Origin of the sequence: Candidatus Chloroploca mongolica (genome assembly GCF_004762035.2) — a bacterium.
Lineage (GTDB): Bacteria > Chloroflexota > Chloroflexia > Chloroflexales > Chloroflexaceae > Chloroploca > Chloroploca mongolica.
On record NZ_SIJK02000001.1, the window covers coordinates 84,302 to 136,400 of the forward strand.

At 59.4% G+C, this 52,099-nt stretch carries 45 protein-coding genes, 1 tRNA gene and 1 pseudogene; 18 read left to right on the plus strand and 29 right to left on the minus strand.

The genetic code is table 11. The features are described from left to right. Positions 1-563: 563 nt before the first annotated feature. The 4 genes from EYB53_RS00410 (at position 564) to EYB53_RS00425 (ending at position 4,408) form a co-directional block, all read left to right on the plus strand. Positions 564-854, plus strand: a complete 291-nt coding sequence (locus EYB53_RS00410) for a hypothetical protein (RefSeq protein WP_254150813.1) — start codon at positions 564-566, stop codon at positions 852-854. Continuing rightward, on the plus strand, positions 844-1,407 hold the full coding sequence (locus tag EYB53_RS00415) for a DUF3592 domain-containing protein (protein WP_167857173.1): 564 nt from the start codon (positions 844-846) through the stop codon (positions 1,405-1,407). The genes EYB53_RS00410 and EYB53_RS00415 overlap by 11 nt, the downstream gene beginning before the upstream one ends. A gap of 28 nt (positions 1,408-1,435) precedes the next feature. Beyond that, entirely contained in the window at positions 1,436-2,278 is an 843-nt protein-coding gene (locus EYB53_RS00420) for a hypothetical protein (protein WP_135475567.1), read from the plus strand. 288 nt (positions 2,279-2,566) lie between these two features. After that, entirely contained in the window at positions 2,567-4,408 is a 1,842-nt protein-coding gene (locus EYB53_RS00425; protein WP_135475569.1) for a hypothetical protein, read from the plus strand. A gap of 135 nt (positions 4,409-4,543) precedes the next feature. On the opposite strand, the gene EYB53_RS00430 is transcribed toward EYB53_RS00425, so the two are convergent. The 5 genes from EYB53_RS00430 to EYB53_RS00450 form a co-directional block, all read right to left on the minus strand. Next, a complete protein-coding gene (locus EYB53_RS00430) occupies positions 4,544-4,762 on the minus strand; it encodes a hypothetical protein (protein ID WP_135475571.1) in 219 nt (72 codons plus the stop codon). Positions 4,763-5,238: 476 nt separating this feature from the next. Then, the gene (dnaA, locus tag EYB53_RS00435) at positions 5,239-6,636 is read right to left on the minus strand and encodes a chromosomal replication initiator protein DnaA (protein ID WP_135475573.1); all 1,398 of its coding nucleotides are present in this window, start codon (positions 6,634-6,636) and stop codon (positions 5,239-5,241) included. Between the two features lie 502 nt (positions 6,637-7,138). Beyond that, positions 7,139-7,666, minus strand: coding sequence for an SMC-Scp complex subunit ScpB (gene scpB / locus EYB53_RS00440; protein WP_254150814.1), 528 nt, complete (start codon positions 7,664-7,666; stop codon positions 7,139-7,141). A 243-nt stretch (positions 7,667-7,909) separates the two neighbouring features. Beyond that, complete coding sequence (gene arsJ / locus EYB53_RS00445; protein ID WP_135475578.1) at positions 7,910-9,235, minus strand: organoarsenical effux MFS transporter ArsJ; 1,326 nt, start codon at positions 9,233-9,235, stop codon at positions 7,910-7,912. Further along, positions 9,232-10,233, minus strand: coding sequence for an ArsJ-associated glyceraldehyde-3-phosphate dehydrogenase (locus tag EYB53_RS00450; RefSeq protein WP_216863539.1), 1,002 nt, complete (start codon positions 10,231-10,233; stop codon positions 9,232-9,234). Before EYB53_RS00450 ends, arsJ begins: the two co-directional genes overlap by 4 nt. A 262-nt stretch (positions 10,234-10,495) precedes the next feature. Here EYB53_RS00450 and EYB53_RS00455 point away from each other — a divergent pair, with 262 nt between their 5' ends. The 6 genes from EYB53_RS00455 (at position 10,496) to EYB53_RS26495 (ending at position 14,592) form a co-directional block, all read left to right on the plus strand. Beyond that, on the plus strand, positions 10,496-11,137 hold the full coding sequence (locus EYB53_RS00455; protein WP_135475582.1) for a biotin transporter BioY: 642 nt from the start codon (positions 10,496-10,498) through the stop codon (positions 11,135-11,137). A 121-nt stretch (positions 11,138-11,258) separates the two neighbouring features. Next, positions 11,259-11,334: transfer RNA gene (locus EYB53_RS00460), tRNA-Arg, on the plus strand. A 397-nt stretch (positions 11,335-11,731) separates the two neighbouring features. After that, a complete protein-coding gene (locus EYB53_RS00465; protein WP_205712545.1) occupies positions 11,732-12,115 on the plus strand; it encodes an ArsR/SmtB family transcription factor in 384 nt (127 codons plus the stop codon). Positions 12,116-12,168: 53 nt separating this feature from the next. Continuing rightward, positions 12,169-12,303 (plus strand): hypothetical protein, encoded by a 135-nt coding sequence (locus tag EYB53_RS25965; protein WP_256439625.1) that lies wholly within the window; start codon positions 12,169-12,171, stop codon positions 12,301-12,303. A 40-nt stretch (positions 12,304-12,343) separates the two neighbouring features. Continuing rightward, positions 12,344-12,700: an arsenite efflux transporter metallochaperone ArsD gene (gene arsD, locus EYB53_RS00475; RefSeq protein WP_135475586.1), complete on the plus strand. Its 357-nt coding sequence runs from the start codon at positions 12,344-12,346 to the stop codon at positions 12,698-12,700. Further along, positions 12,697-14,592 carry a TRC40/GET3/ArsA family transport-energizing ATPase gene (locus tag EYB53_RS26495; protein ID WP_135475588.1) on the plus strand — a complete coding sequence of 632 codons (1,896 nt, stop codon included), beginning with the start codon at positions 12,697-12,699 and terminating at the stop codon, positions 14,590-14,592. Before arsD ends, EYB53_RS26495 begins: the two co-directional genes overlap by 4 nt. 149 nt (positions 14,593-14,741) lie before the next feature. Here EYB53_RS26495 and EYB53_RS00485 read toward each other — a convergent pair whose 3' ends face one another. From EYB53_RS00485 to EYB53_RS00515, 7 genes are read right to left on the minus strand one after another with little or no spacing between them, the layout of a single operon-like run. Continuing rightward, a complete protein-coding gene (locus tag EYB53_RS00485; protein ID WP_135475590.1) occupies positions 14,742-15,803 on the minus strand; it encodes an ABC transporter ATP-binding protein in 1,062 nt (353 codons plus the stop codon). 2 nt (positions 15,804-15,805) lie between these two features. After that, positions 15,806-16,642, minus strand: a complete 837-nt coding sequence (locus EYB53_RS00490; RefSeq protein ID WP_135475592.1) for an ABC transporter permease — start codon at positions 16,640-16,642, stop codon at positions 15,806-15,808. Beyond that, complete coding sequence (locus EYB53_RS00495; RefSeq protein WP_135475594.1) at positions 16,626-17,504, minus strand: ABC transporter permease; 879 nt, start codon at positions 17,502-17,504, stop codon at positions 16,626-16,628. The genes EYB53_RS00490 and EYB53_RS00495 overlap by 17 nt, the downstream gene beginning before the upstream one ends. Before the next feature lies 1 nt (position 17,505). After that, the gene (locus EYB53_RS00500) at positions 17,506-18,789 is read right to left on the minus strand and encodes an ABC transporter substrate-binding protein (RefSeq protein WP_135475596.1); all 1,284 of its coding nucleotides are present in this window, start codon (positions 18,787-18,789) and stop codon (positions 17,506-17,508) included. Between the two features lie 6 nt (positions 18,790-18,795). Beyond that, positions 18,796-19,512, minus strand: a complete 717-nt coding sequence (locus tag EYB53_RS00505) for a TVP38/TMEM64 family protein (protein WP_135475598.1) — start codon at positions 19,510-19,512, stop codon at positions 18,796-18,798. Further along, positions 19,509-21,218 (minus strand): NAD(P)/FAD-dependent oxidoreductase, encoded by a 1,710-nt coding sequence (locus EYB53_RS00510; protein ID WP_135475600.1) that lies wholly within the window; start codon positions 21,216-21,218, stop codon positions 19,509-19,511. Before EYB53_RS00510 ends, EYB53_RS00505 begins: the two co-directional genes overlap by 4 nt. A gap of 28 nt (positions 21,219-21,246) precedes the next feature. Continuing rightward, positions 21,247-22,728: a dihydrolipoyl dehydrogenase family protein gene (locus EYB53_RS00515; protein ID WP_135475602.1), complete on the minus strand. Its 1,482-nt coding sequence runs from the start codon at positions 22,726-22,728 to the stop codon at positions 21,247-21,249. A gap of 134 nt (positions 22,729-22,862) precedes the next feature. Here EYB53_RS00515 and EYB53_RS00520 point away from each other — a divergent pair, with 134 nt between their 5' ends. Further along, positions 22,863-23,111: a glutaredoxin domain-containing protein gene (locus EYB53_RS00520; protein WP_135475605.1), complete on the plus strand. Its 249-nt coding sequence runs from the start codon at positions 22,863-22,865 to the stop codon at positions 23,109-23,111. 150 nt (positions 23,112-23,261) lie between these two features. On the opposite strand, the gene EYB53_RS00525 is transcribed toward EYB53_RS00520, so the two are convergent. From EYB53_RS00525 to EYB53_RS00535, 3 genes are all read right to left on the minus strand, one after another. Further along, complete coding sequence (locus tag EYB53_RS00525) at positions 23,262-23,507, minus strand: hypothetical protein (RefSeq protein ID WP_135475607.1); 246 nt, start codon at positions 23,505-23,507, stop codon at positions 23,262-23,264. 81 nt (positions 23,508-23,588) lie between these two features. Next, the gene (locus EYB53_RS00530; protein WP_135475609.1) at positions 23,589-25,163 is read right to left on the minus strand and encodes a serine/threonine protein kinase; all 1,575 of its coding nucleotides are present in this window, start codon (positions 25,161-25,163) and stop codon (positions 23,589-23,591) included. Continuing rightward, positions 25,160-26,974, minus strand: a complete 1,815-nt coding sequence (locus tag EYB53_RS00535) for an ATP-binding protein (protein WP_135475611.1) — start codon at positions 26,972-26,974, stop codon at positions 25,160-25,162. The genes EYB53_RS00530 and EYB53_RS00535 overlap by 4 nt, the downstream gene beginning before the upstream one ends. Positions 26,975-27,118: 144 nt before the next feature. Here EYB53_RS00535 and uvrB point away from each other — a divergent pair, with 144 nt between their 5' ends. Continuing rightward, positions 27,119-29,134: an excinuclease ABC subunit UvrB gene (gene uvrB / locus EYB53_RS00540; RefSeq protein ID WP_135475613.1), complete on the plus strand. Its 2,016-nt coding sequence runs from the start codon at positions 27,119-27,121 to the stop codon at positions 29,132-29,134. A gap of 13 nt (positions 29,135-29,147) precedes the next feature. After that, positions 29,148-30,530: a nuclease-related domain-containing protein gene (locus tag EYB53_RS00545; protein WP_135475615.1), complete on the plus strand. Its 1,383-nt coding sequence runs from the start codon at positions 29,148-29,150 to the stop codon at positions 30,528-30,530. 84 nt (positions 30,531-30,614) lie between these two features. Here EYB53_RS00545 and EYB53_RS00550 read toward each other — a convergent pair whose 3' ends face one another. Further along, the gene (locus EYB53_RS00550) at positions 30,615-31,046 is read right to left on the minus strand and encodes an acyl-CoA thioesterase (RefSeq protein WP_135475617.1); all 432 of its coding nucleotides are present in this window, start codon (positions 31,044-31,046) and stop codon (positions 30,615-30,617) included. A 290-nt stretch (positions 31,047-31,336) separates the two neighbouring features. On the opposite strand from EYB53_RS00550, the gene EYB53_RS00555 reads away from it, so the two are divergent. After that, entirely contained in the window at positions 31,337-31,714 is a 378-nt protein-coding gene (locus EYB53_RS00555; protein ID WP_135475619.1) for a response regulator, read from the plus strand. A 90-nt stretch (positions 31,715-31,804) separates the two neighbouring features. On the opposite strand, the gene EYB53_RS00560 is transcribed toward EYB53_RS00555, so the two are convergent. From EYB53_RS00560 to EYB53_RS00580, 5 genes are all read right to left on the minus strand, one after another. After that, positions 31,805-32,320 carry an HIT family protein gene (locus tag EYB53_RS00560; RefSeq protein ID WP_135475622.1) on the minus strand — a complete coding sequence of 172 codons (516 nt, stop codon included), beginning with the start codon at positions 32,318-32,320 and terminating at the stop codon, positions 31,805-31,807. Between the two features lie 21 nt (positions 32,321-32,341). Beyond that, a complete protein-coding gene (locus EYB53_RS00565; protein ID WP_135475624.1) occupies positions 32,342-33,667 on the minus strand; it encodes a peptidase MA family metallohydrolase in 1,326 nt (441 codons plus the stop codon). Further along, positions 33,667-34,768 (minus strand): peptide chain release factor 2 gene (gene prfB, locus EYB53_RS00570; protein WP_135475626.1). Its coding sequence is split into 2 segments (ribosomal slippage): positions 33,667-34,701 and positions 34,703-34,768, totalling 1,101 coding nucleotides; the frame shifts between segments, so codons are not numbered across the junction. The genes EYB53_RS00565 and prfB overlap by 1 nt, the downstream gene beginning before the upstream one ends. Before the next feature lie 100 nt (positions 34,769-34,868). Then, the gene (gene ppc, locus EYB53_RS00575; RefSeq protein ID WP_135475628.1) at positions 34,869-37,682 is read right to left on the minus strand and encodes a phosphoenolpyruvate carboxylase; all 2,814 of its coding nucleotides are present in this window, start codon (positions 37,680-37,682) and stop codon (positions 34,869-34,871) included. 17 nt (positions 37,683-37,699) lie between these two features. Next, complete coding sequence (locus EYB53_RS00580) at positions 37,700-38,329, minus strand: histidine phosphatase family protein (RefSeq protein WP_135475630.1); 630 nt, start codon at positions 38,327-38,329, stop codon at positions 37,700-37,702. Between the two features lie 643 nt (positions 38,330-38,972). Between EYB53_RS00580 and EYB53_RS00585 the strand changes: the two genes are divergently transcribed. Further along, complete coding sequence (locus tag EYB53_RS00585) at positions 38,973-40,190, plus strand: MFS transporter (protein ID WP_135475632.1); 1,218 nt, start codon at positions 38,973-38,975, stop codon at positions 40,188-40,190. Between the two features lie 73 nt (positions 40,191-40,263). Here EYB53_RS00585 and EYB53_RS00590 read toward each other — a convergent pair whose 3' ends face one another. Beyond that, the gene (locus EYB53_RS00590; protein WP_135475634.1) at positions 40,264-41,835 is read right to left on the minus strand and encodes a DEAD/DEAH box helicase; all 1,572 of its coding nucleotides are present in this window, start codon (positions 41,833-41,835) and stop codon (positions 40,264-40,266) included. A gap of 439 nt (positions 41,836-42,274) precedes the next feature. On the opposite strand from EYB53_RS00590, the gene EYB53_RS00595 reads away from it, so the two are divergent. Further along, a complete protein-coding gene (locus EYB53_RS00595) occupies positions 42,275-44,212 on the plus strand; it encodes a diguanylate cyclase (RefSeq protein WP_167857174.1) in 1,938 nt (645 codons plus the stop codon). On the opposite strand, the gene EYB53_RS00600 is transcribed toward EYB53_RS00595, so the two are convergent. From EYB53_RS00600 to EYB53_RS00615, 4 genes are all read right to left on the minus strand, one after another. After that, positions 44,209-45,561, minus strand: coding sequence for a VWA domain-containing protein (locus tag EYB53_RS00600; protein WP_371879045.1), 1,353 nt, complete (start codon positions 45,559-45,561; stop codon positions 44,209-44,211). The two genes, EYB53_RS00595 and EYB53_RS00600, sit on opposite strands and share 4 nt — an antisense overlap. 91 nt (positions 45,562-45,652) lie before the next feature. Then, on the minus strand, positions 45,653-45,838 hold the full coding sequence (locus tag EYB53_RS00605) for a hypothetical protein (protein ID WP_135475636.1): 186 nt from the start codon (positions 45,836-45,838) through the stop codon (positions 45,653-45,655). A 226-nt stretch (positions 45,839-46,064) separates the two neighbouring features. Then, positions 46,065-47,108, minus strand: coding sequence for a selenide, water dikinase SelD (selD, locus tag EYB53_RS00610; protein WP_135475638.1), 1,044 nt, complete (start codon positions 47,106-47,108; stop codon positions 46,065-46,067). 179 nt (positions 47,109-47,287) lie between these two features. After that, positions 47,288-47,761, minus strand: a complete 474-nt coding sequence (locus EYB53_RS00615; protein WP_135475640.1) for a CBS domain-containing protein — start codon at positions 47,759-47,761, stop codon at positions 47,288-47,290. Between the two features lie 344 nt (positions 47,762-48,105). Here EYB53_RS00615 and EYB53_RS00620 point away from each other — a divergent pair, with 344 nt between their 5' ends. Then, positions 48,106-49,137: a glutaminyl-peptide cyclotransferase gene (locus EYB53_RS00620; RefSeq protein ID WP_205712547.1), complete on the plus strand. Its 1,032-nt coding sequence runs from the start codon at positions 48,106-48,108 to the stop codon at positions 49,135-49,137. 8 nt (positions 49,138-49,145) lie between these two features. Beyond that, the gene (gene menC, locus EYB53_RS00625) at positions 49,146-50,267 is read left to right on the plus strand and encodes an o-succinylbenzoate synthase (RefSeq protein WP_135475642.1); all 1,122 of its coding nucleotides are present in this window, start codon (positions 49,146-49,148) and stop codon (positions 50,265-50,267) included. A 112-nt stretch (positions 50,268-50,379) separates the two neighbouring features. Here menC and EYB53_RS00630 read toward each other — a convergent pair whose 3' ends face one another. The 3 genes and pseudogenes from EYB53_RS00630 to EYB53_RS00640 all read right to left on the minus strand — a co-directional run bounded on the left by EYB53_RS00630 (position 50,380) and on the right by EYB53_RS00640 (position 51,912). Beyond that, positions 50,380-50,814: a hypothetical protein gene (locus EYB53_RS00630; protein WP_135475644.1), complete on the minus strand. Its 435-nt coding sequence runs from the start codon at positions 50,812-50,814 to the stop codon at positions 50,380-50,382. A gap of 321 nt (positions 50,815-51,135) precedes the next feature. Next, positions 51,136-51,564: pseudogene (locus EYB53_RS00635) on the minus strand (DsbA family protein); the annotation flags it as partial. A 15-nt stretch (positions 51,565-51,579) separates the two neighbouring features. After that, a complete protein-coding gene (locus EYB53_RS00640) occupies positions 51,580-51,912 on the minus strand; it encodes a hypothetical protein (protein ID WP_135475648.1) in 333 nt (110 codons plus the stop codon). Positions 51,913-52,099 lie beyond the last annotated feature (187 nt).

A 52,099-nucleotide genomic window follows, 5' to 3' on the forward strand; every position in this document is an offset into this window, starting at 1 on the left:
GCACCCGCAAGGGGTGCCCCTACTGGGGGCCGGGCCCGGTGTACGGGCACCCCTTGCGGGTGCCCTGGCGGGGCACTCGCCACCAACCGGGCACCCCTTGCGGGTGCCCCTACAGCCGGGGGCCGGGCCCGGTGTACGGGCACCCCTTGCGGGTGCCCTGGCGGGGTCCATACGCAGAAGATGCCATCGCCCTACATTGCCACCCATGGCGGTTGCAATGTCCCGGTAGGGTTAGATAGTGTCCGCAGATAACGCAGATGCGGAAGCCCTCATCTGCGTCATCTGCGTTATCTGCGGACGATCAGACGGACTTTGCATCAGCCCTAGGCGGTAACCGGCGTGTGCAGCACGGCACCCCGGATCTGGTACAATCACTGGGGGGCGTCACAGGGCAGCGATGACACCCGCAACGATTTCATGTGCAACGGCCCGAACGACGATGTCGTGTTCGACAAGGTTTGCGGGGGCAGGCAATGCACGTACCCACGAAAACCTGCCCGCAGTGCGGAGCAGGCATCCGCGAAAACGATGCTCATTGCCCGGACTGCGGCGCAGCGCTGCACATGTCGCAGGCCAAGGCACCCGCACACACGGGCAGCCACGCCGCCGCGCCGCCCCCAATCCCAACGCAAGCCAAGCTGCCGCCCGAACTGGCCGATCTCCACGCGCCGAAGCCCAGTCAGCCGCTGGAGGCTTCGGGTTGCACGCTCTTCTTTTTCCTGGCCTGGACGCTGTTCAGCGCCCTGTTCCTGGTGGTAGGGGTGGGAACCTATCTCCGCGACAGCAGCGCCTATCACCGCCTGTTGCGTGAAGGCCTTCCCGCTGTTGCCGTCATCACCGAGCTTGGACTTTGATTCCGACGAAGACTCCATCAGGTACTATGTTGCGTACCACTTCCAGGCTTCCTTTGAGGGCGCTACGACCCGTTTTCAAGGGTTGGATCATGTCAGCAGCGCATTGTTCAGCCGCCTGGAAGTCGGCCAACCGCTTGAGATCCTCTACTGGCCTGCTGACCCGTCGCTTTCGGCGGTCAAGGCGGAACTACAGCCCCCCTCGCTGACCGTGTTGCTCGGTTTCGGTGGCATAGGCGGACTGTTCACGCTGATTGGCCTGGCGATGATTGTGTCGTCCATCATCGGCATCGTCAATATGAGTCGCCTGCGCATGGGCGGGCAAGTCGCCCAGGGCATCGTGTTCAAAAAATGGATCGACACCGATGCAGATGGCGACACGACCTACTTCGTCGCCTATGCCTTCAATGCTGAAATGCCAGGCAAAGGCTTTCAACGCATCCTCCGCGCCGAGCAGAACAAACGCTTGTACGACGCCGTGCCGGTGGGAGAAGGGCTGATGGTGCGCTACCTGCCGGATGATCCACACATCTGTCGGGCGGATACCATACGATGAAACCGACGAGGTGAAGAAAGATTGCTCTATGCATAAACGTAGAATGCTCATCCTCAATGCCCTGACCGCCGCGTTGCTGGGCGCGCTGGGTGCGCAAATCCTCCACGAAGCCTGCCACGGTGTCACCGCTGTGCTGGTCGGCGCAGAGTGGCAGGCATTCAACCTGTTTGCCGTCCTGTGGGACTGGCCCGGTACGCCGAATGAGACCGGCACCCTCCTGGTCGAGGCGCTTCCCGCGTTGTTGAATATCCTGCTTGGTTTCCTGGGCGTGATCCTGTTTCACCAGAGCGCCCGCCAGCAGCGTTCGATGGCGGCTCTGTTTTGGATGTACGTTGCCGGGTATAACCTGTTTATGGGGTTTGGCTACCTGTTCGTTGATCCGCTGTTCTACCAGTCGGGGCGTGAGCAGGTTGGTGACTGGCAGAAAGTTGTTGACAGCTTGGGCGGCTCGTGGGCGGTGCGCTTGCCCATCCTGCTGGTCGGTGCATGCGGCCTGCTGTGGGGTTTCTTCTGGCTGGCGCGCGCCGCCCTGCGCTTTGCAACCGACGCCAGCGACAAAGCCGAACGGCTGCGGGTTGCCCTGCCCCTGCTGCTGGTTCCCTATCTTGTTTTCAACGTCTTGTTCACCGTCTTAGCCATCTGGCATCCACTCGGTTGGCAGGGCGTGATCATTGTGGCGTTGCAATACTGGTTTGGCTATGTTGGTTTCTTCTGGGGCTTTTTCCTGGCAGCCTACTGGCTGGATGTCCACGCGCCTCTGCCCAACCCGGTTCCCCTGCCCGATCAGCCGCAGCCGGTCTGGTGGCTTGCTGCGGGGTTGACGTTCCTGTTCGCAGTGGCGGTGTTGCTGCCAACGGTGTGGTTGGGATAAAAGAAAGATCTTCACGCAGGGCGTCATCAACCTTCACTATCGTGGGTTCGCGGCTATGGTATGCTCAGACCAGGAGCCTCCCCGCATCATCGCCACGCTGGCCGTGCGTTGGGTTGTTCCCGCGGTGGGTCGTGCCCACCTGTTCCTTTCCGTACGCCGGCGATGAAGCGTCGCGATGCGCAGGAGACCGTCTTTGCCCACCCTGCGCCCGTGGCGCGCCCGCGGCTTCGCTGACGCCATCGTGTGGCTAGGCACGGGCGCTGGAGATGGCACGAAGGGAGAACCGTGATGCGTCGCATGTTCATGCTCTTGCTCATGATCGTCGGGCTCGGGGTTCCGCTGTTGCTGACCAGCCTCACGTCGCTGGCGGCGCCGCCAGTGCATGAACCGCTGGGATCGGCGGCTGCACGAACAGTGATGGATCTGCGCTCGTCCACTATCCGCGTTCTTAGCAGCACCGACCTGCCCCAGGTGAGCGCTGGTGGTCGCCTAACGTGTGTGATCAATCGCGCCGGGCAGTTGTATTGCTGGGGCGCGTGGTCTGATGTCCCCAACGATCTTGGTTTGGTCACGCAGGTGAGCGCAGGGTGGGAGTATGGGTGTGCGGTGCTCATGGGTGGGGCTGTCCAGTGCTGGGGGAAGAACGAGCTCGGCCAGACGACCGTGCCGGCGAATCTGGCTGCGGTCAGCCAGGTCAGCGCCGGCGGGTACCATGCATGTGCGGTCACGACCGCAGGGGTGGTGCGCTGCTGGGGAAACAACGCATCGGGCCAGACGACCGTGCCGGATGACCTCGGCGTGGTCACGCAGGTGAGCGCAGGTCGGTTTCATACCTGTGCGGTGACGGCGGACGGGGCGGCGCGTTGCTGGGGACTCAACACCGATAACCAGGCGACGGTGCCAGGATCGCTCGGCCAGGTTACGCAGGTGCAGGCGGGCGATGACCACACCTGTGCCCTGAGGAGGGATGGCATGCTGCGCTGTTGGGGCAACAACGCCGCGGGTCAGGCGACGGTACCAGCGGATCTGGGCCTGGTCAGTCAGGTCAGCGTTGGGCGATCATATACATGCGCGGTGGCGACGGGCGACCAGTTGCGCTGCTGGGGCGTGGATGGACGTGGTCAGGAGACGGTGCCAGATGACCTCGGTGCGGTGCGCACGATCAGCGCTGGTTCGTTGTCTACATGTGCAATGACGCTGGCCGGGGCGCTGCGTTGCTGGGGGAACAACGCATATGGACAGGCGACCGTGCCAGAGGATCTGGGCCTGGTGCTCGAGGTGAGTGGGGGAGCACAGCACACGTGCACGGTGACCAATGCAGGAACCCTCTGGTGCTGGGGAAACAATTTCTTAGGCCAAAGCACCGTGCCCGACGACCTCAGCCCGGTCAGACAGGTGAGCGCCGGGGCAGAGCACACATGCGCGGTGACGACGGCGGGCACGGTGCGCTGCTGGGGACGGAACGCTGATGGTGAATGCACGGTGCCAGAGGATCTGGGCCAGGTCAGCCAGGTGAGTGCGGGATGGCGGTACACGTGTGCGGTCACGACGGCGGACGGGACGCTGCGTTGCTGGGGGAACAACGAGTACGGCCAGGCGACCGTACCAGGGGATCTGGGCCTGGTGCGCCAGGTAGGTGCGGGGGAGCGCCATACCTGTGCGAGGACCAGCGCGGGGGCGGTACGGTGCTGGGGAGCAAGCACGGGTGGTCGGACGAGCGTACCGCCCGATCTGGGCGAGGTTAGCCAGATCAGTGTGGGAGTGTGGCACACATGTGCCGTGACGACAGCGAACACCATCCGCTGTTGGGGCGAGCTCTTTGGCACGGTGCCAGGCACCCTCGGTCTGGTCAGGCAGGTCAGCGTGGGCGGGGAACATACATGCGCGGTCACGACCGACGGGGCGCTCCGCTGCTGGGGGAGCAACCGGGACGGCCAGACCCTGGTGCCAACGGATCTTGGGTTGGTTGGCTCGGTCAGCGCAGGGCGTGATCATACCTGTGCGCTAACGCTGGATGGGGGCGTGCGTTGCTGGGGGGCGAATATGGATGGCCAGACGACCATCCCCCGTGATCCGTTGCGGGTCACGGGTCGCGATGAACGGGTCTATGTGCCAGTGCTGCGCCGGTAAAGGATGGCGACTGCCCGCTTTGGCAGTTTATGCAACACACATAAGGTTGGGCTGTTGAATGTCAACTAGATTTGCCGCCCGTTCTGCCTCACGAGAGAATCTTACTTTGGCGGGCTCGTTGCCTCACGAAAGAGTTTACCACCAGGTGCCACAACGCACCTGGAGCCGATCAATCTGACGTAGCAGGCGCACCGGGTCGAGCCCCGCAAACAGGGCCGCGAGGCGGGCCTGCTGCTCATCCGACACGACCTCGGCAGCAATGCCGATCGCCGCCTGGCTGCGTACACCGGCGATCGGGCACGCCCTCGCAACCCTGGCACCGCTCTGGCTAGGGCGATTGCATCTTCCGTGCATGCACCCCACCAGGGCACCCCTTGCGGGTGCCCGTACACCGGGCCCGGCGTACGGGCACCCGCAAGGGGTGCCCCTACAGGGCCGGGGGCCGCCGTTTGCGTCGCTGGTTGCATGCCCATGCTGCCACAGAAAGCGTATTTTTTATCCGGTTTCGTATGATGCAATCGCCCTACCGCTCTGGCTGAGCGAGGTGGCCCGCCTCGTGCCGGAGGTGCTAGCAAGAGAAAGAGCCACGAGGCTGGTTCGGGCGGATAGAAAAGCAAGCCAAAGATCGGTTCGCGCCAGAGCACCGTGAGCAACAGGCTGAGCCCTGCGAGCACGAGCACCTCGGGCTGGCTCCAGGTTGTCATGATCGCGTCGAGCGCCATAAACCTTCGCGCCTTTGCGCCTTTGCGTCAAACGATCCACCCTCTTTGCAAGGTATTGCGACTAGACCTCGCAGCTCTGCCAGAGCTGTGAGGTCTAGTCGCATGCCCCTACGCACTCTGCGCATAGAGGCGTTCGCGGATCATAAGCACTTCGTTGCGCAGGCGGGTATCGGTATTGATATCTTCACCGATCTTCTCATAGCCATGCATAACCGTGGTATGGTCGCGCCCGCCGAGCAGATTGCCAATATCAACCAGGCTGCACTCGGTCTCTTCGCGCAGCAGATACATTGCGACCTGGCGCGGGCCAACGATATTGCGTGAGCGGCCCCGGCCCTGCAGAATGCGCACATCAATGCCATAGTGCTCACTGACCGCCTGAATAATCATGTCGGGCGTAATGCGACGGCGGCGTGACGTGCCGAGCAGATCAGCCAAGGCGAGCGTGGCTACTTCGACGTTAATGGGCAGGCCGTGCAAATCGGCGTAGGCCGCGACACGATTGAGACTCCCCTCGAGTTCCCGGATATTGCTCTGAACCTTATAGGCGAGGAAATCAAAGACTTCGTCGGGAATATAGACATTCATCTGCTCGCCTTTGGCGCGCAGGATGGCTGTACGGGTCTCGAGATCGGGCGGCTGCACATCGCAGATCAGGCCCCATTCAAAGCGGCTGCGCAGGCGCTCTTCAAGGGTCAGGATCGCTTTGGGTGGCTTATCCGAGCTAATCACGATATGCTTGGCCGCCGAATGCAATGCATTGAACGTATGAAAAAACTCCTCCTGGGTGGCATCCTTGCCCGCAATAAACTGAATATCGTCAATCAACAGCACATCAATATTGCGGTAACGAATGCGAAATTCTTCGGTCTGCTGGCGACGAATTGCATTAATCAGATCATTCGTAAACTTTTCGGAAGAGACATAGAGCACATTGATTTCAGGGTCGCGATCGAGGACATAATTACCAATCGCGTGCAACAAGTGCGTCTTGCCGAGTCCTACCCCGCCGTAGAGGAAGAGAGGATTGTAGGCCTGGCCGGGATTATCGGCCACCGCAAGGCAGGCCGCGTGGGCCATCCGGTTGCTTGAGCCGACAATAAACCGCGAAAAAGTATACTTTGGATTGAGCATCCCGGTGCGGAGCGCGCTCGACAGATCGAGTTGCACGGCCCGCTCGTTGTTGCCATACGCCTCATCATCAGCTGCCGTGATCAGGGGCGTCGTCGTGGCTAGCTCATGGCGAAACATCCCGCTGGTGCCATTGGCAATCACGATCCGCACCTGCACTGGGTAGCCGACCACATCGCCGAGCGAACGGCGGACGGGCGTAATATAACGCGTCTCGATCCCCTCTTTATGGAAGGGCGAGCTCGTCCCGACCGTTGCCGTACCACCATCGAGCGCAAGCAAGGTGGTACCACGGAGCCACGTATCAAACTCTTGACGGGATGTCTGCATCTGAATGGTGCCCAGTGCTGCTTGCCAGATCTGGTTCAGATTCACAGGCACCTCCTTGTCCTACATAGACAATACAAAGCCAGGGGGCAAGGCACAGTGCCTTCCCGCAGACTTTTCACGATAAAGCGGGGCCGCTGCCCCTTACACATCAAAATGAACCTGAAAAGCGGGCCAGTGGGCCCTCATGTAGCTCGCTTCTGTTCACACAAGCTGCGAGTGAAGCAGGAGTAGTCGCCGTTGCGTTCTTAGTCTGCTGGCAATCATACTCGATCTTCCCATCCATTTCAAGCAACATAACGTACGATCTCTATAATTCTTGCTTATAGTTTTGCACGTTGCTCTAGGGCTGAAACTTTCGATCCTAGTGCTTGATTCACGGGTCTATGTTGACAACTATGAACGATCCATGTGGATAACTTTTCGTGGTGTCATGGCTTTTTGTCTGGTGAGAAAGCATTGCAGCGGCATGGAAGGCCTGTTGCAAGGCAAGCAATGCTTCGCAACAAAATTGTGGATAACTGGGGGGTGAGTGTGGACAAAGCGTGGGTTATTGCGCAGCGTCGATCGGGGGGAGATCGAGGGGCGGCAGATCAGTGAGGCTGAGCAGGCCAAATTGTTGGAGAAACGCGGGCGTGGTGGCATAGAGAATCGGCCGACCGATGGTTTCGAGGCGCCCGGCCTCGCTGATCAGGTCACGGGCAAGCAGGGCGCGCAGCGTGCCACTACTATCCACCCCGCGGATCGCGTCGACCTGGGCGCGAGTGAGCGGCTGGCGATAGGCGATAATGGCCAGCACTTCGAGCGCAGCGTTTGAGAGCCGTCCACTAGCCTGGAGACCAAGCAGCCGTGTGATGGCTGGCGCAGCCTCTGGCGCACTGACCAGTTGCAGTTCGTCACCGTGGCGCTGGAGGCGGATGCCACGGGTCTGCAAGTGCGTTGCCAGTTCTTGCAAGGCCTGTTCAACCGCCTCAGCCGACACCTCAAGTGCTCGCGTGAGATCAGCCAGCGTCAGTGGCTCCCCCGCCACAAAAAGCAGGCTCTCCACCATTTGAACCAAACGGGATTCGCTCTCCATCACAGTAAACCTCGACCTCATCAGAAACCCCGCTTGCGCCGCAACCCGCTTGCGCCGCAACCCGCTTGCGCCGCAACCCGCTTGCGCCGCAACCCAGCTTCCGCAGCGGCCCAGCTTCCGCAGCGGCCCAGCTTCCGCAGCGGCCCAGCTTCCGCAGCGGCCCAGCTTCCGCAGCGGCCCGCTTGCACTCGCTTATGCAGAGGCCAGCGAAGCTGGCCTCTGCATAAGCATATCCTACCACAGCTATTCACCAAGATCGCCAAGCGCAATCGGGCGGGTGCGCGGGGCGGTGTGGCGGGGCAGCAGCAGCGAGATCAGGCCAGCCAGCAACACAAAGGCCACCGAGGCCCAGAGACAGATGATCAAACCGCCGTAGGTGCTCAGGTTCATCCCGATCTGGTAGAGCAACCCGGAGAGCACGGTTCCGGCGAGGCGGCCCATCGCATTCGCCATATAATAAAAGCCGACATTCATGGCGACTTTATCACTGTCAGTATAGGCGAGAATAAGGTAGGAATGCACGGCTGAATTGAAGGCGAAGACAATGCCAAAGACGATCAACCCGGTCACGACTGAGAAGGCTGGCGCAACAGCATTCATCAGGGCAAGAGCAATTGCTGCCGGAAACAACGCCAACCCAAAGGCGAGCAGGGTCGCGGTGCGACCATCAGGCTCGTGATTGCCCTCGACGCGTCGGCGGATCAGGCGCGGGGTTGCGGCCTGCACCACGCCATAGCCAATCGTCCAGGCGGCCATAAAGCCCCCGGCGAGCCAGAAATCCCAGCCCAGCACACTCACAAAGAAGATCGGCAGCGCAACCACAAACCAGACATCCCGCGCCCCAAAAAGGAAGATCCGGGCGGCAGCCAGCATGTTGACGGCCCGGTTATGCGAAAACATCTGGGTAAACTTTGCCTTCTTATTGGCCGTACCGAGATCGCCGCGCATCAAGAGCGCCGTAGTGACCAGGGCGGTCAGCACCAGGACGGCCAGCACCAGCATGGCGAGCTGAAACCCGATTAGGGTGAGCAGCAACGCCCCGAGAAAGAAGCCGACGCCCTTGATCGCATTCTTTGAACCGGTAAGCACGCTCACCCAGGTATAGAGTTGCCCCTGCGTCTCGCCTGCGACCAGCTTGACTGCACTCTTGGACGACATCTTGGTCAAATCTTTGGCGATACCCGAAAACGCCTGCGCGAGCATCACATACGGCACCACCAGGAGTGACGGCGGCGCAAACGCGAGCAGGCTCAACGCGATCATCTGGGTACCAAGGCCAAGAAAGAGCGTCGTCTTGAGCCCGAAGCGTGCGCCCAGATAGCCACCAAAAAGATTGGTCAGAATGCCAAAGATCTCATAAAAGAGAAAGAGCGAGGCGACTTGTAGCGGGGTAAAGCCGAGTTGGTAGAAATAGAAGAGCACGAGCATCCGAATGGCGCCATCGGTAAGCGTATCGGCCCAGTACGCGAACGTCACGAGCACATAATTGCGCAGGTTCGTTTGGCGTTGCGCCAGGGCCTCGGTCTCACCAAGGGGCGCTGGTGCTTGCGGCGTCCTGGTCGTGGTCATAACAACCCTGCCACCTTACGAGCCAGCTCAACCAGACGATTGGCATAGCCCCACTCATTATCGTACCAGGCATAGATCTTCACCTGGGTCTCATTCGTCACCATCGTGCAAGCCGCATCAACAATCGCCGAACGGGGATCGGTGACATAATCCATCGAAACAAGCGGGCGCGTCTCATAGCCAAGAATGCCGGCAAGCGGGCCAGCGGCGGCGGCCTGCAAGAGGGCATTGACCTCGGCGACACTGGTCGGGCGCGTGACTTCAAAGACACAATCGGTCAGCGAGGCATTGAGCAACGGAACGCGCACCGCCTGCCCATTGAGCTTGCCATTCAACTCGGGGAAGATCAGGCCAATCGCCGTGGCCGACCCAGTCGTCGTTGGCACAAGCGAAAGACTCGAAGCCCGTGCGCGGCGAAGATCGGTGTGCGGCGCATCATGCACCGTTTGCGTATTGGTCGAGCTATGCACCGTCGTAATCATCCCGTGCTTGATGCCAATGCCCTCGTGGATCACTTTGACCACCGGCCCAAGACAATTGGTCGTACACGATGCCGCCGTCAGCAGATGGTGGATCGTGGGATCGTACCAATGATCATTCACGCCCATCACAATATTCAGCGCCTCACCCTTGACGGGGGCGGCGACGATCACCTTTTTGACCCCGGCGGCAAAATAGGGGGCCAATTGTTCGGGCGTGCGGAACTTGCCCGTAGCCTCGATCACCAGATCAACCCCGGCGTCGGCCCATGGTACTGCGGCGAGATCTTTGATGCGACTAAAACCAAGCGTCTGCCCATCAATCAGCAACTGGGTGCCCTCACCCGAAGCTTCGCGGCCCCAGCGACCATGCACCGAATCAAACATCAAGAGATGGGCACAGGCAGCGGCATCACCCGCCACCTCATTGACATGGACAAACTGCACCTCGGGCCAACCCCAGGCTGCACGCAATGCCAGACGCCCAATCCGCCCAAAGCCATTAATACCAACCCGCATCGTCACAAGCCTTCTCCTCTACTACAACAAATTCCATTGATAGTATACGAGCTTCACGGCTTCCTGTCGATGACAGAGCGCGTTAAGGCTCTGTTAAGCGAGAATTAACACAGTTTAGATTGATATAAATATGCCAGGGCTATGCTCCATGCATCCTTCGCAATGCTCGCAAAAAACAGCGCAGCTAATTTTTTGCGAGCATTGCAGAGAACGTGTTACAATAGTGCCCATCATTCGTACGATCTATGAAGGAGTGACCTGTATGACCACTGGCGTGACGACTGTTGGAACCCTGGCCGACCGCCTGGTCCCCGCCCGCGGGTCTCTAGCCAATCCCATTGTGCGTGATGGATTGCTGATCGTAGCTGGGACAATCTTGATGGCAATGCTGGCGCGGATCAGCATTCACCTGCCCTTTACCCCCGTGCCAATCACTGGTCAGACGCTTGGCGTCTATCTGATTGGTGCCCTGTACGGCCCGCGCCTGGGGGCGCTGACCCTGCTCGCCTACCTGGGTCAGGGTCTACTCGGCTTACCGGTCTTCTCGATGGGTACGAGCGCGTGGAGCCCGAGCCGCATTCCGGGGCTGCCGGTCATCTTTGGCCCGACGGCAGGCTATCTCTTTGCCTTCCCGGTGGCTGCGGCGGTCGTTGGCTACCTGGCGAACCGCGGGTGGGATCGCAAGATTCGCACCGCGCTGCCTGCGATGCTCGCTGGCGAGGCAATTATCCTGGTGATGGGCTTCACATGGCTTGTGGTCGCTACGGCATTGTTGACTGGCAGTGTCAGCATTTCAGCCCTGCTTGTTGCGGCTGTCCTGCCCTTCCTCCCAGGTGCGGCGCTGAAGATCGGGCTGGCCTCAGTCGCCTTGCCGAGTGGCTGGCGCCTGTTTGGTCATCGCTAACTCGTTCTGCTTCAATGCGCGCTGGCCCATCATGGTGGGCCGGCGCGTATCATGAATGCAATCAGCGAGCGACGCTGCATTCCCCCATTGCCGAGCCACGTCGGCTTGAGCAACCTCATATGCCCCCGTAGCTCAGAGGATAGAGCAGCAGTTTCCTAAACTGCGTGTCGTGCGTTCGAGTCGCGCCGGGGGCGCCACTGTTTAGGGCTTCCTAATGCGAAACGCCGATCCGGCTGGATCGGCGCTTTGTGTGTTTGACAGCCTAACTCGTCGATCCACGCCCATCCGTCGCGTCCCCTGGCTGTTCGTCGGCTCTGGCTTCCGCATCGTTCTTCTTCTCGGCACCCGTTCCCTCCGCCGCATCTGCATTCTCCGGGTCATCTGCGTCCCCCGTATCTGCCTCCGCTCCCGCAATCTTCTTGTCTTCACCCTGCGGTACCGGCTCGTCGTGCGTGACCATGACCCGGACGATTGGCGACGTCGTCGGCGGCGGTTGGGCTGTCTAGTTGCGTGATAGTAACCCTGGTACCCTTGATCTCGTTCAGACCATCAGATATAATTCAACTGTAGTTGAAGCATTGTCCCGAGGTCGCAATGATGGTCATAGAACAACCCACGACCCAACAACTCGCCCACTGGCTCAAGGTACTCGCTGAGCCGCGGCGCTTGCAGATCTTGAACCTGCTGATGGCTGGCGTGCAGTGCAACTGCGAGCTGGGCGAGCAACTGGCCCTGGCCCCCAATCTGATCTCGCATCACCTGAGCGTGCTGCGCAAAGCCGGGTTGGTCGAGGTGGAGCGCGATGCCGCAGATGCGCGCTGGGTCTACTACGCGATCAATCGCCCTAATCTGGAGGTACTCAACACCGCGTTCGCCGCTTTCTTTGACCCGGGGCGCATCCAAGCCCGCCAGCCCAGTTGTGGTCCACAGGCGACGGTCGTGCCGGACGATCTGATTACCGTTGGCTGTGACAGCTAGAGGGAGTTTCGCAATGACGCGCCGTTCCCTGATGGTTATCCTGGCTCACCCCGATGACGAGGGCTTCTCGATTGGCGGCACCCTGGCCGCCTACGCTGCCCAAGGCCACCAAGGCCTTCGACGTGGCGGATCTCCCCGAGGCCCGGCTCTACTATATCGCCCCCTTACCCGCGATGATTGCGGCGTAGCCGCTCCGGTTACGCCTGAACCGCATAGGAGTCCCGACCCATGAGTTCTATCTCACTGCTCGCCACCGCCCCAGCCGCCCATGCCCAGGCCGATGTGGCGCTCTATGACCCACCGATGTGCTGCTCGACCGGCCTCTGTGGCCCGGCCATCGATCAAAGCCTGCTCGATACCAATGAACTGGTGGTCGCGCTCAAGGCGCGCGGCCTGCACGTCGAGCGCTACCAGATGGCCAGTGCGCCGCAAGCCTTCATCGGTCATCCCGAGGTGATGCGCCTGGTACGCGAGCGCAATATGGAGGCGCTGCCGATCACCACCGTGCGCGGTACCGTGATCAAGAGCGGGGCCTACCCCACGGCGACCGAGATCGAGGCGGCCCTGGAAGGAGCGTCCGCGTGACCCAGTTTCTCTTCTTCTCGGGCAAGGGTGGCGTGGGCAAGACCAGCATGGCCTGCACCACCGCCGTCTATCACGCCGACGCCGGCCAGCGTACCTTGATTGTCACCACTGACCCGGCCTCGAACCTGAGTGATGTCTTTCAGCAGCCGATTGGCCACGCAATTACGCCCATCGACGCCGCACCAAACCTCTTCGCCATGGAGATCGACGCCGACCGGGCGACCGAGGAGTATAAAGATCGCGCCCTGGCCCCCATCCGCGCCGCCTTTCCGCCCGCCATGGTCGCGGTGATGGAGGAGCAGATGAGCGGCCCCTGCACCGCCGAGGTGGCTGCTTTCGACCGCTTCACCGACTTCCTCGACGTGCCCAGCGACGCCGGTGGTGACTTTGATGTGGTCATCTTCGACACTGCGCCCACCGGTCACACCCTGCGCCTGATCGAACTGCCGGTCGAGTGGAGCCGCAGCATTGATGCCGCCGAGCAGGGTAGCGGCCAGACCTGCATTGGCCCCGCTGCGGCCATCCAGGACGCCAAGCACAAGTACGAGCGTGCCGTTGCCGCCATGCGCGACCCCGCTGCGACCACCTTCACCTTTGTCCTCCAGCCCGAGGCGACGTCGCTCAAAGAGACCCGGCGGGCTATGGATGAGCTGGGTAAGCTCGGCATCAGCAGCCAGCACCTGATCGTCAACGCGGTCATCCCCGCCGAGGAGGCCGCCAACCCGCTCTTCGCCGCCCGCCGCACCATGCAGCAGGGCTACCTGGCCCAGATCGCCCGCGAGTTACCGCTGCCCACTCGCCAGATGCCGCTGCTGGCGGGCGAGATCACGGGCGTGGATCGCTTGCGCGCCGTGGGTCGGCTGCTCTTCCACCATGACGCGACCGCGCTGGTTGATCTGGCGGTAAACCCCGACGCTATCACTCCGCTCGAACCTGACCTCATGGCCATCCTGCCGCGCCTGCTGCCCGATGGCGGGCGGCGCACGATCTTCTTCGCGGGCAAGGGCGGCGTTGGCAAGACCGTCGCCTCGTGCGTCACCGCCGTCTGGCTGGCCCACCAGGGCTTCAAGACTCTGCTCCTGACCACCGACCCCGCCGCCCACCTCGGCGATGTACTCGATGTGCCCGTGGGCGATACGGTCGCCCCGGTGTCCGGCGTGCCGGGTCTCTTCGCGACCAAAATCGACCCCAAAGCCGCCGGTGAAGCCTACAAGACCCGCATCCTTGCTGATGCGCGGGCGCGCGGGCGCAGCCCTGCGTCCATCGCCATGATGCAGGAGGAGCTCGATTCGCCCTGCACCGAGGAGATCGCGGCCTTCGATCTGTTCATCGACTATGCCGCCCAGGCCGACTGGGAGGTAATCGTCTTCGATACGGCACCGACCGGCCACACCCTGCGCATGCTCGAATTGCCGATGGACTGGAGCCAGCAGATCGATGTGAAGGTCTTTGCCAGCGTGGACGGGGCCCAGGCCGACGAGGTAGCCAAAGCGCGTTTCGGCGGGGTGATTGAACTGATGCGCGACCCACGCCAGAGTACCTTCGCCTTTGTGCTCTACCCTGAGGCAACGCCGATCCTTGAGGCCGCACGAGCGGTCGAGGAACTGAGCTCGCTGGGCATTGCGCCGGGACTCGTGGTCGCCAACTACGTCCTGACGGAAGCGGCGGCCACGACGCCCTTCGGCCAGGCGCGCCGAGCGATGCAGGCGCGCTACCTGGCCGAACTGCCCAGCCGCTTTGCCGCCCCGGTATTGCCCATCCCACTGCTGCCGCAGGAGGTCAAGGGACTGGCCCTGCTGACCGAACTGGGTGAGCAGTTGTATAATGCCGACGTGCCGACGGCGAGCGGTGGATCTGAGCGACAAGGTTCCCCGGAGGCATACGGTTCCTGAGGCGCAGTGCCTCGCGTTCGATGGGCTCTTTCGTATCTCCCGTGCTCAGGCAAAAAGCTGAGGCATCGGCACCGAAAGAAATGTGAATCAGCGGAAGATGAATAAGCGGAAGATGCAAGCGCCCTCGCTCCCAGGAGAAGTGCGAACTGTTATACCAACCGCGATGGTTCAGGCCGAGCCTCTTCCAGCAGAAAGAGGTGCTCGGGTGGGATGTGCAGGAAGACGCCGCTTCCGTTGCTCCAACACGCTGCGTTGGTGCGGACGCGCAGCACCGTTTCGCCCAGGCTGACCTGCACTTCCACATGATCGCCGCGGTAGATCTGGCTCTGTACCGTGGCAGCGAGGCTGTGCGCACACGGTTCATACCCGAGGCTCAGATGTTCGGGCCGAATGGCGTAGAGCGCTTCGCCTCCGTGACTCGGCACCTCTTTGACCGTCAGCGGCCCAAACTGACTCTGTAGGGTGGTGCCCGTGACGCGCCCGGTGAGAAAGGTGTCTATGCCCATTTGCCGCGCTGCCTGGCGATGCGGCGGTCGTTCATAGAGCCGCTGCGGCGGCGCGTGGGCTACCAGCCTGCCTCGTTCGATCAGGGCCACCTGATCGGCCATCGCCAGCGCTTCGCTGCGGTCGTGCGTCACCAGGATCGTTGTGATGCCAAGTTCGCGCTGGATGCGCCGTACCGCTTCCTGCAGGTTCTGGCGCACCGCCGGATCGAGGCTGCTGAATGGCTCGTCGAGCATCAGTACCTGCGGCTGCACCACCAGCGCACGGGCGAGCGCAATGCGCTGCTGCTCGCCCCCCGAGAGTTGCGCCGGGCGGCGGTGCGCCATCGCGGGCAACCCGACCAGTTCGAGCATGCGCTGCACTTCGGTCTGTATGGTCGCCTTGTTTACCCCTTTTGCGCGCAGGCCAAAGGCGATATTGTCGGCGACCGAGAGAAAAGGGAAGAGGTACGCTTTCTGGAACATCAAGACGGCCCCACGCCGATGCGCCGGGATGCTCAAGATGCTGCGCCCGTCAAAGCAGATGTCGCCCTGATCGGGATCTTCGATGCCGGCGATCAGCTTGAGGATTGTCGATTTACCGCTGCCCGATGGCCCGAGCAGGGCCAGGAGCGTGTGGGCTTCAACCTCAAGCGAGAGTCGTTCAAGCGCGGGCGCGGCCTGCCGGGGATAGGTTTTGTGCAGGTGTTCGAGTGCAATCCGTGTCATAGTTAATACTGTTGTCCTACCGTGGTGGTGCGTTCGGTTAAGGCTCGCGCTGCCAGCGCGATGGCAACCAGGGGCGGCCCGGCGAAGATCAGGGCAAGTGCCGCAATGGTGGCCGGATTGCCGCCTGCAACGGCGGCAAAAAGCAGCATCGGCAGGGTGATCACCTGCCCGCCGCCGATCAGCAACGTCAAGACATACTGGCTCCAACTGACGAGAAAGGCAAAGAGCGCCGCCACGGCGATGCCGGGGCCGGCCAGCGGCAACGTCACCTGCCAGAGGATGCGCAACGGGCCAGCGCCCAGCGTCCGGGCCTGTTGCTCGTAGCCCTCGTCGTAGCGCACAAAGACGCCAATTAGCGCAAAAATGGTGTAGGGCAGCACCGGGATCAGATGAACTAGCACAACGCCCGCCAGGCTGCCGGCCAACCCGAGGCGCAAAAAGATGATGTTCAGCCCCATCCCGGTCGCAAGTGGGGGCACAATCGTCGGCAAAAAGAGCAGCAAGAGCACCAGCGACCGCCCAGGAAAACGCTCAAGGCCGAGCGTACGGGCGGCCGGGAGCGCAATCACCAGGGCGAGCAGCGTGACGACACCCCCGAGCAGCAGGCTTGTCCCGATCGCTTGCTGCGTGCGCGCGTTGCTCAACTGTCGCCAGAAGGTCTCGAAGGTCCAGGTGGCTGGCAGAAGATCGGGGAAAAACCAGCGCGTTGATCCGGCATAGAGCACCAGGCCAACGACTGGCCCGAGCAAAAGCAGATAGAGCAACGCATAGCCGAGGTAGGCAGGCCATGGGGAAAAGCCGCCCCCGGACGCCAGATTGTCTTCAGCGTTCCGAGCCATCAATCCTCCGCACCAGAATGCCAACCCCAAGGACAACAACTGTCATGATGAGACTGATCGCCATGCCCTCGGCGCGCCGGTTGAGATCCGCGTTGAGAAAGTAGTCGAGCGCTAGCACCGCTAGTACCCGTGGATACGAGACCCCAAGCAGCGCCGGGACCTCGTAGGCCCCAAAGATAAAGGCAAAGACGAGCAAGGCTCCCGCCGATAGGCCCGGCCAGACCAGCGGCAGCGTCACGCGCCACACCCGCATCCAGGGGCCAGCGCCGAGCGTCGTGGCAACCTCGGCATAGGCGTGGCCTTGCGTGCGCAACACGGCCAGCACGATCAACACAAGAAAAGGGATCTCTTTGCTCACATAGTGCAGAATGATGCCGATCCCCGCCTGATCGCGCACTAGCACCGGAAATTCGGCGGGCGTCGCAATCAAGCCGAGCGCTGCGGCAACCCGGGCGATCAGGCCACTCTGGGCCAGCAACAGCAACAGGGCAATCGCCCAGACCATATGCGGCAGCGCGAGATTGGCATTCAGCGCAAGCAATGTCGCCTGGTGCGCCGGGCGGCGACGATGGCTCAGTATCACCGCGAGCAGCAGCGCCGCCACCGACGAGAGCAGCGTCGAAACCCCGGTGACCCAGAGCGAAAAACCGAGCGCTGCCCAGAATTCGCGTCCTGCGGGTGTCGCGCCGCCAAGCACGCTCGCATATGCATCGAGGCTCACTCTGGTCGCCCCGATAAACGGTAGATACCCGAGGCTCTGGCTGATGCCGTAGTACATGCTCACCCCAAAGAGCACGCCTGTCACGAGGAGGGCCGGGGTGAGCATGAGCCAGCGGCGTAGCGTTGGGCGATCCACGCGCATGTTACGGCCCAATCAACACAAACTGACGCCAACCCTCTTCAACAAGCGTCTGATACTCGCCCGACGAGTCGGCCACCAGCGAACCGGCAAGATCCTCGGCGGGGGTTGCCGCCTCGCCAAGTTGGGCCTGAGCCTCTTCGAGGGCGGCGATCTGGGCCGGGTCGGTCACGCGGGTGACATCAATCGCGTAGCCCAGGCCAAAGCCATTTTCTGGCAAAATCTGGGCCGCTTGAAATTCTGGCTCGAGGATCAGATTGGCGAGCACCAGCGCGGCGGCTTTGTGCGGCGCATTGCTGGGGATCGTCAGATAGTTGAAATCGCCGATCATATAGTCATCAAAGACAAAGGCCCGTGATGTCTCAGGAATCAAGCCCTGGGCAATCAGCGGCCCGGCACCGGCAATCGCCTGCGTAATGCTGAAATCAATCTCGCGGTTGGCAAAGAGACTATGCAACTCATTCTCGTCACGGGGATAGGTCGTACCCTCACGCCAGAGATGAGGCTTCATCGCGTTGAAATAGTCCCAGACTTGGGGTGACCACTCGTTCCAGACGGCTTCATCATATTCAAGCCAGAGCCCTGGATCGCCGCTCAGTTCAAAGAGCGCCCCTTTGACAAAGCGTGTCCCCTGGAAAGCCCCCGGCCCAGGCGCGATATAGGTGAAGCGTCCGGGGTTCGCCTCCACCCAGGTCATCAATTCGGCATACGAACGAGGCAATTCATCAGCGCTCATCCGTGCCGAGTCATAGATCAACTGAAACTGCGCCGACGACCAGGGACTCTCATAGCCTTCGACGGGTTCGCCGAAGTCAAGGTAGATCGCCGGATTATCCCAGTCAACCAGAGATGCATTGGGAAGGCGCCGCGACCAGTCGGGCAAGAGCATCTCCGCCTGTTTGAGCGAGAGGAAGTTTTCGCCATTGATCCAGATCACATCGACCGCGCCGGGATCAACGCCAGCCTCTTTTTCACTGAGGATCTGATTGACGACATCAGCGGCATCAGCCACAGGCACGCGATTCAGCGTAATGTCATACCGCTCCTTGAGCGCTGTGCCATAAAATTCGTCAACAAAACGATTAATGCTTTCCGATCCACCCCACATATACCAATTGACCGTCTGGCCTCGTGCGGCAGCCTCGACACTCGCCCAATCATCAAGGTCAAACGCCTCGGCGTCAGGTGCCTCGGGCTGCGCTGGTGCCGCAGGTTGACCGCCACATGCCGCGAGCACCACCACAAAGATCATCATCAAACTAATTACTGAAAAACGCTGGAACTGCATACGTTATTAATTCCCTTCATCGTAGACACGCCACCGGCGGCGCACAAGTACCACAACGGCGATGCTGAGCAGCACGCCGGCCACCACACCAAACACAATTTCCGGTTTGATCTGACCGAGTTCATGCAAGGCGCTGCCAGCAAGCACAATGACGATCACCCCTGGCAGGCTCCCCAGTGTATTCGCGAGTAAAAATGAGCGTAGCGGAATATGTAACAGGCCGATCAGATAATTAATCGGATCATAAGGTAAAAAACTTAAGCGCAAAACCAGAACACCAAGAAAGGGCTTACGTTGCAAGCGGTCGCCATAACGGGCGCAGAGGCGGGCAATGCGATTATCACCGTGCCCTGTGATCCTGCCCATGCTATAGGTCAGCAACGCCGAAAGATTGCACCCGATCAAGGTGTAGAGAATGCCCAAGCCTGGGCCGAAACAGACCCCCGCAACGCCTCCCAGCAGCGCCGCAGGTAGCAGCAAGATGGGACTCAACATCGCCGCACCAATAAACAGGAACGGACTGGCCGGGTGAACCTGGCAGACCGTGACCATGCCTTGAAAGAGATCGAGTGGTTGCACCATCTGGGCACGGGCATACACCTGGATCGCTGCCACCAGCAGCAGCCAACCCCCGAGCACCAGCCCAAAGCGCTGAAGATCGCGCAGGCCACGTCGCTGACTGATTGGTTGCGGTGCGACCAGTTCCTGTTCCCGCTCGATCAAGCTATTCCCCCCAACTTCCGCCGAAAACCCACCTGTTTGCGTATGTTGAGCATCGAACCGGCGTACTTAATGCTTTCGCTGACAAAAAACCTTGTTACTTGACGTAAGCTTGCGTCACCAAAGAAGTGCTGGCGAAATGGCCCATCGCCAAGAAAGCCCTTCTGATCCTGGCGGAGCAAGCTCAGGCGTAGTTTATTCGCTGGCAGATGGTTCGCGCCCGCGAGTACTTGCTGAAAGGCCCACGGCATCCATGGAAAGTTGGCCAAGAGCGCACGGATCTGACGCACCGTCTGGTCAACCGCTGCCTCGTCGCACGGGTCAACCGCCTCGATCAGCGTATCAATCTGGTCGGCCAGCGTCTTGAACGGCCCAAAGCCCCCCCCAACGAGGCGTAGATCGGCAAGCTCGGCAAAATAGGCCGCACGACTCGTCGCCCGACCTCTTGTACTCAACAACTTCAGATACTCCAGATACGCGCCGAGCAACCAGAGTATCGCATAGACCGACCAGAGCTTTGGGTTGGACCAGGCTTTATACGAATTTGCCACAATCCGGTCGTGGGCTGCGACAAATCGCAACGTCAACCGCTCAAGCGGCTCGAATTGCGCCGTCCCATAGTCCTGACGCCGATGCGCTTCGAGCAAGAGATGCCCAAGCAGCGCGGTGCTCATCAGCGTGGTATACAGCCCCTTCGAGTAGAGCGGATCAATGAAGCCAGCGGCATGCCCAAGGAGGCAAAAGCGTTCACCGACGACATGCGTTGATGTGTATTGCAAGCGCTCGGTGCGTGTCCAGGCACGTGCCGCTCGCGCACCGGCAAAATGGGCCTTGATGCTTGGAAAGCGATCAATGAAGCTAAAAAATTCTTCTTCAGGCGAAAGATCCGTCCGCATCGGGTGAATGCGCGGGTCAAGTTGCAAACCTACGCTCACCAGGGGATTGGTTGAACGGGCGTGGTTGTTGAACGGAATCACCCAGAGCCACCCCCCGTGGAAGACGTGATGCAGCGTGCCTTCCGAGACCGGGAAGGGAAGGCCATACGCCTGATGGCTTGCGCCAACCTGGTTATAGCAGGGCAAATCAACCATATGGGTAAAAATCGTACGAGTATGACTCTGCAAATCCCGGCTCCGCCAGCCAAACTTCTCGGCCAACAGCGAGCGCATCCCGCCTGCATCAACCACAAAATCAGCTTCGTACGTCTGACCCTGGGCCGTCAGGATCGTCACTCCATCAGTCGTCACGTCAATATCCTTGACCGGCGTTCCCTGTAGAACCGTGGCGCCATAACGCACCGCCACCGACGTAAGGAAATAGTCGCTATCCTGGCGATGGATATGCAACTCGTAGCCGTGCGGACGCTGTGGAATTACTGCTTGCAGCGCATGGCGCATGTTCTGTGGCTGATCGGCGATATGGTGGAGATAGCTAAAATGGCGCTTGATCCCGTGCGATGTGCCAATATGCGCCATATAGTTTTCGGAACTGAAATAGGCTAATTCGGGCACATCAAAAAACTCGGCCATCGCCCGCATTGTTTCCGACGTTTCGAGGATCATCGACTCGCCCACAGCAAATTTGGGATGCATGCCTGCTTCAAAGATAATGACGCGCACCCCGTGGCGGGCAAGGATCGCCCCCAGGCTCGATCCACTGATGCCCGAGCCGATAATGGCAATGTCATAGCGCGTCTGTTTGGTGTTCAAGAAGGCGTCTTTCTAAGCTATGGCTGGTTTATTCCCCTGGGAGCATAGTTCGCTCAGCCGCCCGTGCTCCCACGGGCACAGTGACATCAGCCACTCGCGCTGGCCGTGCCCAGCGATAACGCAGATAGGTAGCCAGTTCGCCTCGTAGATTGGGCAGCGTCTCGCGCATAAAAGCGTCGGCGACCTTCTGGATGCCACTGGAAAAAGTCGGGTACGGATAGACAACCCGATAGAGCCGGTAGAGCGAGATGCCCTCTTGAATCGCCAGGGTAAAGAGCGAAATCATTTCCGAGGCGCGTGGTCCCACAATCGTTACACTCAAGATTTTGCCCGTCAGTCGCACGGTATCTACGATGATGAAACCATGTTGGAGATCATCAGTATACCCACGATCAGTCTGGGTGACAAGGTCAACTCGGATGCGTTTAATCAGCGCCGGGTGATAACGAGTGGCTAGGTCGCGTTGACTCATGCCAGCCGTGGCAACTTCGGGATCCGCAAACGTTGCACTTGGATAGAAAGGCTCAGGGGTGGTCGCGGGCAGCCAGGGGAACGCAATGCGCTGCACGACTCGCCGTCCCTGCGCATTGGCAGAATGGGTAAACGCCGAAGTTGTTGTGACATCGCCAATCGCATAGATGCCTGGCACATTGGTACGGCCATAGCTGTCGGCGGCAATGCCATTGCGGAGATCAAAGGTAATGCCGACATCTTCGAGGCCCAGCCCATCGAGGTTGCGTTGGCGGCCAACCGCCACGAGCACATAGTCAACCTCGTGCAGCGTCGCGATCTTGCCATTGCGTTCGATCTGCAACGCTTGCATCGCCTCGTCGTAGCCCTGCACACTCGTCTTGAAATGAAGCTCGACGCCTTTGGCGGCAAGCGAGGCCTCGATGGCCTCGGCAGCCTCGGGCAGGTGACGGGTGAGCAGGCGCGGTGAAGAGTCAATCATGCTGACATGGCTGCCAAGCTTGCGAAACGCAAAGGCCAGTTCGACCCCAATCACTCCGCCACCAATGATTGCCAGGTGGTGCGGCACAACCGGCAACTCAAAGACCGTCTCGTTGGTAAGCATGCGTTGTTCGGGTAGGCCGGGAATAACCAGCTTGCGGGGGCGGGCCCCGGTGGCGATCACAATGTTCTCTGCCTGCAACATTCGTTCACCGCCCTCGGCCAACCTCACTGCCACCTGCGTACGACTGACCAGACGCGCTCGCCCAAAGATCAGGCTGAGATTGGGTATCTCCCCAAACTCGTGCGTCTCCTTTTCACGCAATGCATCGCGCTTGCGCCGCACCTCAGCCAGCACGCCATCCGGGTCGAGCGTGCCCCGCTCTTCGGCCTGATGGATCAGCGTCTTGGAAGGGACACACCCAACATTGGTGCAGTCGCCACCAACATGCAATGCCTCAAGCACCGCCACCGATTTGCCAAGGCTGCTGAGGCCAACGGCAACCGTCAGCCCCCCTGAACCGGCCCCGATGACAATGGTATGAAACTGATCATACATAATTTCACTCTTTCTAAAAGGCTATCTTATGGTAAACTAGAACGCCGGTAGCGCGGGTGGGGAGGGCCAGACCTCCAGGCCCTGACCGGGGAGCATACGTTCATAGCGAGTAAACAAGGCAAGGATCGGATCATATGCAGCCAGGTGAGATTACAATGTACGGTGCGTTCTGGTGTGGCGATTGCCGTCGGGCCAAGAAGTTTATGGACGAGCGAGGTGTCCTCTACACCTGGGTTGATATCGACCACAATCCCGATGCGGTCGTTGAGGTTGAACGGCTCAATCGCGGGATGCGTAGCATTCCTACGATTGTTTTTGCTGATGGCAGCACCCTCGTTGAACCGAGCAATGCCGAACTGGCACGGAAACTTGGCATCGCCTGAACGCTGCCTTATGAAATGAAGCATGAAAACGGGCATACAGGAGTGCCGACTTCAGTCGGCTGAGCCGGAAGCCGACTGAAGTCGGCACTCCTGCATCCAATTCTTCATAGCCATCACATCATGCTGGCACCACCTAGTTGCGCACTGCATTCAGCCATCTTCCCTGAACAGGTTTAACAAGGTCTCCAGAGTTGGGTTGCCCAGTGAAAGAATCCGTCCCTTGAACACGTAGGTTGGCGTGCCAAAGACCATGGCTGGTTTTGTTGTGCCTGGTTGTGCCAGATCAATCACTTCAATGGGATACTCAGGCTCCTGCGCACGCACGTCGGCTACGAGTAGCAGCGTACGCGCACAGACGGGACAATCAGCCGAGACATAGACATACAATGGCGTCATCTGGATCCTGCTTCTAAAACACGATCACGTATGCACTCAGTCTATGCTCGATCTGGTCTGCCGACTGTAAGCTACTGCACACTACTGGGGAACAAGCAGAAAACCCTCGATGACCGCCCGATAGATGATGCCCCGCTCCTCGCGGCCCGCCTCGGTTGGGCCGTCGGCGTAGATCAAGGGCTGGGTGACGTCAAGCTGGGCGGTGGGGCCGTATGTTTGCCGGGCCTGTTCCAGAAATGCGGTCGCAAACGCGGTTTGCAACCTGCCTTGATCTGTTCCATCTGGGTCAACAATAAAAATTTCGGTCGTGAACGGGATCTGCACGAGGGTTTGGGGCGTAGAGATCGGGGCGGCTGGGCCTTCAAAGCCCAGGGTGCGCGGGAGAAAGCCGATGAAGAAGAAATCGACTGCAACCAATCCGGCGATCAAAAGGATCGTAATGACCATTGGGCCGATGCACCCAGCGCATCCTCGCCGCTTTGGTTGCACCGGCGGTGAGGCTGGTGCTGGCGGTGGTACCGGGGTGGGCATGACCGGGCCCGCGGGCGGTGATGATGAAGGCGTAACCGCTGCCTGGGGCGTAGGTTGGACTGCTCCTGCTGTTTGAACGACTGAAGCAGGCGCGGGTTGTGCCGGGGGCGGTGCGGGTTGTGCCGGTGGTGGTGCGGGTTGTGCCGGTGGTGGCGGTACGGCTGATGGTGGTGCGGCTGATGTGGCAGGCGTGGGTGCTGGAGCAGCGGTCGGCGTTGGCGTGGGCTGTGCCGAAACTGGAACGCCAAGTGGTCGTGAAGCCGGTAACACACCGAGGGCTGCCCCAAAGGCCGCAATTGACGCAAAGCGAGCCGTCGGGCGCATCTGCAAGGCCTGTTCGAGGGCCCCCGAGACCTGGGGTGAAAGAGTTGGCTCGAGGGTGCGCGCTGGCGGGAAAGAAAAAGGCGGATGCGCCTGCGGATCACGCCCGGTCAGCACATGGTGCAGCGTGGCCCCCAGCGCATAGACATCCGACTCAATCGTTGCCAACCCCTGGTATTGTTCAGGAGGGGCATAGCCTGGCGTCCCGATCTGCGTGCCACGCTGACCGACCTGCAGCACGCGGGCAATGCCAAAATCAATCAGCTTGATGCCCCCGTTTTGATGATCGATCATCACATTTGAGGGCTTCATATCACGGTAGATAAGCCCTTGGCTGTGCAGATAACTGAGCACATCGCAGATCTGGGTTGCCCACTCGAGGACACGAGGCTCGGCAAGCTTGCCTTCCCGTTCCACAATATCTTCGAGATCTTCGCCCCGAATATAATCCATCACCAGGTAATGGCGGCCTTCATCCTTAAAGTGGCTATAGACCCGAGGAATCCGCGGATGGGTGAGTTGTTCGAGCAGTTCAGCCTCGGCATTGAAACGCTTGATCGCTTCATCCCGCTCTTTTGGCTCGGTAAAGCTATCGAGCATCTCTTTGACCGCATAGATGTTGCCATCGTCATCAATGCCCTCATAGACTGCGCCCTGACCACCCGCCTTAATCACGCGGGTGATATAGTAATGCGGGCCAGCATTATTGAGGACCATGTCATGGCCGCAATACTGGCAAAAACGCGCCTGACGGCGGCCAGGTTTACGGCAACTCGGGCAGAGGATCTCCTGCGGTTGGGTCATCGTGACTCATCTGCTTCAGGTGCTCTTTTTGGAGCGGGGCCTACCACAGCCAACCCTTGGTCACCAAGGGCTGGCTGGGCCGCAATAAGCTGAGCGACACTACTCAGCAACTGCTGGGTAGTAAATGGCTTGAGCAAGTAGGGCTGTCCGGTCCCCTGCAAGAAGGCCTGCGTTGTTGGCCGAGTTGCATCACCGGTAATGAAGAGGATGCGATGGCCCAGCGTTGGGTTCAGGCGGATCAGGCGTTCATAAAATTCTGTGCCAGGCATTTCAGGCATCAGCAGATCCGAGATGATCACCCCAAATGGCTCATGCAAGACTCGGCGCAAGCCGACTTCGGGATTGCGTTCGGTACGGACGACATACCCCGCTCGCTTCAACACCCGTTCGAGCAACAATACGATCTGCGGGTCATCATCAATCACCAGGATCAAGCCTGCGCCACGGTTTTCGGCTTGAACCGGCTCAGTCTCAGCTTTGCGCTTGACACCGGTCGGCAAAAGAATCGAAAACGTTGTTCCACGAAGCGGGCCACTTTCGAGTTTCAAGTGGCCTTGATGCTCTTCCACAATTGTCCGCACAATACTCAAACCAAGGCCCGTCCCCTCACCAGGTGCCTTGGTCGTAAAGAAAGGCTCAAAGACGCGTTCGTGCATTTCGGTTGCAATGCCTGGCCCATTATCATGAATGCGCAACTCGACCCATTCAAGGGTATGCTGGCGGACAATGATTTCGATCTGCTGTGCTCCAGGCTGCCCGGCCAGGGCCTGAATGGCATTCGTCAACAGATTGATCAGCAATTGTTGAATCCGCACCCGATTTACCAGCACCGGTGCAACCTCGGGTTCACTCGTGATGTTCAGGTTGATCCCATAACTTGACATATCTGCACGCACAAAGATCACGGTCTGATCAATAATTTCGTTCAGACTCGCCAGCGCGGGTTCGCTACTGTTTGGGCGCGCCAGTTGCAGCAAACTCTGCACAATCGTCTGGGCACGTCGTGCCGCTTCAACGATATAGCCGGCCTCTTCGAGCGTGGTCGGGGCTTGTTCTGGGGTTTCAGCAATCAATCCGGCGAAGCCGAGAATGCCTTGCAGCGGATTGTTCAACTCGTGCGCAACGCCCGAAAGCACCTGTCCAAGCGCACGCAGGCGTGACTCGTAGGCGAGCATCCTTTCGAGTTGCAACCGCGCCTCGTGTTGGCGAACCAGATCATCAATCATGCGTGTCGTAAAGAGGGTCAAGAGATGGGCATCCGGCGGTGGTGGCGGAAACCGTTCGATCGCTGTTTCCAGGTCAACCAGGCGGTCAGGACGCTCGCGGGCTACGACCTCGTGCAAGACAGCGACAATTTCAGTGATCAGATCTGGTTCGAACGTCCAGATGGTATCAAACCGGCGGTCGCCCTCGCTCAGCGTAGGGGCCTGCAGATCACGGCCACACAGCACAGCGGCAAAACGCTCGGTCAAAACAAGCAAAAACCATTCCTGGCGCAACGGGTCAGGGCCGTGCAAGCGTACGTGGATCTGTTTCTGGTCGCTCTCTGGGGGCAACTGACCGCCCGCAAAAATACAGATCTGATGGGCAACGCCAGCCAGTTCGCGGTAGCGCTCGGTCTCTTCACGCCAGTGGCTCGACTCTTGAAACCCGGTAAAGATCAGGGCCGGCAGACGCTCATGCAGCACAAGATCTTCTAACGTATGACTGACATCAACCAGAGTCGCTTTGGTTGCCTGAATTGGCTGCAACCGCTTCCCAAGGCGATCAGTGAGGAGCGTAAAGAGTGAGAGCGGTTGCATACTGGACATGATGAGCAGACTCCAGTGTCGTCGGTCAAAACGGGGCCTTCCTGCAAGCAACAGTATACCATCTGTTCGTAGCGCTTGTGGCACAACTAGACACGACTAGGTATAATACAGAGACGGACGCGATCGACAAGGCTAGGATCAACGATGTCATTTCGAATTGAGGCCCCATATCAGCCAACGGGCGATCAGCCCCAGGCGATCGCACAACTGGTTGAGGGCATTGAGAAGAATTATCGTCAGCAGACGTTGCTGGGGGTGACTGGTTCGGGTAAGACGTTTGTGATGTCTCACGTCTTTGCCCAGATGCAGCGCCCTGCGCTCGTGCTTGCCCATAATAAGACGCTGGTCTCACAGCTCTGGGCCGAGTTTCGCGATTTTTTGCCCGATGCCGCGGTCGAGATGTTTATTTCGTACTACGATGAGTATACGCCTGAAGCCTATGTGCCCTCGAAAGATCTCTATATTGAGAAAGAGGCGAGCATTAACGAAGAGATCGATCGTCTGCGGCACGCGGCCACGCAGGCGCTCTTTACACGGCGCGATGTGTTGATTGTGGCTTCGGTCTCGGCAATCTATGGCCTTGGTTCGCCCCACGATTATGGTCAGGTGATGGTGAGTTTGCGCCAGGGCGAGATTCGTAATCGTGACAAGTTGCTGCGTCAGTTGATCGATCTGCAGTTCGAGCGCAACGATCTCGATTTTCATCGCGGTACCTTCCGCGTGCGGGGCGATACCCTCGATGTTTTGCCCGCCAATGCCGAAACCGCCCTGCGCGTAGAGTTTTGGGGCGATGAGATCGAGCGCATGACCGAGTTTGATCCGTTGACGGGTGAAGTGATTTTGCTGCGCACGACCGCTGAGATCTATCCGGCGAAACACTTTGTCGCGACGAAGGAGAAGCTTGCGGTTGCGGTTGGCAATATTCAGGATGAATTGGGTGAGCGCCTGCGTGAACTTGAGGCCGAAGGCAAAAATCTTGAAGCCGCTCGCCTCAAGCAGCGTACGATGTATGACCTCGAGATGCTCTCGGAGGTTGGCTATTGTTCGGGGATCGAGAACTATTCGCGTCACCTCGATGGGCGGGCCGCCGGGCAGACGCCGTGGACGTTGCTCGACTATTTTCCTGACGATTTCTTGCTCTTTGTCGACGAGAGTCATATTACGCTGCCGCAGGTACGCGGGATGTTCCTCGGCGACCGTCATCGCAAGCAGACGCTGGTTGATTATGGCTTTCGTTTGCCCTCGGCGCTCGATAATCGCCCGTTGCAGTTTGATGAGTTTAGCCAGCATATCTATCAGGTCGTCTATGTCTCGGCGACGCCTGGCCCGGTTGAGCGGACGCAGAGCGAGCAGATTGTCGAGCAGATTATTCGCCCCACTGGCCTGATTGATCCGGTTGTGCAGGTGCGCCCGACCAAGGGCCAGGTTGACGATCTGATTGCTGAAGTTCGTCAACGGGTCAAGGCAGGGCAACGTGCGCTCGTCACGACGCTTACCAAGCGGATGGCTGAGGATCTTGCCGATTATCTCAAAGAGATGAGTGTGCGTACAATGTACCTGCACTCCGATATTGATACGATCGAGCGAGTCGAGATCCTTCGCGATCTGCGCCTCGGGGTCTATGATGTTGTTGTTGGCATTAACCTGCTGCGTGAAGGGCTTGATCTGCCCGAGGTGAGTCTCGTCTGCATTCTTGATGCCGACAAAGAGGGCTTTTTGCGCTCGGAGACATCATTGATCCAGACGATTGGGCGCGCCGCACGCCATATCGAGGGAACAGTGATTATGTATGCCGATACGATCACGCCCTCGATGAATGCCGCCATCAAAGAGACGCAGCGGCGGCGTGACATCCAGATGGCCCATAATCTCCGTCATAACATTACCCCTGTTGGCATCAGCAAAGGGGTGCGCGACCTCACTGATCGCATCAAACGGATGGCCGAAGAACGTGATGCGTATAACGTCAGTGGTAAGGCCCCCGCAGCCGCTCCTCCTGGCCCCGGGGTGCCGCGTGAAGAGTTGCATAAACTGATCAAAGATCTCGAAAAACAGATGAAGCAGGCGGCTCGCGATCTGCAATTTGAACAGGCAGCCGGACTCCGCGATCAGATTGTTGAATTGCGCAAAACCCTGGCGTTGCAAGAGGAAGAAAGGTAGTTTTAGGCACCCAATGGCAGTCCAGGTCTGGATCGGTGAAAAGCCCGAACATCCCAATGAACGCCGCGTCATCATGGCGCTCGCCAATGCGCTCCATCAGATGGAGGGCCTCTATCTGATTCTGTCCAATTTCAGTGTAGGCGGGCGCACGATTGACCTGGTGATTATCAAGCACGATGCGATCTTTATTCTTGAATTGAAGCAGTGCGATGGCCGCGTTATTGGGAGCGTGAATGGCCCCTGGTTTGTCGAGGGGCGGAATGGCGAACGCAAACGGCTCAATGCAGGGCGCAAAAATCCCTATAATCAGGTTATCTCCTATTTTCATGCCCTGACCAATTTCCTCAATGAACATCGGCGCGAATTTCTCTCGGGCCAGAAGGCCAATGGGATCGATTTTCGTACCTGTAAGCGGGCGGTCGTGATTGCCCCTGCCATTCAGGACGGCTCGGAGATCGAGCTTGACTGGAAGGTTGAGCTCAAGGGCATGGATGAATTGCCTGCCTACCTGATTACCGAGCGCTCTTCTGAAATTGAGTTGACGGAAGAAGAGATGCTGGCGATTCCTTCGTTGCTTCACTGTACGCCCTGGCACGAGATCAATACGGTGCTGCGCGGGCTCGTGCCCAGTACCGAGGCGATGCTTGACCCTGATGAACTTCCGGCAGAGGGGCCAGTTCTGGCTGAGCCGAGCGCGGATGCCTCAGCGACACCTGCGCTTGTTGATGCGCCTGACCCTGCGGGGTCGCCTGTGCCATCAACGAGCTTGGTTGCCCAGGTCAGGCAGGCCCTTGGCACAACGACCGGGCGCATTGCAGCCGCAATGGCGGTGCTCGCCGTTATTCTGGCGCTCGCGCTCGTCTTGCGTCCGGTTCGTCCGGTGCCCCTCGCTGATGATCCGCCCGTCTTGATCGTGGCGGTGACCGGTGTGCCAACGGGTGATGCCCTCTTGATGCAAGCAACCGACCTGGAGGGGTGCCTCTGGTCGCATGCTCAACTGGTGGGCAAACGGTATGATCCCACCACCCGGAGTTGGGTCAGTGTGGCCGAGGGGGGCAGTGCGGCTTCTAATCCTCCGGAGGTGATCATTGCGCTTGAACAGGTCTCGACGTGCGATGGGCAGATTACCCTGACCTGGAATGTGCAGAATAACTCGGATCGGCTGATCGAATTCCCGCTTGACAGTGATAACATTCAGATCAGCGACAGTCTGGGCAATGAATATCTGCTCGATGAGACAGCCTCGCGCCCACGCATAATCCAGATTGCCCCTGGAAACCAGGAACGTGGCATCGCCGTCGCCAAGCGCCCGCTCAGCAGCAGCGCAACGTCGTTGCGCATCCGGTTACAGGACAAACCCTTCGGCGAAGCGAGTTTTGTCGTCGCCGTGCAGTAGCTGCCGGCTAAAGCCGGCACTCCAGCATACCAGCAAACTGCATAAGACGCCTACAGGCCAGCAAAGCTGGCCTGTAGGCGTCTGTCATGCCGTTTCCTGGCGTTCGGCCACGCGACGGCGAAAGGTCTCAGAGACTGGAACCGTCGCACCGGTTTTGTAGTCGTAAGCGACCTGCACGGTTGTACTGGTTGCAATGATGGTTTCGTCGCCTTCACGGGCAATCACATATTCGAGCACAAAGCTCTTGGTGCCAATCGAACTCACCCGCACACCGACGGCGAGGCGTTCACCAAAAAAAGCCGGGGCCAGATACTTGATGCTCATTTCTGCGAGAATCAAGCCCATCTCTTCCAGCTTGACCCCCATCAAAGTGAGATAATACTGGATCCGCGCCGACTCGAGCCACGAGGCATAGACAACATTATTCACATGGCCCAGGGCATCAAGATCCCGAAAGTGAACTTCTTCCCAGTGAATATACGGAAACGAACGCAACGGACCTGGTACGACTGGCATTGGGGGCTCCTCCGTAGGGTTCTTTTTTTGTATGGTACCATACTCTTTACGTTCGGGCTGTCGCCCTGGCCCCTCCCCCAGGGCTTCTGTGTATGCATCCCACCAGGGCACCCGCAAGGGGTGCCCCTACAGGGCAGGGGGCCGCCTGATGCAATCGCCCTGGCCCCTACCCATACCAGAGGATGCAACGCACGTTGCATCCTCTGGTATAATAGCCACCAATTTAGCCGTTGGCGTACCGGTCTTCTCAGCCGTTCAGTGCGGTTTTCTCCTTGCACGAGGCGATGCATATGACCCGATCTCGAGGACTTATTTTTATCATTGATGATGATCTGACGCTCCAAACCATCCTTGAGTATGCGTTGCGTAACGCTGGCTACGAGGTGATCCTGGCCCCCGATGGGCAGGAGGGGCTGCGTATGTTGGAGAATCTGACGCCCAGTCTGGTAATTAGCGACATTATGATGCCTAATATGGATGGCGTTGAGGTGTTCTATCACCTGAAAGAGCGCCTGCAAGATCAGGGCATTCCAATTATGATCATGACGGCGCTCAACCGTAAGCCCTGGTTTGCCGCGCTTGAGGCCGAGGGTGCTGTGATTATGCAGAAGCCTTTTGAGGTTGATCGCCTTGTTGATATGATCAATGTGACGCTGGATCAGGACTAGCAACGCGTCGCGTGCGTTGCCCTCCGAAGGTGACGGCTCTGATCGCAATACTCCGCGTGACGGCTTGGGGCGTCACGCGGAGTATTGCGATCAGAAGCTCGCTGAAAATCTTTTGTCCGTGAAATGTGGGCGGAGCCGGGCGTAGGTTGCGTCTAGTTCTTCGGGGATAAGTTTGGTGGTGCCGACGATGGGCATAAAGTTGGTGTCACCATTCCAGCGCGGTACGATGTGCATATGGAGATGCTCGGCAATGCCGGCCCCCGCAATGCGTCCCAGGTTCATCCCTAAATTGAAGCCGTGGGGCTGATACTCGGCCTCAAGGATCGCGACACTCCATTGGGTCAGGTCAAAGAGCTCGTGCGCTGTTGCTACGTCAAGCCCAGCGAGATTCGCGGTGTGCAAATACGGAATGACCATCATGTGCGCGGTATTGTAGGGGTAGAGATTGAGGACAATAAAGCAATGCCTGCCCCGATAGAGGATCAGATGCTCAGGATCATGATCGGGCGGCGCATCGGCGATGGCGCAAAAGACACAGCCATCCTCGCTGATGGCCGGGTCGCGTTTGATGTAGTTCATGCGCCATGGGGTAAACTTCGTCTCCATACAAGTGCTCCTCGTTGAGCGTTACGATGTCCGTTTATCGACGCCTGCGAGACGCAGGGCAATGACGACGACAAAGCCGACGACGGTTAAGCCGAGAATGATCAGGAAGGCCAGGCCGACCAGGAAAGCCCAGGGTGCCTGTTGCTGGATCTGTTCGAGCCACGCTAGCCCGTCGGGTTGGTCGGTCTGGGGCACCGATGCGGCCTGGTCAAACCGACTCGGCGGGGCCGTCTGGGGGCCGGGAACCATCGGTACCTCGCGTACCTGGGTGGGTAGGGTTGTCCGCCATACGGCGTCTACTTCATCAACCGTCATGCCGATGACCTCGGTCAACGCTTCGTCAATGGGCGTTGCGGTGGCAAAGGCGGCAACCAGGGCCCGCATCGCCTCGGGGCCATGGACATCGAGCATGTACTCGACCATGTCACGGCTCTGGGCATACGAGAGCGTTGCCTGCGCCGGGTCAGCCGGGAAACTCGCAGCCAGTGAACTCAAAGGGATCAGGCGGCCCTCGATGGCCGCATCCTCAACGAGTTCGTCCCAGCCGAGGTCGCGCTGGATCTGATTGTGGACCGCGAGGCCTTCATCGAACCAGACGGGAACGCCGCCATACGGATTACGGGTGGCCTGCGCCAGCACTTGATGCGACAGTTCGTGGGGAATAATGCGCTCGATTTCGGCGGTGTCGCCCGGCATAATGCCCCCGATAATCACCCCAAGCCCTGTCCAGGCGGCCCCGCCAACCCACTCGACCGAGTTGCGCTGGATCGCCGAACGCATATCGCTATTCGATGCATAGACATAGATGCGTACCGGCTGGTCGAGTTGTGCCCCGATCTCCTGCTCAAGCTGATCAAGCGTCTGCGTCGCGACTGTGATCACCTCTTCGCCAAAGGCTGCGCCGCCTTCGTACCAGTAGACAATCACATTGCGCTCGCTGCGTTCAGCCCACGGAAAGCGTTCGTCGTGGTAGAGAAACGTCTCGAGCGGGGTTGTCATCTCATTGCCGTCAGCATCACGGAGCACCCAGCGGTAGCTCATTTCGGTACCGGGTGGGAAGTAGTAGACCTCGGTATCGAGGCGGTGTTGCAGGGTCACGCGCTGGCCGGGCGTGACGGGCAATTCGACCAGCGTGAGCCCGTTGCTTCGGGCAGGGCCGTACAAGAGTTGGGCCGCCACAAGCGGTGCCGCTGATGACTCGGCTGTGACCTCAAAGCTGATTGACGTGGGAAAAACGGGTGTCACCGTACTGGCCTCTACCCGGATGGTCTCGGTTGCACGCGCATACGCTGGTGCGGCACTCACCAGCAGGATGCTCAAAAAAAGGATGCGAAAAAGAAGATGCATTATGCCTCTGCAACATTCCAACGCAGATACGCCTCGATAAACGGATCGATTTGTCCATCGAGAACGGCCTGCACATTGCTTGTTTCGTGGTCAGTGCGATGGTCTTTGACGAGCGTCGAAGGATGCAAGTAATAGGTGCGCATCTGGCTCCCAAACGCTGCATCGCGATAGGCCCCGCGCAGACGGGCGCGTTCCTCGGCTTGGCGCTGGAGATCGCGTTCGATCAGACGCCCACGCAGCACGCGCAAGGCTGTCTCGCGATTCTGGAGTTGCGAGCGCTCGTTCTGACAAACCACGACCAACCCAGTGGGCAGGTGCGTGAGGCGCACCGCCGAGTCGGTCGTATTGACACCCTGGCCGCCGTGTCCGCCGCTGCGAAAGACATCAACGCGCAGATCGTCAGGCTTGATGACGATCTCGGGCGCATCATCAACCTCGGGCATCACCTCGATACGGGCAAACGACGTCTGCCGGGTATGCGCCGAATTAAAGGGCGAAAGGCGGATCAAGCGATGGACGCCGGCCTCGGCGCGGGCATAGCCATAGGCATACGGCCCACGCACCTCAATCGTGGCGCTCTTGATCCCTGCCTCATCACCGGGGCTCTCTTCCAGCAGATTCACCGTGAACCCACGCGCCTCGGCCCATCGCATATACATACGCAGCAACATCTCGGCCCAATCCTGGGCGTCGGTACCACCCATGCCGGCCTGGATCGAAATAAAGGTATCGCCGTCATCATACCGCCCGCTGAGCAGCAACCCGAGTTCGAGACGGTCGAGTTCGGCCCGACTCGCCGCAACCTCGGTCGTCAGTTCCTCTTGGAGCGAGTCATCATCTTCAGCCGAGGCGAGCTCAATCAATTCATCAAGATTGGTCAGCCGCACCCCGATGCTTGTCCAGACGTCGACCTCATTTTTGAGGCGCGTCAGGCGTTGCATTAGCCCCTGGGCTTCCCGCGGGTCATTCCAGAGCTCGGGATGTGCGGCCCGTTCTTCAAGTTCTTCAATGTGGGCCTGTTTGCTAGCCAGGTCAAAGATGCCCCCGGATCAGCGCAAAGCGCTCACGGAGATCGGCCACTTCGGTTGCGAGTTCGTACATTGTTACCCTCCCTGATGCATGTGCAAACGCGACGCACACTCCTTACATCGTAGCACAGGAAGGGATCCAATGCTAGTAAAGCTTCCCGGAAGCTTTAAGCCTACCCCGTATTTTTTAACCCCGCCGCAATGCCGTTGATTGACATAAGAATAGCCGTTTCAAGGTCATCTTGGTCGTCGTCGGGTGGATTGGCGCGGAGGCGACGCAGCACTTCGATCTGAATGTAGCTGAGCGGGTCAATATAGGGGTTGCGTTGCTGGATGGCGCGTTGCAAGACGGGTTGCGCATCGAGGGGGGCGTTGATCTGGGCGACGAGGCAGATCTGGCGGATCGTGGTTTCGTATTCGCGCTGAATGATGCTGTGAATGGCCTGGGCGAGGTTGTGGTCACTGACGAGGGCGGCGTAACGACGGGCGATGTCCATATCGGCTTTGGTGATGATCAACTGGGCATTGTCGAGCAGCGTGGTAAAGAAGGGCCATTGCTGATACATGTCGCGCAGCAACGTGAGGCGATCCTCGCCACCAGACGCAAAGGCTGCCAGCGCACTGCCCAGCCCATACCAACCCGGCAGCGTGTGCCGACTCTGCATCCAGCTAAAGACCCATGGAATAGCACGCAGATCTTCGATCCGGTTGCTGTTGCGCCGCGAAGCCGGCCGTGAGCCAATCCGCAGGCGACTGATTTCGGTAATTGGGGTGGCCGAGCGAAAATAGTCATAAAAACGCGGATCATCATAGATCAGACTACGGTAGGCATCACGTCCTGCGGTCGCAATCCCCTCCATGACCGCAATCCAGCCGGGTTCGGGTGGGCGCAGGACTTCGGCAAAACCAGCACGCATCACCGCATTGACGACCTGTTCAAGGTGCCGGGTCGCGGTACGCGGATCGAGATAACGATCCGAAATCATCTCGCCCTGATCAGTCATTTTGATCTGGCCGCGCAAGGTTCCCGGTGGCTGCGATAGGATCGCCTGGCCCGCCGGACCGCCGCCGCGCCCGACGGCACCGCCGCGCCCGTGGAAGAGGCGCAAGCGCACACCATAGCGGTCGGCCACCTCGGTCAGTTCGACCTGGGCGCGATAGAGCGCCCAGTTGGCGGCGACAAACCCACCCTCTTTGTTGCTATCGGAATAGCCAAGCATCACCTCCTGGCACTGTCCGCGTAAACGCAGATGATCGCTGTAGACGGGCAGGGGCATCAAATCAGCGAAGAGCCGGGGGGCGTATTCGAGATCCGCCCCTGTTTCAAAGAGGGGCACCACATTGAGGCGACTGTAGACCCCGGGTCGATAGAGGCCAGTTTCGCGACAGAGCAGCAAGACACCGAGCAAGTCGCTGACGCTGGCGGTGGTGCTGAGCACATAGGTATCAATGACCTCGCCGTCGAGCTGCTCGAGGATCGCGGCCAGCGTCCGCAGCGTCTGGATAAGCTCAGCCGTCTCGGGCGTATACCCGGTGAGCCGGGCAGGCGTAAGGGGGCGTGTACTGGCAATTTCGCTGGTGAGCAGCGCAATCTTCGCCTCTTCCTCCAGACCGGCATAATCAGCGCAGATCCCGGCCCTGGCAAAGATCTCGGTGAGCGCACCGAGGTGGCGTTCGCTATGCTGCCTGATATCGAGCGTGGCCGTATGCAGGCGAAAGATCGCCACCGTAGCCATCACATCACGCAACAAACCATCGGCGACCAGTTCGCCCCCATTGGCCCAGAGACTCGCATAGATAATGCGCAGATCATCAAGCAATTCGGCACTACGATGATAGACCGTCGGCGGGGGCAAGGCAGGCGGATCACTCGCCCACTGCAACTCGTGGTGCAACGTATGGGCGAGCGTATGTTCGAGGCGCGTGCGGATCAACTGGCAGAGGCGTCGGTAGGGTTCACGACTATGATGTGGGCTAATGGTACCAGCTTCAGCCGGAAAGAGCCGGATATAGTGAGCGATCCGCTCATCAACGCCCTGACTCACACTCGTCTGGGTCAGGGATTGGCTCAATTCAGTAAAGAGCGCATCCATCTGACGGATGAGGTGCCTGAGCATCGAGGCCCGCATCCGACGCACCGTATCAACCGTGACGCTGGAGGTCACAAACGGATTGCCATCGCGATCACCGCCCATCCAACTGCCAAAGCGGAGCAACGGCGGCAATGACCAGGGATGCGCGGGATAATGCTCGGCCAGTGCACGCGCCATGGCGCGATGGATCTGCGGCAACAGATCATAGAGCGTCGTCTGAAAATAGAAGAGCCCATTTTCGACCTCGTCGACGACCGACGGTTTATGCAAACGGACATCGTCACTCTGCCAGAGGCCAATAAGCTCCCGCTCGATGCGGGTAAGGATCGCCCCGCGCTCTTCAGGCGGCAACAGGCGTTCACCGAGACTCAGATCGAGCAGACCATCAAAAATCCGGCGGAGCTTGATCAGCGTCGTACGGCGCCGTGACTCGGTGGGATGCGCCGTAAGCACAGGCATAATCAGCGCCCCATCGAGCCAGCGCTGCAGCGCCTCGGCGGTCACACCGTGCCCACAGAGCTCGGCGACAGCAGCGGCGATGCTCTCGGTGCGCGGTGCGGGTGCGGCGCGCAGGTCGCGTTCGCGGAGGACACGGAGGCGTTCGACGGCCTCGGCGAGATTGACCAGCCCGAAGTAGAGGGTAAACGCCTTGGTGAGCCCGTGCAACTCACTCACTGACAGACTGGCGATGAGCTCCTGCAACTCCTGGACGAGGCGTTCATCGCCCGAGGCGCGCAACTCTTTGGTCATCCGGCGCACCCGTTCTTCGAGGGCAAAGGCTGCGGCACCGCTTTGATCGGTCAAAACACGCCCGAGCGCATTGCCGAGGGCGCGAATATTGCTAGAGAGTGGATCGCGTTGATCTGATGCGTGCGAGGGTTGAGCACTGGTCATAAAGGCAGACCCCTGAGCTATTCACCACCTTCAGCAACCATATCTTCGACGTGGGCATTATCATTAAAGCGCAGCAAGCGCCAGCCATTGCGCCCCAGGCGCAACTCGGTGAGCGAGCCATTATCGAGCCACATACGGCCAAAATGAGCCAGATCGAGCCCAATCACATGGCAGAGCAACGCACGGATTGTGCCCCCGTGCGAAACCGCAACAATCACCTCATCGGGCTTATGCTGCTCTTGGATCTGATTGAGTGCCTCGAGGGCGCGCGTCTGGAGTTGCGCATAACTCTCGCCGCCGAGGCGCACAGTACGGGCGGGATCGCGCCGATACTCGGCCATATGATCGGGAAAGCGCCGATAGAGTTCCTCGGGGGTCAACCCCTCCCACTGACCAACATCAATCTCGCGCAGTTGAGGCATGGCCACTGGTGTCTGCCCGAGGACTGCACCAATCAGTTCAGCGCTCTCCCAGGCGCGGGCAAGATCGCTACTATAGAGCGCCGTCACCCCATAGCGAGCGACGCGATCTGCCGCACGGCGCGCCTGTTCGCGGCCACGTTCATTCAGGGGCACCTGACCCTGGCCCTGATATTGAAGGGTGACATTCCACGGAGTTTCGCCGTGGCGCACAAGAATCAGCCGCATGATATCGTCTCTCTTCTTGATCGTCTCGAGGGAGGCAATGTGGTGCCAGCGTGGCGTTGAGATCCTGCGCTGGCAACGTGTGCCAGGATACCATCTTCGTTCGCATTGTGCAACCATACCTGGCATAGTTTGTAGGGCGATTGCATCATACGAAATCGGATACAACGGGGCACCCGCAAGGGGTGCCCGTACCGGGGCGGGGCACCCGCAAGGGGTGCCCGTACCGGGGCGGGGCACCCGCAAGGGGTGCCCGTACCGGGGCGGGGCACCCGCAAGGGGTGCCCGTACCGGGGCGGGGCACCCGCCAGGGGTGCCTGTACCGGGGCGGGGCAAGGCCGCATCCGGTGTAGGGGCACCCCTTGCGGGTGCCTTGGCGGGGTGCCTACACGGAAGATGCAATCGCCCTGGCATAGTTTGTCATGCTGAGTACGAAATGGCCCACAGGCCATTTCGTACTCAGCATGACATGCCTGGGAGCGAGGGCGGGACGCCCTCGCTCCCAGGAAGTTACCAGCCAGCGAAGCTGGCTTAAGAATCAGCCTCTAGGCTGATCTTGGATTAGTCAAAAATATGTTATAGTCATCCACGGGGCGGCGTGGCCCTTGTTTTGTTGTCGGTAGTAGCAAAAAGGGAAAGCGCATTTATGGCTCCGATCGTCACGTCGGCTCATGTGGCTCGCATTAGCCCACCTGTGTGGCGGATTCTCTTTCACAGTGTGCTCTTTGGTCTCGCCCTCAACATTGCCGACCTGCTCTTCAATTTTTATCTGGTCAGCCTTGGTTATGGGCCTGACACGGCCGGATTGCTCTCGACGGTAAGTCGTGGCGCAGGCATGCTCTTTGGGGTTCCGTTGGGGTTGCTGATTGATCGTTTTGGGGCCCAACGCGCAATTATTGCCGCCCTGGCGACCTATTGTCTCGGCTGGATCTTTATCCTGCAGGCAACCGCGCTCTGGCCGTTGATTGCGGCGCAGTTTATTATCGGGGCTTCGTTCTTGATGGCGACGATGGCGGTAACACCCTTGCTGGCGAGTGTGACCTTTGATCGCGAACGGACGAATGCGTTTGGACTGAATGCCTCGGCTACGTTGATGATCGGGCTAGTGGGCAGTGTTCTTGGTGGGATGTTGCCCACCCTGGCGGCGGGCTTGCTTGGGGTGGGGCCACAGGAGACTGCCGCGTACCGGCTCGCCTTGAGTGTGGTGATCGGCTTGAGTCTGCTCGCGATGTTGCCTCTGTTGCGCCCGCTGCCGATTGCCCAGGAACGTCACGAAGGTGGCGTTGATGCGCCGGTTGCGCCGCCTTTGCCATTGCGCCGTCTGCTGCGGTTTGCGTTAGCAGGCCTGTTCCTTGGCATTGGGGGCGGGATGATTCTGCCGTTTCAGAACCTCTTCTTTCGTGCGCAATTCGGCCTGAGCGATGCAGCGGTTGGGGTGGTGCTTGCGCTCGTCTCGCTCGGGATGGGCATTGGAGCCTTGCTCGGCCCTCCAGTGACGCAGCGCATCGGCTTGCGGCGTGGGGCCGCACTGTTGCGGATCTGGGCTATCGCCGGCATGCTGATGATGCTTGCCCCGGTGTTGCTCTTTGCGGTCGTCGGCTTCTTTTTGCGCGGGCTCTTTATTTCGGCCAGTTTCCCGATGAATGACGCCCTGGTGATGCGCTACACGCCAATCAACCAGCGCGGCATGGCGGCGAGTTTGCTCAATGTGTTGTGGGCGGGAGGATGGGCGCTTGCGGCGGTGATCAGCGGGTTCATCCAGGTGCAGTGGGGCTTTACCCCAATCATCATCCTGACAGTGCTGGCCTATCTGCTCTCGGGGGTGACGATCCTGACGTTGCGGATTCCCAACGAGGATTGGTAGAAGGTGTTTGCGCCGCCCTAGGAGCGCGGGCGGCCTGCCCGTGCTCACAGGACGGTGCGAACACCTTCTGCAACTACCCCCGTGGTTTGGCGAACGAGACGCGCACCGGCTTGCCGCGAAGACTGACGCCTCCGAGACCGCGGACGACGCGGGGCGCGTGTTCGCTTGGCACCTCGACGAAGGCGAAACGGTCGTAGATATCAATTGAGCCAATCTGCCGTCCAGGAATGCCAATCTCATTGGCGATAGCGCCAACGATATCGGCCGGTCGAACGCGATCAAGTCTACCGACATCAAGGAACAGCCTGGTCATCCCTGGTTCCGTCCCGGCCCCATCACCCTCGACCGACACCAGCGTATCTTCCTGTTCAGCCTCGTTGAGGAGCAACTTGAACGCTGCGGCGGCAAGATCGGTCACTTCGTGGCTCTCGGCCATCTCTTCGACCATCAGCACATAGGGATCGAGGCTCCCAGCGGCGAGCACCTCGCGCAACGCCTCGCGGAAAGCCTCGCGACGACGTGCGGCAACATCGGCCAGCGAGGGCAATTTCATCCGCTGAATGTGTGAACGGGTTGTCCGTTCAATGGTCTGGATCTGGCGGCGTTCACGCGGGGTGATCAGCGAAATCGCGAGCCCGGTACGTCCAGCCCGCCCGGTACGCCCGATGCGGTGGACATAACTCTCGGGGTCACCGGGGACATCGTAATTGATCACGTGGGTCACATCGGCAATATCGAGCCCACGGGCGGCCACATCGGTGGCGACGAGCAACTCAGCCTGGCCCTCACGAAACCGCTTCATCACCCGCTCGCGCATCGCCTGGCTCAGATCACCGTGGATGACCTCGGCCAGATAGCCACGGCCCTGGAGACTCTCGCCCAGGTGGTCGGCCTCGGCGCGGGTGCGACAAAAGATCATCGCCGAACCGGGAGTTTCCACGTCAAGCACCCGACAGAGCGCATCAAGTTTTTCGCGGGGCAAGACCTCGTAGTAGACCTGTTTGGTACGGGGCGCAGTCAGGGTTTCGCTGACGACACTGATGCGTTGCGGATCACGGGTATAGCGCAGGGCGAGATCGAGCACACTGGAGGGCATCGTTGCGGAAAAGAGGGCCGTCTGGCGTTCGGCAGGGGTCTGCTGCAAAATATATTCAATATCTTCGGCAAAACCCATATCGAGCATTTCATCAGCCTCATCAAGCACAACGACACTGATGTTATCAAGCGCCAGGGTGCCACGGCGCATATGATCCATAATGCGTCCAGGGGTACCAACGATGATCTGTACGCCGCGACTGAGGGCACGGAGCTGGCGTTCGATGGGTTGACCGCCATAGACTGGTGCCACGCGAACCTCGGCGTGCTTTCCATAGCGGAAGAACGCCTCGGCGACCTGCATCGCCAGTTCACGCGTCGGGGTTAGGATAAGCGCCTGGGGCACCTTTTCGGGTTTGATGCGGGCAATAATTGGCAGGGCAAAGGCGGCGGTTTTGCCTGTTCCGGTCTGGGCGTGAGCAATCACATCACGTCCTGACATCACGACCGGAATGGCTTGTTCTTGGATGGGGGTCGGCTCATCATAGCCGAGTTCATGGATGGCTGTGAGTTGTTCTTCACTCAGCCCAAGGTCACTGAAGATCGCCATAGCTTGTATATGTCCTGTAGAAGAGCTATTTCATGACAAGAAACCAGGCTTTGCTGCACTGGCATAGACTCCTATTATACCATCAGGTGGGCATTCGTGGGGGCAGCCTCACGAATGCTCACAGGGCGATTGCATCATACGAAACCGGATACAACCATACGCTCTCTGTGGCAGCATGTGCATGCAACCAGCGGCGCACACGGCGGCCCCCGGCCCTGTAGGGGCACCCGCAAGGGCACCCGCAAGGGCACCCGCAAGGGGTGCCCCTACACCGGGCCCGCCCCCCGGCCTTGTACGGGCACCCCTTGCGGGTGCCCTGGTGGGGTGCATACACGGAAGATGCAATCGCCCTGCTGATGGACTGATGGACTATAGAGTTGGTGGCAACAATGTGGTATGCTGTAAAGGAGCGATAATTAGTTCGTATGTAGAGTTACGTATGACACGTCCAATCCAGATTTTGATCGCCGACGACGATCCCTCCATTCTGCTCCTGCTCCGCGAGACGTTGCAGGATGCGGGATACGAAGTGCGTACTGCGAGTAATGGTGATGAATTGGTACGTATGGCGCAGGAGAATCCTCCTGATCTGATGCTCATTGATTTAATGATGCCATTGATGGATGGCTTTGAAGCGATTCGGCAGTTGCGCAATGATACGCGCACGTCGCATCTCCCAATGCTTATTTTGACTGCGCGGAGTGCCTCTTCCGAAGTGGTGGTTGGCTTTGACGCGGGCGCTGATGATTATATTGTCAAGCCGTATGATCTTGAAATCCTGTTAGCCCGGATTCGCAGGCATTTGCGGCGGGCGGCCACGTTGCCAGTCAGTAATCCTCTGACTGGTCTGCCAGGCAATATTTTGTTAATCGCTGAGTTGGAACGGCAAATGCAACAAGGTGTTGCGTTTGCCTTGCTCTATGTTGATCTCGACAACTTCAAGGCCTTCAATGATGTGTATGGCTTTGCCCGTGGTGATCGTGCGATCCATCTGCTCGCCAGCGTCTTGACCGAAGTTGCGCCCCACGAAGACTTCCTTGGCCATATTGGTGGTGACGATTTTGCGTTGATCCACTATGGTGGGCGCGGAGAAGCGTTGTGCCAGCGCATTATTGATACGTTTGATGCGCGAGTCCGCGAATTGTATGATGCGGTCGATTTGCAACGGGGCTATTTACGTAGTGTTGACCGCCAGGGGGTTCCGCGTCAATTTGGGATGCTCAGCCTTTCGATCGCGGTGGTCAATAATAGTGGTCAGCGCTTTGCGAGTGTTGATGCGATGAGTAGGGTTGCAGCTGACTTGAAACATGCGGCCAAACATATTTCAGGCAGCAGCTATGTGATTGATCAGCGGGTTGCGCATCAGGCGGCCTCTCTCGAGCGCCGTGGGGGGCGTCGGCCTGCCGCACTTTTGATCTGTGGGCGTGACTTGCTCCGTGACTCGATAAGCACTAGTCTGCGTCATCAAGGCTATCGCCCGTTGATCGCCGCCGATGTGATTGCGGCTCAGGGCTTGCTGGCGCGCACGCCTGACCCTGTCTTGATGATTGCCGATATGGCTGACGAGCAAGCATGGACGATCTGGAAGCAGTGTCCCGAAGGTACGCCCTTGATCGCGCTGGTCTTTCATCAGGCTGAGGCGCATGAGGCCCTCGCCCGTGGGGCAATGGTAACGCTCGAGATGAATGATAATCTGGTCGGGTTTATCGATCAACTTATGCTCCATCTCCCTCCAGTAACGGTACACGGCCCTGGTTCGGGCACGAGCATGATGTTTGAAGCGCTAACCGAGCGTAAGCGTGATCTTGAGCGTGAGGCCAACGAGGATGGCCTCACGTTACTGACGAATCATTGGTATGCCAGTCGCCGTGGCCTCGAGTTCCTTGCGCAGATGCATCGGCAAGGCCGGTTGCTAACGGTGATTATGGCCGATCTTGACCAGTTTAAACTGGTCAACGATCAGTGGGGGCACCTGGTGGGCAATGCTGTCTTGCGCACCGTCGCGGATATTATGCGCGATGCTTCGCGGTCGTCTGATCTTGTGGCGCGCTATGGCGGTGAAGAATTCTTGCTTGCGCTGCCAGATACGTCACTTGAAGATGGGCGTGCTTGCGCTGAAGAGATTCGGGCTGCCGTCGAAGAGTACAACTGGCAGGCGCTGCATCCGCAGATGAACATCACGTTGAGCCTGGGGGTCGTTGAAGCGTCGGCGTGGCTGAATATCACGTTGCCCTCTTCCGAGCGCCACGATGGTGATCATGCCCTTGATGCGGCCATGCTTGAGGAGGAATTCGAGCAGGTCATTGCCGAGGCCGATCGTCGTTTGCATATGGCGAAGGCTGCCGGACGCAATTGTGTGGTCAGTACGGAAGTTTAGGCTTCGTACTCACCCAGCCGTCGCGTGGCATAGGTTAAGGCCCGGGCTCCTGCGCCACTATCCTGCCCCGTCGTTGCAAGCAGTGCCGCTTCATGCTGACACGCTTCGGCAAGCCCGGTTTCTCCCAGATCGACGAAGCGTCTAGCCGCTGCGTGCAAGAGTTGGGCTGCCCCGGCATGATCGCCCACCGTCATCGCTGCCGCAGCACGGCGTTGCAGGCGCACGGCGCTGGCGCGTCCGGCGGCATCAAGGATGGCTGGAAGGGGCGTGTGACGAGCATACTGCGCAACAAGGTTCGTCGCAACATGCGCGCTGCCACTCTGTGCAGTCAGGGTCGCGAGGCGTACCCGTGCGCCTTCGACGGGTGGGCGGAGGGGCGCTGGTGGGGCCACAAACTCGAACAGCAAGCGCACAGGCGTGTCACGTTCAAGGTCGCCGAGGTGGAGCAGGATGCGTCGTTGCGTCGGATCTTCTTCCCACTCCAGGGGGGCCAGGCTCGGACTGAGGCGGGTCACGTAGCGCAAGACGGTGCCCTGGGGCATATGTGTCAAGGTGAGCATCAGCGAGCGCACGACGACCTGGCGGGCGGCTTCCAATTCAGCCGCCACGGCAGCGGGAATAGCGTTGGCCTGACGGACATAGACTGCCCGACCGCCGCTGAGATCGGCGATACGGGTGAGCAGTTCATCCTGAAACTCGCCACCGAGCCCAAGGGTACTGACACTGATGCCACGGGCGGCAGCTTCGCGAGCGAGGGTTACACACGCCTCGCCATCACGGGTGAAGCCGTCGGTCAAGAGCATCATCCGGCTTACGCCATCGCGATGTTGTCCAATCTGGGCGAGGGCGAGGCGCATCCCGGCGGCCAGATCGGTTGTTTCGCCGGGATCAAGGCTGGCCAGCCGCGACGCCCCGGCAAGAACGGAAGCGCGTTCGGCCCCATTGGTTGCCACGAGCAGCATCGCCTGTTCCGTCGAGGCAATCAGGGCGATCTGATCAGCCTGATCGAGGCGTTCAACAATGCTATGCAGCGCCCGCACCGTATGATCGAGCGCACTCGGTGCCGAGGCACGGATCGCCTCGGGCACCGAGGTGGTCAGTTGCCAGACGGGCACCCCATCAACGAGAACTTCTTCGGCCCCACCGGCCCGCACGAGATCGCGAAACTGCGCCTCACTCACAATCGGGATGCGCATCGACCGACTAGCATCAGCCACGATGGCCCAGTTGATCGGCAGAGCGGCACCACCTGCATCAGCCGCAATCGTTACGATCGCATAACCAACCTGCACCCCAGTTGAAGGGTGCAGGGGCATTTCAGGTGGGAGGATGTGGATGCGTATGCTCACGCATTGATTATAGCGTAGCTTGTTCTACACGACAAAACGCCAACTCTGTTGGCGTTTTGTCGTGCGACCTCATAGTTTACGGGGTTGATGTTTAGACCCCGAAGCTGGCAAAGAGGCGATCAAGCGAGAAAGCAACCGTGGCAACTGTGCCGACGGTAATCACTACGGCGATGATTGTGGCTACACCATGCGAAAGATTTCCCAAAATACCACGGGTCTCCAGGGTTCCGTTGCGCTGACTGGCCTGCTTCATGCGACGCGAATCTGTTGATCCCATAGTCATTGTATCCTTATGCTTTATACGTTAGACAAGTTTCGTAGGCACTTGACCGTTTGCGCCCGCCGTAGTGCCGACTTTAGTCGGCTGAGGCCGACTAAAGTCGGCACTCCAACGGTCACGTTCAAAGGCGCTTTCGCAAATCTTGTCTTACTATAGCGAAGTATGGTTGTCTCAGCGAGAGGAGTTTGTCACACAGATAGGGGAAAAACCCCCTGATACGGGCTTAGCGAAGTTCGATGCCCGGCGTGGCGATGACCTCGCCGATGGCCCAGCATGGTTCGCCGTGCGTTGCACAAGTGGCCTGGAGTTGTGCGGCGGCAGCGGGAGGCAGGGCGATCAGCAGGCCGCCCGAGGTCTGTGGGTCAAAGAGGATCAGGCGGATTGCTTCTTCGATCGAGGCACTGTAGTGGACGTAGCCTTCACCTTCGAGGTACTCGCGATTGCGCCGTAAGCCACCGGGGACATACCCCTGGCGGGCGGCTTCGAGGGCCCCGGGGAGCAGGGGAAGATTCGCCGTTTCGATGCGCAGGCCAACCGCGCTGCGCCGGGCAATTTCGGCGGCGTGCCCAAGCAAGCCGTAGCCGGTAATATCGGTCGCGGCATGGACTTCAACCGTGGCACTCAATTCAGCGGCACGGCGATTGAGCCGGAGCATGCTGGCAACGGCGGCTTCGAGGTGCTCGGCTGGCGCGGCCCCGCGTTTCAGCGCGGTGGTAATGAGACCAGTGCCGAGTGGTTTGGTCAACAAAAGACGGTCGCCGGGGCGCGCACCGACTTTCGCGGTAATACGCGCCGGATCAACGAGACCAGTGACACAGAGGCCGTATTTTGGCTCGCGGTCAACCACGGTATGGCCGCCAGCAACGACGGCGCCTGCCTCGGCAGCCTTATCGGCCCCGCCTTGCAAGATCGCTGCGGCGATCGCCGGGTCGAGATCGTCGGGGAAAGCCGCAATGGCGAGCGCAAGGATCGGTCGCCCGCCCATCGCATAGATATCGCTGAGTGCATTGGCCGCCGCGATGGCCCCGAAGGTGTAGGGGTCGTCAACAATTGGCGGAAAAAAGTCCACCGTCTGGACAAGCGCCGTCTGCGCGTCGAGTTGATAGACGGCCGCATCGTCACTGACGGCCAACCCGATCAACAGATTGGGACTCGCTGGCAGTTGCAGGGTTGCTAACAGTTTGGAAAGGGCACCCGGCCCCAACTTTGACGCTCAGCCAGCGCTGCTTGCCAGACTGGTGAGGCGTATCTGCTCACGTTGATCCACGGGTTATCTCCGATAGGGGCGAAACGACGTAGGGGTCAAGACAAATAAGGTTGACCCATGTTGACGCAAAGGCGTAAAGCGACGCATAGAGATTAATCAAATCTTAGCGCCTTCGCGCCTTTGCGTCAAAAAACCAGCGCCTTTGCGTCAAAAAACCATCGCCCGTACAACGGATACCGTCAGGCAAGATGATTATCGAGTTGCTGCACGAGGGTCTCAAAGAGATCGCTTTCGGTGATGATGCCAATGACGCGGCCTTGATCATCAACGACCGGCAACCCACCGATCTTATTTTCGATCATCAGCATTGCAGCTTCGCGAATGCCTGTTTCGGGGGTGATCGCGATCGGATCTTCAGTCATGATCTCGTACACTTTGACATGGCGCAAGGCGTGCGCAATGTCGAGGGGGTCAAGCCCGGCGACGCGCATGACATCGGCACCGCGAATATCGCCTTGGGTGATCATACCACGGAGTTCGCCGGTATCAACCACTACGGGGAGGCGTCGTACATCGTGCTCGCGCATCAAGGCAAGGGCATCACTGAGTGGTGCGGCAATGTTGAGGGTGATAGCCGGTGTGCGCATATAGTAGCGTACTTCGTATTCGGCGGGAACGTGGTGAGATGCGGTTTTGATTGTTGTATAGCCCATAGCGTGCCTCCTTTGGCTCGCGATAGTCTGCCAAGGTCTCCACCATAATTGTTGACATGACCTGTGCATCTCATGGTAGCCTGGATCGCTCTGGTTTCAGGGCAAGATGTGCATACGTGGGGTGATAATTTGTCAACTCGAGGTGCCATAGTACATGGGTAACAGGCAAGCCTGGGAGCGAGGGCGTCCCGCCCTCGCGGGCCTCCCGAGGGCGGGACGCCCTCGCTCCCAGGGGAAGTGTGAACGCTCGGAAGAGGCAATTGCCTTACTACGCAGGGAGATATGGTATGATGCGACAGATATAGGACTGCTATCGCTTCAAAGATTGGTCAGGATAGGTTCTGGTGAAACGTCGATCGCTTCTGCGACAATGCCTTGCGCTGCTTGTTGTGCTGCTCCTTACGACTGGTTGTACCACGACGGTTGAGGAGACGGTGCTTGCGCAGCCGCCTACGGTGCTTGCTGCTCCTTCCGCTGTCGTATCGCCAAGGCCAACCCCTGAGACGGATCTGTTGACCCTGCCCGATTCTGGGCCAATCAATCGGACGGCCCAGGTGCTGCCTGATGTGATCCGTCGCAGCGGGGCACCGGTGGTTGAGGTGGTGGTCGTGGCGACGTATCCGCACGATCCCGAGGCCTTTACCCAGGGGTTGGTTTACCACGGTGATGACCGTTTCTATGAGAGTACGGGGCTGTATGGGGTTTCGACTCTGCGTGAAGTAGCGCTTGATGGGACACAGGTGCGTGAGCCGCATGTGCTCGAGTCAAACTATTTTGCCGAGGGGATTGCGCTTGTTGGCGACCTGATCTTCCAGTTGACCTGGCAAGAGCGCACCGGTTTTGTCTATGACCGCGCTGATTTTCGTGAGGTAGATCGTTTTCGTTATCCTCCTCAGGGCCGCAGCCTCCCGCTAGAGGGGTGGGGGCTGACGTTTGATGGCACGCACCTGATCATGAGTGATGGCACGGCTAATCTCTACGTTATTGATCCTGAGGTAACCTTGCAAACGGGTGAACTCACGGTGGTTGATCAGGTTGAGGTGTATGATCGCCTTGGTCTGGTACCACGTCTCAATGAACTCGAATATATTGAAGGCGATGTGTATGCCAATATCTGGTTTTCTGATCTGATCGCACGGATCGATCCGAAGACCGGGCAGGTCAAAGCCTATCTTGACCTCAGCGAGTTGCGCGATCTGTTGCCCGCGAATCCGCCGGGCTTGCGATCACCCGAAGTGTTGAATGGCATCGCCTATGATGCCGAAGGCAAGCGCCTCTTTGTGACGGGGAAACTCTGGCCGCAGCTGTTCCAGATCGAGCCGTTGTGGCGTGTCCATATGCCGTATGTGCAGAGTCGTTTAGATGGGAGTTTGTAGGTTGCCGTATGAAGATTGAGCAGATTGAGCTTCGGCGGATTGCATTGCCGTATGTGGCCCCTTTTGAGACGAGTGGCTGGCGTGAACTGGCGAGCCATGCGCTGCTGGTGCGAGTTGAGGCCGATGGGATCGTTGGGTGGGGCGAGTCACCAGTCGGAATTGGCCCCTGGTATAACGAGGAGACGAGCAGTACCGCCTGGGTGATGGCCCAGGAGCATCTGGCCCCGATGTTGCTGGCGTCTGAATTGACGCAGCCTGAGGATGTGTCAGCGGTCTATGCTCGCGTGCGCGGCAATCGCATGGCGTGTGCTGGTTTTGAGTTTGCGGTGTGGGATCTCTTTGGGCGGGCCACCGGGCAGAGCCTGCGGGCGATGCTGGGTGGGCAACGCGAGCGCGTCGAGGTGGGGGTCAGTGTGGGGGTGCAACCCGATCTTGATACGCTGCTGCGCGTGGTCGGCGACTATGTTGCGGCGGGCTATCAGCGGGTCAAACTGAAGATCAAGCCGGGCTGGGATCTTGAGCCAACGCGGCTTGTGCGTGAGACGTGGCCTGATCTGCGGTTGCAAGTTGATGCGAATAGCATCTATACGCTTGATCACGCGGCGCACCTAGCGAAACTCGATGCGTACGATCTGCTCTTGATCGAGCAACCCCTGGCCCACGATGACATCGTTGATCATGCCAAGTTGCAGCGCATCGTGCAGACGCCGATCTGTCTTGATGAGAGCATTGTCTCGCCCGATCACGCTCGCTGGGCGCTTGAGTTGCGGGCGTGTGGCGTGATCAATATCAAGCCGAGTCGGGTTGGAGGGTTGCACGCAGCGCGTCAGATCCACGACATGGCGGCAGCGGCTGGCGTGCCCGTCTGGTGCGGCGGCATGCTCGAAACGGGCATTGGCCGCGCCGCAAATGTCGCGCTGGCGAGCCTGCCGAACTTCACCTTGCCGGGTGACATCAGTGCCAGTGCGCGCTACTTTGCCCGTGACATTGTCACCAATCCCTTTGTGCTCAATGCCGATAGCACCCTGACAGTACCTGATGCACCAGGATCTGGGGCTGACATCGATGTCGATTTTCTTGACCAAGTCACGGTAGAGAAGGTGATTCTTCGTGGCAGGCTGGCGGGCTGACGCCCGCCTGCCTGCCACGGGGGTGAGGGCCTGCGATTCAGGAAGCGTTTCTTGCACGAAAAAAGCCAGCAAAGCTGGCTTTTTTCGTGCAAGAAACGCTTTCAGGCTACTGTTATGGGACGATGGGGGTGGGTGGGGCGGGGATGTCGCAGGCGAGGCGGCGGACGAGGTCGCGCCCGTCGCGTTCGCGGATTTCGACGATGTGGGTGCCTGGCCGCTCGTCACCGATCTTCAGGTTGAGCTTGTACCGTCCGTCGGCCCGCGAGAAGCCCCCGCCAACCGGGCGGCTGTTGAAGTAGAGCAGCAGCGCCGTATTGGGCTCGGCTTCGCCCGTCAACTCGACGGTGGACTGGGCAAAGCAGGTCAGGATCTCGATCCCATCAGGGAGACTGGTGGGCGTGATGGTGGCAACCCCGCCATTGGGGGTTCCGGTCGCCGTTGGTGTTGATGTCAACGTGGAGGTGGATGCTGCGGTTGGGTTCCCGTTGTTTACCGGGGTGGCCGTTGGTGTATTGGTTCGGGTTGGGGTGGCCGTAGGTTCATTCATTGTGCCGCCGCCTGCTCCGCCCTGGGTGGCGGTTCTGGTAGGAGTTTGGGAGGGCAAGCTTTGTGCGGTTTGCGTCTGACTCTCTGGTGTTTTCGTCAAAGGGTAGGCGGCTGTTGCTGTCAGATCAGTAATACGCTGTGCTGTTTGTGTCTGAATTTTCTGTGCTGTTTGTGTAGGGTATATCGTAGACGTTGGTGTCGTCGTTTGAGCTGAGGTCATACCTGAGATCGTGCCACTCACTAAGATGAGCAGCAAGACAACCCCGGTGAAAATGAGGCTCAGTGGCAAGAAGAGATTGTTGCGTTGCATCGAGGTCTGCTCCTAACTTCCTGAAGCCTGGGCAATCAGATCTTGAAAGACAGTAAAGGGCTGCGCGCCAATCAGGGTACGTTCGCCGAGGCGAAAGACCGGGCGTGAACGAATGCCCTCGGCGGTGGCAGCGTCGTGATCGGCGCGGACGGCAGCGCGATGCGTTGCGGCGTCGAGGCAGGCGTTGAGTTGCGCGAGGTCTACGTCGGCGTCAGCAGCGGCAGCGGCAAGTTCCTGCTCGGTGTCAAAGAGGATCTGATTGTAGCGCGCATAGATTGCCTGACGCATTGGCCAGAACTTGCCCTGGTCGGCGGCGCATTCACTGGCTTCGGCAAGCCGCAGCGAGCGATCGCCAAGCTGGACGAGATGGCGATAGACCAGTTTCACAGTTCCCGTCTTGATATACTGCTCGATCAGTTGTGGCTCAGTCTCCAACACGTGGAGTGCACAGGCCGTTCAGAGAAAATCGGAAAACATCTCCAGGGTCACTGGGGCTTCAGGATCGCCAAGCACATGATAGCCCTCGGCGGTACGACTTTCGGCGATTGTTGCCGGTGGGGCGACGGTGGCGGTTGGTGGCACAGGTAGGTCAGTTGGTCGAGGCGGGAGCGTTGGGGTGGCGGCAACCTCGGGGGTTGGCAACGCTGGCGTCGCAGTTGGCGCAGCGGTAGCGACGGCGAGCGTTGGTGGCACTGCGGTTGGCGACGGCGTCACAACGACAGACCCGCCGCACCCGACGAGCAGCAGCGCCCACACTACGAGCAGCATTGGTATCCGATAGACCATCATTTGCCCTGCCTCTCTATGATCCTGGCACGTATACTGTACCACAGGCGGGGAGGAGCAACAAGGTTACGCTGAAAATGGGGGAACGTGGTTCCCCCATTTTCAGCGTAACCCTGGTGAGCTATAAGGGTTCCGCATTTTCAGCGTAACCCTGGTGAGCTATAAGGGTTCCGCATTTTCAGCGTAACCC

What these genes read in the sequence shown, in the direction of transcription:
- uvrB (WP_135475613.1), top strand. Translation starts at nt 27,119, where the DNA reads ATGTCATTTCGAATTGAGGCCCCATATCAGCCAACGGGCGATCAGCCC.
- scpB (WP_254150814.1), bottom strand. Translation starts at nt 7,666, where the DNA reads ATGGAGAGCGAATCCCGTTTGGTTCAAATGGTGGAGAGCCTGCTTTTT.
- EYB53_RS00500 (WP_135475596.1), bottom strand. Translation starts at nt 18,789, where the DNA reads ATGCAGTTCCAGCGTTTTTCAGTAATTAGTTTGATGATGATCTTTGTG.
- EYB53_RS00565 (WP_135475624.1), bottom strand. Translation starts at nt 33,667, where the DNA reads ATGCATCTTCTTTTTCGCATCCTTTTTTTGAGCATCCTGCTGGTGAGT.
- menC (WP_135475642.1), top strand. Translation starts at nt 49,146, where the DNA reads ATGAAGATTGAGCAGATTGAGCTTCGGCGGATTGCATTGCCGTATGTG.
- EYB53_RS00605 (WP_135475636.1), bottom strand. Translation starts at nt 45,838, where the DNA reads ATGGGATCAACAGATTCGCGTCGCATGAAGCAGGCCAGTCAGCGCAAC.
- EYB53_RS00550 (WP_135475617.1), bottom strand. Translation starts at nt 31,046, where the DNA reads ATGCCAGTCGTACCAGGTCCGTTGCGTTCGTTTCCGTATATTCACTGG.
- EYB53_RS00520 (WP_135475605.1), top strand. Translation starts at nt 22,863, where the DNA reads ATGCAGCCAGGTGAGATTACAATGTACGGTGCGTTCTGGTGTGGCGAT.
- arsJ (WP_135475578.1), bottom strand. Translation starts at nt 9,235, where the DNA reads ATGACCACGACCAGGACGCCGCAAGCACCAGCGCCCCTTGGTGAGACC.
- EYB53_RS00530 (WP_135475609.1), bottom strand. Translation starts at nt 25,163, where the DNA reads ATGACCCAACCGCAGGAGATCCTCTGCCCGAGTTGCCGTAAACCTGGC.
- EYB53_RS00430 (WP_135475571.1), bottom strand. Translation starts at nt 4,762, where the DNA reads ATGCACGGAAGATGCAATCGCCCTAGCCAGAGCGGTGCCAGGGTTGCG.
- ppc (WP_135475628.1), bottom strand. Translation starts at nt 37,682, where the DNA reads ATGACCAGTGCTCAACCCTCGCACGCATCAGATCAACGCGATCCACTC.
- arsD (WP_135475586.1), top strand. Translation starts at nt 12,344, where the DNA reads ATGAGTTCTATCTCACTGCTCGCCACCGCCCCAGCCGCCCATGCCCAG.
- EYB53_RS00425 (WP_135475569.1), top strand. Translation starts at nt 2,567, where the DNA reads ATGCGTCGCATGTTCATGCTCTTGCTCATGATCGTCGGGCTCGGGGTT.
- EYB53_RS00515 (WP_135475602.1), bottom strand. Translation starts at nt 22,728, where the DNA reads ATGTATGATCAGTTTCATACCATTGTCATCGGGGCCGGTTCAGGGGGG.
- EYB53_RS00450 (WP_216863539.1), bottom strand. Translation starts at nt 10,233, where the DNA reads ATGCGGGTTGGTATTAATGGCTTTGGGCGGATTGGGCGTCTGGCATTG.
- EYB53_RS00465 (WP_205712545.1), top strand. Translation starts at nt 11,732, where the DNA reads ATGATGGTCATAGAACAACCCACGACCCAACAACTCGCCCACTGGCTC.
- EYB53_RS00525 (WP_135475607.1), bottom strand. Translation starts at nt 23,507, where the DNA reads ATGACGCCATTGTATGTCTATGTCTCGGCTGATTGTCCCGTCTGTGCG.
- EYB53_RS00495 (WP_135475594.1), bottom strand. Translation starts at nt 17,504, where the DNA reads ATGCGCGTGGATCGCCCAACGCTACGCCGCTGGCTCATGCTCACCCCG.
- EYB53_RS00455 (WP_135475582.1), top strand. Translation starts at nt 10,496, where the DNA reads ATGACCACTGGCGTGACGACTGTTGGAACCCTGGCCGACCGCCTGGTC.
- EYB53_RS00545 (WP_135475615.1), top strand. Translation starts at nt 29,148, where the DNA reads ATGGCAGTCCAGGTCTGGATCGGTGAAAAGCCCGAACATCCCAATGAA.
- EYB53_RS00580 (WP_135475630.1), bottom strand. Translation starts at nt 38,329, where the DNA reads ATGCGGCTGATTCTTGTGCGCCACGGCGAAACTCCGTGGAATGTCACC.
- EYB53_RS00560 (WP_135475622.1), bottom strand. Translation starts at nt 32,320, where the DNA reads ATGGAGACGAAGTTTACCCCATGGCGCATGAACTACATCAAACGCGAC.
- EYB53_RS00615 (WP_135475640.1), bottom strand. Translation starts at nt 47,761, where the DNA reads ATGGGCTATACAACAATCAAAACCGCATCTCACCACGTTCCCGCCGAA.
- EYB53_RS00630 (WP_135475644.1), bottom strand. Translation starts at nt 50,814, where the DNA reads ATGAATGAACCTACGGCCACCCCAACCCGAACCAATACACCAACGGCC.
- EYB53_RS00640 (WP_135475648.1), bottom strand. Translation starts at nt 51,912, where the DNA reads ATGATGGTCTATCGGATACCAATGCTGCTCGTAGTGTGGGCGCTGCTG.
- EYB53_RS00585 (WP_135475632.1), top strand. Translation starts at nt 38,973, where the DNA reads ATGGCTCCGATCGTCACGTCGGCTCATGTGGCTCGCATTAGCCCACCT.
- EYB53_RS00420 (WP_135475567.1), top strand. Translation starts at nt 1,436, where the DNA reads ATGCATAAACGTAGAATGCTCATCCTCAATGCCCTGACCGCCGCGTTG.
- EYB53_RS00595 (WP_167857174.1), top strand. Translation starts at nt 42,275, where the DNA reads ATGACACGTCCAATCCAGATTTTGATCGCCGACGACGATCCCTCCATT.
- EYB53_RS00490 (WP_135475592.1), bottom strand. Translation starts at nt 16,642, where the DNA reads ATGGCTCGGAACGCTGAAGACAATCTGGCGTCCGGGGGCGGCTTTTCC.
- EYB53_RS00410 (WP_254150813.1), top strand. Translation starts at nt 564, where the DNA reads ATGTCGCAGGCCAAGGCACCCGCACACACGGGCAGCCACGCCGCCGCG.
- EYB53_RS00535 (WP_135475611.1), bottom strand. Translation starts at nt 26,974, where the DNA reads ATGTCCAGTATGCAACCGCTCTCACTCTTTACGCTCCTCACTGATCGC.
- EYB53_RS25965 (WP_256439625.1), top strand. Translation starts at nt 12,169, where the DNA reads ATGACGAGGGCTTCTCGATTGGCGGCACCCTGGCCGCCTACGCTGCCC.
- EYB53_RS00485 (WP_135475590.1), bottom strand. Translation starts at nt 15,803, where the DNA reads ATGACACGGATTGCACTCGAACACCTGCACAAAACCTATCCCCGGCAG.
- EYB53_RS00555 (WP_135475619.1), top strand. Translation starts at nt 31,337, where the DNA reads ATGACCCGATCTCGAGGACTTATTTTTATCATTGATGATGATCTGACG.
- EYB53_RS00590 (WP_135475634.1), bottom strand. Translation starts at nt 41,835, where the DNA reads ATGGCGATCTTCAGTGACCTTGGGCTGAGTGAAGAACAACTCACAGCC.